Source organism: Pseudomonas sp. GW821-FHT02A11, from assembly GCF_059421985.1.
In genome coordinates this window covers 54,960-112,630 of the sequence record NZ_JBWKWB010000012.1, presented here as the reverse complement: position 1 = coordinate 112,630, position 57,671 = coordinate 54,960, and the positions used below count along the sequence as shown (strand labels likewise).

Genomic DNA, 57,671 nt, shown 5'->3' with positions numbered 1-57,671 from the left:
CCGACGCGGATATCCGCGAGGACTACAAGAACCTGCTGCGTACTTTGACGACGTGATGCCAGCGCAGCTTATTTAAGGCAAGGGACTAGACCATGCATTTCACCATTCAACGCGAAGCCCTGTTGAAACCCCTGCAACTGGTCGCCGGCGTTGTTGAACGCCGCCAGACCTTGCCGGTTCTGTCGAACGTATTGTTGGTCGTTGAAGGCCAACAGCTGTCGTTGACCGGTACTGACCTGGAAGTCGAGCTGGTTGGTCGTGTACAGCTGGAAGAACCAGCCGAGCCGGGCGAGATCACCGTACCTGCGCGCAAGCTGATGGACATCTGCAAAAGCCTGCCGAACGATGCGTTGATCGACATCAAGCTCGACGAGCAGAAGCTCGTCGTCAAGGCCGGTCGCAGCCGCTTCACTCTGTCGACTTTGCCAGCCAATGATTTCCCGACTGTCGAAGAAGGCCCTGGATCGCTGACTTTCAACCTTGTGCAAAGCAAGTTGCGTCGATTGATCGAGCGCACCAGCTTTGCCATGGCTCAGCAAGATGTTCGTTACTACCTCAACGGCATGCTGATCGAAGTTCAATCTGGCGTGCTGCGTGCTGTTGCCACTGACGGCCACCGCCTTGCGATGTGCTCGATGTCGGCAGAAATCGAACAGGCTGATCGTCACCAGGTGATCGTTCCACGCAAAGGTATCCTTGAGCTGGCACGTTTGCTCACTGAGCAGGACGGTCTGGTCAGCATCGTCCTGGGTCAGCATCATATCCGCGCCACCACAGGCGAGTTCACCTTCACCTCCAAGCTGGTAGACGGCAAGTTCCCGGACTACGAGCGCGTACTGCCTAAAGGTGGCGACAAACTGGTGGTCGGTGATCGCCAGGCGCTACGCGAAGCGTTCAGCCGTACGGCGATTCTGTCGAACGAGAAATACCGCGGTATCCGTCTGCAACTGGCTAGCGGTCAGCTGAAAATCCAGGCGAATAACCCTGAGCAGGAAGAAGCAGAGGAAGAAATCAGCGTCGACTACAGCGGCAGCTCGCTGGAAATCGGTTTCAACGTGAGCTACTTGCTCGATGTTTTGGGGGTGATGACCACTGAACAAGTGCGTCTGATCCTGTCCGACTCCAACAGCAGCGCGCTGGTACAGGAGTCAGGTAACGACGATTCGGCTTACGTTGTCATGCCGATGCGCCTGTAATCAGCAGGCACTAGATGTCTCTTAGTCGCGTCTCGGTCACCGGGGTGCGCAATCTGCACCCGGTGACCTTCTCCCCCTCCCCCCGCATCAACATTCTCTATGGCGCCAATGGCAGTGGAAAAACCAGTGTCCTTGAAGCCATACATCTGCTTGGACTCGCCCGGTCATTTCGCAGTGTTCGCCTTCTGCCTGTGATCCAGTACGAACAGCCAGCTTGCACGGTTTTTGGCCAGGTAGAACTGGCTGAAGGTGGCCACAGCAATCTGGGCATTTCTCGCGATCGCCAAGGCGAGTTCCAGATTCGCATCGACGGTCAAAACGCGAAAAGTGCAGCTCAGCTTGCTGAGACGTTGCCGCTACAACTCATTAACCCGGACAGCTTTCGGCTCCTGGAAGGTGCTCCCAAAATCAGAAGGCAGTTTTTGGATTGGGGAGTGTTCCACGTGGAACCTCGATTCATGGCCACTTGGCAGCGTTTGCAGAAGGCCCTGAGGCAGCGGAACTCGTGGCTTCGGCATGGTACACTTGACGGCGCTTCTCAGGCGGCTTGGGACCGAGAGCTGTGCCTTGCCAGTGACGAAATTGATGAGTTCCGTCGCGCTTACATAAAGGCCTTGAAGCCTGTCTTTGAAAAGACTTTGACCGAGCTTGTTCAGCTTGAAGGTCTGACCCTGAGTTACTACCGCGGCTGGGATAAAGAGAAAGACTTGAGCGCTGTGCTCGCCTCTTCCCTTCACCGTGATCAGCAAATGGGTCATACCCAGGCCGGTCCGCAACGCGCGGATTTACGACTCCGGTTGGGTGGCCATAACGCAGCCGATATCCTCTCGCGCGGCCAGCAGAAGTTGGTGGTGTGTGCGTTGCGCATCGCGCAGGGACATCTGGTCAGTCAGGCCCGCCGCGGCCAATGTATTTACCTCGTCGACGATCTGCCTTCAGAGCTCGACGAGCAACACCGCGGCGCCTTATGTCGCTTGCTGGAAGAATTAAACTGCCAGGTTTTTATCACCTGTGTAGATCATGAATTGTTGAGGGAAGGCTGGCACACGGAAACGCCAGTTGCTTTGTTCCACGTGGAACACGGCAGTATCACCCAGACCCACGACCATCGGGAGTGAATGCATGAGCGAAAATCAAACGTACGACTCGTCCAGCATCAAGGTGCTGAAAGGGCTTGATGCCGTACGCAAGCGTCCCGGTATGTACATCGGCGATACGGACGATGGCAGTGGTCTTCACCACATGGTGTTTGAGGTAGTAGATAACTCGATCGACGAAGCTTTGGCTGGCCATTGCGACGACATCAGCATCATCATCCACCCGGACGAATCCATCACCGTGCGCGACAACGGTCGCGGCATTCCGGTCGACGTGCATAAAGAAGAAGGCGTTTCCGCAGCCGAGGTCATCATGACCGTGCTGCACGCCGGCGGTAAGTTCGACGATAACTCGTACAAAGTATCCGGCGGTCTGCACGGTGTAGGTGTGTCGGTTGTGAACGCCCTCTCTGAAGAACTGAATCTGACGGTTCGTCGCAGCGGCAAGATCTGGGAACAGACTTACGTTCACGGCGTCCCTCAAGAGCCGATGAAAATCGTCGGCGAGAGCGATACCACGGGTACCGAGATTCACTTCAAACCATCGGCTGAAACCTTCAAGAACATCCACTTCAGCTGGGACATCCTGGCGAAGCGGATTCGTGAACTGTCCTTCCTGAACTCCGGCGTCGGTATCGTTCTGAAGGATGAGCGCAGCGGCAAGGAAGAGCTGTTCAAATACGAAGGCGGTCTGCGTGCTTTCGTCGAATACCTGAACACCAACAAGACGGCGGTCAACCAGGTGTTCCACTTCAACATCCAGCGTGATGATGGTGTGGGCGTCGAGATTGCGTTGCAGTGGAACGACAGCTTCAACGAGAACCTGCTGTGCTTCACCAACAACATTCCTCAGCGTGATGGCGGTACCCACCTCGTGGGTTTCCGTTCCGCGCTGACGCGTAACCTGAACAATTATATCGAGCAGGAAGGTCTGGCGAAGAAGCACAAGGTCGCGACCACCGGTGACGATGCCCGTGAAGGCCTGACCGCGATCATCTCGGTAAAAGTGCCGGATCCGAAGTTCAGTTCGCAGACCAAGGACAAACTGGTTTCTTCTGAAGTGAAGACCGCAGTTGAACAAGAGATGGGTAAATACTTCTCGGACTTCCTGCTGGAGAACCCGAACGAAGCCAAGGCGGTTGTCGGCAAGATGATCGACGCTGCACGCGCCCGTGAAGCAGCGCGTAAAGCCCGTGAGATGACCCGTCGTAAAGGTGCACTGGATATAGCCGGCCTGCCAGGCAAACTGGCTGACTGCCAGGAGAAAGACCCTGCCCTTTCCGAGCTGTACCTGGTGGAGGGTGACTCTGCAGGCGGTTCCGCCAAGCAGGGTCGTAACCGTAAGACACAGGCCATCCTGCCGTTGAAGGGTAAGATCCTCAACGTCGAGAAAGCGCGTTTCGACAAGATGATTTCCTCGCAGGAAGTCGGCACCTTGATCACCGCGCTGGGCTGCGGCATCGGTCGCGAAGAGTACAACATCGATAAGTTGCGCTATCACAACATCATCATCATGACCGATGCTGACGTCGACGGTTCGCACATCCGTACTTTGTTGCTGACCTTCTTCTTCCGTCAACTGCCGGAACTGGTCGAGCGTGGCTACATCTACATCGCCCAGCCGCCTCTGTACAAAGTGAAGAAAGGCAAGCAAGAGCAATACATCAAAGACGACGACGCCATGGAAGAGTACATGACGCAGTCGGCCCTGGAAGATGCGAGCCTGCACCTGAGCGAATCGGCCCCTGGCATTTCCGGCGCTGCGCTGGAGAAGCTGGTGAACGATTTCCGCATGGTCATGAAGACGCTGAAGCGTCTGTCGCGACTGTACCCGCAGGAGCTGACCGAGCACTTCGTGTACCTGCCGCCGGTATCGATGGAACAACTGTCGGATCACGCCGCGATGCAGGACTGGCTGGCCAGATTCGACGAGCGTCTGCGTGTCGGTGAGAAGTCGGGCCTGGTGTACAAGGCCAGCCTGCGTGAAGACCGTGAGCGTAATGTCTGGCTGCCAGAAGTCGAGTTGATCTCCCACGGCCTGTCGAACTACGTCACCTTCAACCGCGACTTCTTCGGCAGTAACGACTACAAGACCGTTACCGCTCTGGGCGCGCAGATCAGCACGCTGCTCGAAGAAGGTGCCTACGTACAGCGCGGCGAGCGCAAGAAGCCGGTCACCGAGTTCAAGGAAGCCCTAGCCTGGCTGATGGCCGAAAGCACCAAGCGCCACACCATTCAGCGATACAAAGGTCTGGGCGAAATGAACCCGGATCAACTGTGGGAAACCACGATGGACCCGACCGTACGCCGCATGCTGAAGGTCACCATCGAAGACGCGATCGCTGCCGATCAGATCTTCAACACGCTGATGGGTGACGCTGTAGAACCACGCCGCGACTTCATTGAAGCCAACGCACTGGCGGTGTCGAACCTGGACTTTTAAGGTTCATCCGCTCAACACAAAACCCCGGCCGATGCAGATCGTCCGGGGTTTTGTTTTATAAGGCGTCTAACGTCAACCTACAGTCTTGGCCGACTCAAGCACAGAAGCGCCCCGCCCTCTCGTGACCCATCGCTTGCCCCACTGAATGCCCCGCAGTTCGATGAACTGGTAGGTGAGCGCCGACAGCGCGACGATCACCCCGAGCAAAACCATCAACAGCAGGTTATCCACTATTGAACTGCCGAACGAAATCATCGGCCCGGACACCGTCGCAGGATAAGTGACGACAGCATGGCCGGTGACCTTACCCGCCAACAATAGGATCAGGGTGAACGCTAAGAGAATCATCGCGTGGGTCATGTAGATCGAATAAGACAATGTTCCCAGACGCTCGAATAGCTTGCCTTTGAACAGCCCGGAAAATGCTCCGCCCTCGAACGAGAAAATAAGGATCACTGCGCAGAACAGCAGCATCAGGACGATCTGCTTGTGGGCGATGTTTGTAACCATGGCGAACGCCACAAGCGTCAAGCCGATGGCTTCGAGGGCTGTGAATAACCAGCGTCTGGCCGTCAGGTTCTGAATCACCCGATAGGCCTGATACGTGATCACGCCGGCAAAGAAACACGACAAACCTTGCAACACTGGCTCCATCATCGGTGCCATACCCAGGAACAGGAGCCCCGTTGCCGCAATAGAAAGCCCGACGAACACCGTCATTGAGAGCCGCGGTGTGAACAGCAGGATCGCCGCGAAGATCATGTAGAGGTAGTACTCGACGCTGATGCTCCACGCCGGGAAGTTGAAGGACTGTGCGTTGAACCCTGGCCACCAGGATTGCAGGAGCAACAGGTTGGGGATGATTTCCTGTGGTGCTCGTTGCCCGGTAAAGCTGCCTTGGTTGAATGCGATGCCGGTGTGCTCCGCGCACAGCTTCATGACTTCGAGCCCGATCGCCAGAATTAAAACGAACACGTGCAGTGGGTACAACCGAAAGGTACGGGTGATAAAGAACTGCCTGAACTGAACCGTTGATGCGAGGCGTTGGCCGTAGGTGTGGAACATCACAAAACCGCTGAGTACGAAAAAGAAGCTGACTAGAAAATGGGCGTTACGAAAGAACGACCACTCGCCGAAACCTTGCAGGATGTGCACGTGATAGATAGCGACGCTGAGGGCGCAGAGGCCCCGAAAACTGTCCAGCACTAGAAATCGCTTCATCGCTACCTCCCTGTACGCAACAACAATACGCGGATCAAGCTGCGCCCTTCCCTGCGCCTGCCCAATACGCCTTCACACCATCCAGTCGGCTGTTGAGTATTGCCGCAAAGGCGTGACGTCTGGACATCGCGGGCTTCTCGATGAAATGCCAAGAGAAAACGGCAGCGATAAGCACGATGGGGAATGCTGCCAGCATCATGTGAATTGGGCTGATGCCCTTGAACAGGTGAGCGAGTATTTCCTGAACCGGGAACGCATAGATGTACACACCGTATGAGTAATCCCCGAGCTGGTTGTAGCGATCAACCAGGGTGTTGGTCGCAAACCCGAGATAGAAAATCAGGTACGTCCACGCCAGCACGAAGCACTCGAAGAACCAGGGTTTCTGATATGACCAAGCCGCCAATGCCGCCAGAGGCAGGAACCAGATGAAGCGATGCTGGATGTGCTGGCGATATCGATACAGCGACATGCCGAGTACGAACGGCAAACTCCAAATGAAGAAAAACTGCGCGCGATGCAGTTCATTCAGCATTTGAGTGTTGGCCAGCAGGACTTTGAAGGCGATATAGACGACGGCGTACACCAGCAGAAAACCGGCGAACCGGTTGCCCTTTCCGTAGAACGCAAACGCTCCAATCCCACCCACCAGCACATACAGCATGACCTCATAAAAGAGTGTCCACAGCGAGCCGTTGATGCCTGGCCACGGGTTGTCCTCAAACACGCCGGGCAGCTGAAACTTCATACTGAACAGCATCAGGTTATTGCTGAGGTAACTGTAAATTACACCCGAGCGGAAATATTCCAGCGTGCCCAGTGTCGTAAAGATCGGGCCGATCAGAAATACGCTGAGCAGCAGAACGAGGGTCAGCCCGGGGTAGATACGCAGGAAGCGCGCGGAGAAGAAATCGATTGAGCCAGGTGCGCGATCGCGGCTCAGGGAAATGAAGAAACCGGACACGCAGAAGAACGTCACCACAGCCAGTTCGCCCAGTGACAGACCGATCCATTTCGACAAGGGTTCGACCGCTCCGCTGCCCAACGCCAGCGGATAACTGTGGGATATCAACACAGCGGTGGCGGCGAGCATTCGGATCAGATTGAAATTGTTGTTTCGTCTGGACGCCAGATCACCCAATGTATTCATACCGCCTCCGCCCGGGATCTGGGCACCCACGTTTGATCCATTCACCGCTGTGATGCTTCACGTCCTGAGCAACGCGTAATACCGAAAGGGGCTGGAAATGTGTTTCGACGTTGAAACGATACACCCGCCCCGCAGGCCGTCTAATTGCCATCCCTAATGGGGCGGTGAATAACCTGCTTGCCAATTATTTGACCAAAGGCGCCTCTCGATAGATTTCTTGCAACGAGCGCCGGTTTTCAGCCGGTCAACTTAAGTCTTTCTGGATATGAACATGCCTGCAGAATTTACCCACGAGAATTTGCAGCAGACCGTCGAAGGATTGCGCCTCGCAGGAGACACCGCCGCACAATGGCGCGAGTGGGGCCCTTACGTCAGCGATCGTCAGTGGGGCACGGTTCGCGAGGACTACAGCGCCGATGGCAATGCCTGGGATTACTTCCCACACGATCATTCGCGCAGTCGCACTTATCGCTGGGGTGAAGACGGCTTGGCCGGGTTCTCTGACAAAGCTCAGCACTGGTGCCTGGGATTGGCACTGTGGAATGAGCGCGACCCGATTATCAAGGAACGTCTGTTTGGCCTGAACAACGCCGAAGGCAATCACGGCGAGGACGTCAAAGAGCTGTATTTCCATGTCGACGGGCTGCCGAGTCATGCCTACATGCGCATGCTCTATAAATACCCCCACGCCGAATTTCCCTACAGCGATCTGGTGCAAGAGAACGCCCGTCGCGGGCTGGATGACCCTGAATACGAAGTGCTCGACAGCGGGGTGTTCAACGACAACCACTACTTCGACGTGAACATCGAGTACGCCAAGTACACCCCCGATGACATTTTCATGCGGGTGACAGTGGTCAATCGCTCAGACCGTTCCGCGCGTCTGCACGTGTTGCCGCAAGTGTGGGCGCGCGATATCTGGAGCTGGGCGCCGGATACCGAGCGCCCTACCCTCTCGCGTGTGGATAACAAGGTGGTCGCCCGCCACCCATCGCACGCTGACAAGGAAGCAAGCGCCTGGGGACACACCAACGCCGAATGGCTGTTTTGCGAGAACCGGAGTAATACGCCGAAACTATTTGGCCTGCCAGGAACCGGACCTTTCAAAGATGGCATCAACGATTGGCTTTTAACCGGGCAGGCTGATGCGATCAGTCGTCACGCAGGCACCAAGGTCGCAGCGCATTTTGTGATGGAGCTTGAAGCCGGCGCATCGCAAGTGGTCTACCTGCGCTTTGCGCCTGCAGGCTCTCCTCACATCAATGCCCGAACCCTGTTCGAGCAGCGCAAGAAAGAGGCCGACGACTATTACGGGGTGTTGCAGCAAAACCTGAAGGATCCCGACGCGCGCAACGTTCAACGCCAGGCGCTGGCCGGGCTGTTGTGGTCCAAGCAGCTGTACAACTTCGACGTCAAAGCCTGGCTTGATGGCGACCCGGGGCAAGCGCCTTTGCCTGCCGAACGCTCCCATATTCGTAACAACCAATGGCGGCATTTGTGCAATTTCGACATCGTGTCGATGCCGGACAAGTGGGAATACCCTTGGTACGCATCGTGGGATCTGGCGTTTCAGGCTGTAGCTTTCGCCCTCATCGATATCAGTTTTGCCAAGGATCAGCTGCTGTTGCTGGTCAAAGACCGCTTCATGCACCCCAACGGTCAATTGCCGGCCTACGAATGGCGCTTTGATGACGCGAATCCGCCTGTTCATGCGTGGGCATCCTGGCGCGTTTACCAGATGGAAAAGGCGCAGACAGGCCAGGGTGACGTGGTCTTTCTTGAAAGAATTTTCCACAAGCTGCTGCTGAATTTCTCCTGGTGGGTGAACCGCAAAGATGCTGAAGGTCACAACATCTTCCAGGGCGGGTTTCTCGGGCTGGACAACATCGGCCTGTTCGACCGCTCTGCCACCCTCGCCCCTGGTTACCAGCTCGATCAGGCCGATGGCACGGCTTGGGTGGCGGCTTATGCGCTGGATCTGATGCGCATCGCGCTGGAGCTGGCTCAGCACAACGAGGTGTATGTCGACATCGCGGTGAAGTTCTTTGAGCATTTCCTGTACATCGCCGGCGCAATCAACGAGGTCGATAAAGAGGAAGTGGAAGGCCTGTGGAACGATCACGATGGGTTTTTCTACGACGTGCTGCACCGCCCGGATGGCTTGCGCGAGTCAGTCAAACTCCGATCGTTCGTAGGACTGATCCCGTTGTTTGCCGTACGCGTGCTCGAGCAGCGCGAGCATGAAGGCCTGAAAGGCCTGCGCGAACGCCTGCTGGGCTTCTTGCATCATCGCCCCGATCTGGCCGCGCTGATCTCGCGCTGGACTGAGCCCGGCAAGGGTAACCGCCTCCTCCTGGCGCTGTTGCGTGGCCAACGAACCAAAGACTTGATCAAACGCATGCTTGATGAAAGCGAGTTTCTCTCGCCCTATGGCGTGCGTTCGCTGTCCCGTTATTATGGCGAGTCACCCTTCAGCATGCAGATCAACGGCAATACGTTGTCCGCGGATTACGAGCCTGCCGAGTCAAGCTCGCGGCTGTTTGGCGGCAACTCCAACTGGCGCGGACCGGTTTGGATGCCGCTCAACTACATGCTCATCGAATCGCTGCATGAGTTTCATCGCTATTACGACGAGAACTTTTCCGTCGAATACCCCAGTGGCTCGGGTTATCTGGCCTCGCTTGAGGAAGTGGCTGACGGACTGAGCGACCGAATAAACAGACTTTTCCTACGCAACGAGGAAGGCAACCGACCCTCCATGGCCGGTTATCCACAGCTTGAAATAGATCCTCAAAGCCGCGATCTGGTGTTGTTCCACGAGTATTTCCACGGCGAAAACGGTCGCGGGCTTGGGGCTTCGCACCAGACCGGTTGGAGCGCACTAGTGGCTCTTCTGCTTCAACCCAGGGAATAAACTCGTACGGGGTCGATGAGGCAGGTTGTATCGGGACAGAGGCAGCATTAAGGAGCGGTAACCGGATGTCGTTTCGCAAATATCAGAAAGTGCTGGCGATCCCGAGGGTATTGTCGGCAACGCTGTTTATGTTCGTCGCGGGGCTGCCGCTAACGATCATGACGCTGACCTTGAGCCTTCACGTGCTTAATGAAATGGGCCGCAGTTACTTTGATGCCGGCCTGGTCGCCACCGCCACGGCGTTGGGCTTTGCCGTGGGCTCCCCTTTGCTGGGGCGCATGATGGATCGTCACGGCCTGCGCCCGGTGGTGGCAATCTGTGGGACGTTATCCACAATCGCCTGGGTGCTGCTGCCGTTGGTGAACTACACGCTGTTCGTGGCGCTGGCCTTTGCTGCGGGCGTATTCACTATCCCGACGGGCTCTCTCTCGCGGCAGTTCGTCGCCAGTCTGGTGCCGGAGGACCAGCGTCGCCCGGCCTATTCGCTGACCACCATGTTGATGGAGTTGTCGTTCGTCATCACGCCCGCCGTTGGCATCCTGATGATCACCACCTATTCGGCCACCGCCGTGCTGATCGGCATCGGTGTTTGGCGGGCGTTGTCCTACGCTGCGCTGTACCTGTTGAACTGGCCGATCCGCAACGCCGAGGAAGTCGCCAAAGCGCCAGAGCCCGCCCGTTTGAAGCTACGGGAGTGGCTGAACGCGCGATTGATCAGTGTGTTGATGATCAGCTCCGGGGCGTTGTTCGTGCTTTTCGGGACTGAGCTTGCCTTGATTGCAGTGTTGCGTGAGAACGGCGAGATCGCCTTCACCGGCTATGTGATTGCCGCCATGTCCATCGCCTCGATTGCCGGCGGCTTCATCCACGGGATTGTTCACAGGTCCTGGTCGTTGAACCGGCTGGCGGTGACCATGAGCCTGCTGCTGCTGCCTGTGGCGTTCTTCGATCAGGTGTGGTGGTGGCTGATGCTGGCGCTGCTCCCGACCAACCTGTTGTGTACGCCGACCCTGGCCGCAAGCTCCGAGGCGGTGGCAGAACTTGCCCCGCCCAGCGTAAGAGGTCAGGTGATGGGATTGCAGGATTCGGCCAACCGCTTGGGTCAGACGCTCTCCATGCCGCTTGTAGGCTTCGCTATCGACAGCCTGTCCCCTGCAATGGGTTTTGTGGCGGCGGCGTGTGGAGGGCTGGTTCTGATCGCCATGGCGGCGCTTTGCAATCTGTGGATATCAAAACCTGAGACAACCACCTGAAATGAAAATCGGTCTTGACCGTAGAGGCTCAAGACCGATGTTTTCAGGGCAGAAAATAGGCTGTCAGAAAAAACTTATGCACGTTTTTGGTTCGATAATCGCGCTCAGAAATAAGTAATTAAATTAGAGACTTACAGCCAATTATCAAAAATCTCACACATTTGGTGCACAGGTTATCCACAATTCACGCCGGTGATTTTTCAGGCAATGGCGCCTGTGCTGCTGGCGAGCCCAAGGCTTTCTGCGTGGCCTCATTCCAGGCGAATACTCGGTCGTTCAACGCAGCGATTGCGCGTGGGCCTGTGCCCTCGGCGTACATGGGTTCACCGATGACCACTTCAATGGTGCCAGACTTCTTGCCCCAGCCTTCTTTTGGCCAATATTTGCCCGCATTGTGCGCGATAGGCAGCACAGGCAATTCGGCATTCACTGCCATGGCCGAACCACTGCGTGAGAATTTTCCGATCTGACCGTAGGGCACGCGCGTGCCTTCCGGGAAGATCAGCACCCAGACGCGATCCTTGAGCAGCTCATCGCCCTTCTTCGCCACTACTTTAAGCGCGGCTTTCGGGTTGTTCCGGTCGATGGCGATCGGACGCAGCATCGCCATGGCCCAACCAAAGAACGGCACGTACAGCAGCTCGCGCTTGAGCACCTGGCTCAACGGCTGGAAATGCGCCGAGAGGAAGAAGGTTTCCCAGGTGCTCTGGTGGTTGGACACGATCACACAGGGCGTCGCCGGGACGTTTTCCTGACCTGTGACATTGACCTTGATGTTCAGAAACACCTTGGTCAGCCACAGCGCACAGCGACACCAATACACGTTGATGAAGCGATATCGCGCGCGAAACGGCAGAAAAGGCGCGACAAAGAAACTCAGCGAGCACCACAGCAACGAGCTGGTGCCCAGCAGCAGGTAAAAGATGAAGATCCTGATGGCCTGCACTATCGACATAGCTGCTTTTACCATTACGGGCAGTGCCCGGATTGAGCGTACCGTTGAACGACCGGTCAGCCGTTCGCGGGTGCGCTGTTGTGAATAAGTTCTGCGGCAACCGCCGCCAGATCGTCAAAGACCAACGTTCCGGCGGGCAATGGATTGCTCCGCGTCTTGGGACCCTTACCCGTCATGACCAGAACAGGTTGAGAGTCGACGGCCACCGCCGCCTCCAGGTCACCCTTGCTGTCACCGACGAACCAGATTGCGCGTAAATCGACGCCGTAATGGCTGGCGATGGTGCGCAACATGCCCGGCTTGGGTTTGCGGCAATCGCAGCCCTGATCCGGGCCGTGAGGGCAGTACACAATCAAGCCGACCTCGCCACCCTGCTCCGCTACCAGTTCGCGCAAACGCGCGTGCATGGCATCCAGCGTGGCCAGATCGTAATAACCGCGAGCAATGCCGGACTGGTTGGTGGCCACGGCCACCGTCCAGCCCGCCTTGCTCAGTTGCGCGATCGCCCCGATCGAGCCGGGGATCGGGATCCACTCGGCCACCGACTTGATGTAAGCGTCGGAGTCCTCGTTGATCACTCCGTCCCGATCGAGAATCAGCAGCTTCAAATCATGCGCTCCGGCGTTAACCCAGCAGGGAAATGTCAGCGACACCCAGGAACAGGTTGCGCAGACGGGCCAGCAACGCATAACGGTTGGCGCGCACGCTGGCGTCTTCGGCGTTGACCATCACGGCCTCGAAGAAGGCATCCACAGGCTCGCGCAGTGCCGCCAGACGGGCCAGCGCTTCGTTGTACTGACGGTTGGCCGACATTGGCGCTACGGCCTGGTCAGCCTGCTGAATCGCCGAGTACAGCGAGAACTCGTTGGCGTTGTCGAAGTACTTCGGTTCGACGGTCTGGGCAATGCTGCCCTCGGCCTTGCCCAGCAGGTTCGAGACGCGCTTGTTGACGGCGGCCAGAGCGGCGGCCTCAGGCAGCTTGCGGAACGCCTGCACCGCTTGCACGCGCTGGTCGAAATCCAGCGCCGACGCCGGTTGCAGGGCACGTACTGACAGGTACACCGACACATCGACGCCTTCGTCTTCGTAACGCGCACGCAAGCGGTCGAAGATGAATTCCAGCACCTGTTCAGCCAGACCCGCCGACTTCACCTTGGCACCGAACTGGGTGACGGCGAATTGCACTGTCTTGATCAGGTCCAGATCGAGTTTCTTCTCGATCAGGATCCGCAGGATGCCCAGGGCTGCACGACGCAGTGCATACGGGTCCTTGCTGCCGGTGGGCAACATGCCTATGCCGAAGATGCCCACTAGCGTGTCGAGCTTGTCGGCGATGGCAACAGCCGAACCGGTAAGCGTGCCTGGCAGCTCAGCGCCAGCGCCACGCGGCATGTACTGTTCGTTCAGCGCCAGGGCAACGTCTTCCGGCTCGCCGTCCGCCAGTGCGTAGTAGTAGCCCGCCACGCCCTGCATTTCCGGGAACTCGCCGACCATCTCGGTCGCCAGGTCGCACTTGGACAGCAGGCCTGCACGGCCCGCGCGCTGAGCGTCGCCGCCAATACGCGGCGCGATGAATGCAGCCAGTCTGGAAACGCGCTCGGCCTTGTCGAACACCGTGCCCAATTGAGCCTGGAACACGACGTTCTGCAGACGCTGATTGAACGTTTCCAGCTTCTGCTTCTTGTCCTGCTTGAAGAAAAACTCGGCGTCGGTCAGGCGTGGGCGAACGACTTTCTCGTTACCCAGCACGATCTGCGAAGGGTCTTTGCTCTCGACGTTGGCGACGGTGATGAAGCGCGGCAGCAGCTTGCCGTCCGCGTCCAGCAGACAGAAATACTTCTGGTTGTCCTGCATCGTGGTAATCAACGCTTCCTGCGGAACCTCCAGGAAACGCTCCTCGAACGAACACACCAGCGGCACCGGCCATTCCACCAGGGCGGTCACTTCGTCCAGCAGCGCAGGCGGCACGATCGCAGTGCCTTCGTGCTGGGTCGCCAACTCGTCGACACGCTTGCTGATCAGTTGACGGCGTTCATTGAAATCGGCCAGCACATAAGCAGCGCGCAGGTCGCTGGCGTAGTTGGCAGGCGAGGTGATGCGCACGCTTTCAGGGTGATGGAAGCGATGTCCGCGGGACTCGCGGCCTGCACTTTGGGCGAGGATGGTGCAGTCGATCACTTGATCGCCGAACAGCATCACCAGCCACTGGGTCGGCCGCACGAATTCTTCCTTGCGCGCACCCCAGCGCATGCGCTTTGGAATCGGCAGGTCGTTGAGCGAGTCTTCGATGATGGTGGGCAGCAGGCTCGTGGTCGGTTTACCCGCGATGCTCTGGCTGTAACGCAGTTTCGGCCCGCTCTGATCGATTTCACTCAGATCGACGCCGCATTTCTTGGCGAAGCCCAGCGCGGCTTGAGTCGGATTGCCTTCTGCATCGAAAGCGGCCTGACGCGGCGGGCCGTCCAGATTGACGCTGCGGTCTGGCTGTTGTGTCGCCAGTTCAGTGATCAATACAGCCAGACGACGCGGCGCGGCATAAACCTGCTTGGCGCTGTAGGTCAGGCCAGCAGCCTGCAGGCCTTTTTCGATACCGGCCAGGAATGCGTCGGCCAGGGTGTTCAGGGCTTTTGGCGGCAGTTCTTCGGTGCCCAATTCAACCAGGAAATCTTGAGCACTCATTGTGCAGCCTCCAGCTTAGCCAACACTTCGTCGCGAATATCGGGTGCGGCCATCGGGAAGCCAAGCTTGGCCCGGGCCATCAGGTACGCCTGGGCCACGGAGCGAGCCAGGGTGCGTACGCGCAGGATGTATTGCTGGCGCGCAGTGACGGAAATGGCGCGACGGGCATCCAGCAGGTTGAACGTGTGCGAGGCCTTGAGCACCATTTCGTAGCTCGGCAATGGCAGCTCGGCTTCGATCAGGCGCATGGCTTCGCTTTCGTAGAAATCGAACAGCTCGAACAGCTTGTCGACGTTGGCGTGTTCAAAGTTGTAGGTCGATTGTTCCACTTCGTTCTGGTGGAACACATCGCCGTAGGTGACCTTGCCGAACGGGCCGTCGGTCCAGACCAGGTCGTAGACCGAGTCGACACCTTGCAGGTACATCGCCAGGCGCTCAAGACCGTAGGTGATCTCGCCGGTGACCGGGTAGCACTCGATGCCGCCCACCTGCTGGAAGTAGGTGAACTGCGAGACTTCCATGCCGTTGAGCCAGATTTCCCAACCCAGGCCCCAGGCGCCCAGGGTTGGAGATTCCCAGTTGTCTTCGACAAAGCGCACGTCGTGGACCAGCGGGTCCAGGCCGACATGTTTCAGCGAGCCCAGGTACAGCTCCTGGAAGTTGTCCGGGTTGGGTTTCAGAACCACCTGGAACTGATAGTAGTGCTGCAGGCGGTTAGGGTTCTCGCCATAACGGCCATCGGTAGGACGACGGCTCGGCTGTACGTAGGCGGCGTTCCAGGTTTCCGGGCCGACGGCGCGCAGAAACGTGGCGGTGTGGAAAGTGCCGGCGCCCACTTCCATATCGTAGGGCTGAAGTACCACACAACCTTGCTCGGCCCAGTATTGCTGGAGGGCGAGGATCAAGTCTTGGAAGGTACGCACGGCTGGCGTAGGCTGGCTCACGAAATTCACCTGTACTGGGGGGCTGCGATTTAAAGAGCGGGAGTATACCCGATTCGGCAGCGCCTCCACCCTTGGGAGCCCTATGCCACGCTGCTTTTGGTGCAACGAAGATCCACTTTATATGGACTACCACGATCAAGAGTGGGGTGTGCCGCTGCGCGACGCGCAGATGCTGTTCGAGTTTCTATTGCTCGAAGGGTTCCAGGCCGGCCTCTCGTGGATCACCATTTTGAAGAAACGCGCTCGCTACCGCGAAGTGCTGTTCAACTTCGACGTCAAACGGGTCGCCGCCATGACCGACACCGAGATCGAAGCGCTCATGCTTGAACCCGGCATCGTGCGCAATCGCCTGAAGCTCAATGGCGCGCGCAAGAACGCCCAGGCCTGGCTGCGGCTGGAAGACCCGGTGGCGTTTGTCTGGTCCTTTGTCGGCGGCAAGCCCAAGGTCAACCATTTCAAGGACCGCAGCGAAGTCCCGGCGATCACCCCTGAAGCCGAAGCCATGAGCAAGGCATTGAAGAAAGCAGGATTCACCTTTGTCGGGCCGACCATCTGTTATGCGTACATGCAGGCGACCGGGATGGTCATGGACCACACGACCGATTGTGATCGGTATGCGCAGTTGGTCAACACGTAATAGCTGAACACCTGTGGGAGCGAATTCATTCGCGATTGGCCGGTACAGTCAATCCATTTCTGTCGTTTGTACCGACGTCTCGCGAATGAATTCGCTCCCACAGGATTTCCGCCCAGACAGTGAGTTGGGCGAACGTTTTGTGCTGAATGGTTACAATGCCCGCCTCATCGATTCAGGAGTGATCTGTGGATAAGTTCAAAGGCGCCATGATGGTCGGGGCGTTACGGCTGTTTGCCCTCTTGCCGTGGCGCGCCGTGCAGTGGGTCGGCATCGGCATTGGCTGGCTGATGTGGAAGCTGCCCAACCGTTCGCGTGAGGTCGCGCGTATCAATCTTTCCAAGTGTTTTCCCGAGCTGAACCCGAGCGAACTTGAAGCGCTGGTGGGCCGCAGCCTGATGGACATCGGCAAGACCCTGACAGAAAGCGCCTGTGCGTGGATCTGGCCTGCGCAAAAATCCATCAATCTGGTGCGCGAAGTTGAAGGCCTGCATGTCCTGAAAGAGGCGCTGGCCTCTGGCAAAGGCGTGGTCGGTATTACCAGCCACCTAGGCAACTGGGAGGTGCTGAACCACTTCTATTGCAGCCAGTGCAAACCGATCATTTTCTATCGCCCACCCAAGCTCAAGGCAGTGGACGAACTGCTGCGAAAGCAGCGCGTGCAACTAGGCAACCGTGTGGCTGCGTCGACCAAGGAAGGCATCCTCAGCGTCATCAAAGAGGTGCGCAAAGGCGGCTCGGTGGGGATTCCCGCAGACCCGGAGCCAGCAGAGTCGGCAGGCATTTTCGTACCGTTCTGTGGGACGGTGGCATTGACCAGCAAATTCGTGCCAAACATGCTGGCCGGTGGCAAGGCAGTGGGGGTGTTCCTCCACGCGATGCGTCTGGAAGATGGTTCGGGCTACAAGGTGGTCCTGGAAGCTGCGCCGGATGACATGTACAGCACCGACACCGAGACCTCGGCGGCGGCGATGAGCAAGGTGGTGGAGAAGTATGTGCGGGCGTACCCCAGCCAGTACATGTGGACCATGAAGCGCTTCAAGAAACGGCCTGAGGGCGAGAAGCGCTGGTATTGATCTTTAGGACATGTGCTGAACCTGTGGGAGCCAATTCATTCGCGATGCGATGTGACAGGCAACGAATATGCATCGCCTGCATTGGCGTCTCGCGAATGAATTCGCTCCCACAATGATCCGGGGCGCTCTCGGATTCGCCGAACGCTTTCGGTCGTGTTACTCGGCCTTGCGATCCAGCTTTTTGAGAAACACCATCATTTCCTTCTCGGCCTGTTTGTCGCCATGGCCGACAGCTGCTTGAATCCCCTGCTCCCACGCCTGACGCGCCTTGGCGTTATCCCCGGCAGCCAGGCATGCCTTTCCGAGCAGCTTCCACGCCGCCGAGTACTTGGGGTCGAATTCCACACAGCGCTGCAGGTGCCCAGCGGCCTTGGCGTAATCCCCCGCATCGAGATGCCCCTTGCCCAGACCGAAGCGCAGCAGGGCGTTGTCCATGCCTTTGGCAAGCATCTTTTCCAGTGATTCGAGCACGCTGACCCTCCTTCAGAAAAAGCTCAGGCCCACCTGAAACAGCCGCTCCACGTCGCGGATATGCTTTTTATCCACAAGGAACATGATCACGTGGTCGCCGGATTCGATGACTGTGCTGTCGTGGGCGATGAGTACCTGTTCGTCGCGAGTGATCGCGCCGATGGTGGTGCCCGGTGGCAGGTTGATGTGCATGATCGCCTTGCCGACAACCTTGCTCGACTTCACATCGCCGTGGGCCACGATCTCGATGGCTTCGGCAGCACCGCGCCGCAGTGAGTGCACGCTGACGATATCGCCCCGACGCACGTGGGCCAGCAGCGTGCCGATGGTCGCCAGCTGCGGGCTGACCGCGATGTCGATCTCGCCACCCTGCACCAGGTCCACATAGGCCGGGTTGTTGATGATGGTCATGACCTTTTTCGCCCCCAGCCGTTTGGCCAGCAGCGAGGACATGATGTTGGCTTCGTCGTCGTTGGTCAGGGCCAGGAACAGGTCGGCGTTGTCGATATTCTCTTCCACGAGCAAATCGCGGTCCGACGAGCTGCCTTGCAGGATCACCGTGTTATCAAGGGTGTCCGACAGGTAACGACAGCGCGCCGGGTTCATCTCGATGATCTTCACCTGGTAGCGGTTTTCGATGGCCTCGGCCAGCCGTTCACCAATCTGCCCGCCCCCGGCGATGACGATGCGTTTGTAGCTGACGTCCAGCTTGCGCATTTCGCCCATCACCGCGCGAATGTCCGCCTTGGCGGCGATGAAGAAGACTTCGTCGTCCGCTTCGATAACCGTATCGCCTTGCGGAATGATCGGACGATCACGACGGAAAATGGCCGCCACCCGCGTATCCACATTCGGCATATGTGCGCGCAATTGCCGCAACTGCTGCCCCACCAGTGGGCCGCCGTAATAAGCCTTCACGGCAACCAGTTGCACCTTGCCTTCAGCGAAGTCGATGACCTGCAGGGCGCTGGGGTATTCGATGAGGCGCTTGATGTAGTTGGTGACAACCTGCTCGGGGCTGATCAGCACATCGACCGGAATGGCGTCGTTGTCGAACAGGCCTGCGCGGGTCAGGTACGCCGATTCGCGCACGCGGGCGATCTTGGTCGGGGTGTGAAACAGGGTGTAGGCGACCTGGCAGGCGACCATGTTGGTTTCGTCGCTGCTGGTCACCGCGACCAGCATGTCCGCATCGTCGGCGCCAGCCTGACGCAGCACGGTCGGGAACGAGCCGCGACCTTGGATCGTGCGGATATCCAGACGATCGCCCAGTGCACGCAGGCGATCGGCGTCGGTGTCGACCACGGTGATGTCGTTGGCTTCACTGGCCAGATGCTCCGCCAGCGTGCCACCGACTTGGCCGGCACCGAGAATGATGATTTTCAATCAGTCTCTCCCTGAAATGATGATTCCCGCGACGTCGATCTCTGTAGGAGCGCGCTTGCCCGCGAAAGGGTCGTGTCAGTCGACGAATGCGCCACAGACATACCGCAATCGCGGGCAAGCGCGCTCCTACAGAAATGAATTATGACGTGGCCGCGATTTTGATCAGTTTGGCGTAATAGAACCCGTCATGCCCGCCTTCCTGCGCCAGCAGCTGCCGGCCGTGTGGCTGTTTCAGGCCCGGCGGCGGGTTGCCTCGCTGCCCGGCGATGTCCAGCTCGCGAGCGCCCGGCGTGCGGGCCAGGAAGGCCTCGATCACTTTGGTGTTCTCGGTTGGCAGCGTCGAGCAGGTGGCGTACAGCAGCATGCCGCCCACTTGCAGCGTCGGCCACAGCGCGTCGAGCAGCTCGCCCTGCAGGGTCGCGAGGGCCGGAATGTCGTCGGCCTGACGGGTCAGCTTGATATCCGGGTGACGACGAATCACGCCTGTCGCCGAGCATGGCGCGTCGAGCAGGATGCGCTGGAACGGCTTGCCGTCCCACCATTGATGGGTGGCGCGGGCATCGGCGGCGATGAGTTCTGCGCTCAGGCCCAGGCGGTCGAGGTTCTCTTTGACGCGGACCATGCGCTTGGCTTCCAGGTCCACGGCCACCACGCCGGACAAACCTGGTTGCACTTCCAGCAGGTGGCAGGTCTTGCCTCCCGGCGCGCAGCAGGCGTCGAGCACGCGTTGGCCCGGCGCCAGCTCCAGCAGGTCTGCAGCCAACTGCGCGGCTTCGTCCTGAACGCTGATCCAGCCTTCGGCAAAGCCCGGCAGCGAGCGAACGTCGCCCGGCTCGGTCAGCACGATGCCGTCCTGGCTGAAGGTGCTGGCCGTCGCCGCGATGCCTGCGTCCTGCAGCAGCTGCAGGTAGTGATCGCGGGTTTGGTGACGGCGATTGACCCGCAGAATCATCGGCGGATGCGCGTTGTTCGCGGCGCAGATGGCTTCCCAATGTTCAGGCCACGCGGCCTTCAGGGCTTTTTGCAGCCAGCGCGGGTGCGCAGTGCGTACCACCGGGTCGTGTTCGAGCTCGGTCAACAACGCCTCGCCTTCACGCTGGGCGCGACGCAGCACGGCGTTGAGCAAGGCCTTGGCCCAGGGCTTTTTCAGTTTGTCGGCGCAACCGACCGTTTCGCCGATGGCAGCGTGGGCCGGGATGCGCGAATAGAACAGCTGATACAGACCGACCAGCAGCAGTGCGTGGACATCGTTATCAGCGGTTTTGAACGGTTTTTGCAGCAGCTTGGCGGCCAGCGCCGACAGCCGAGGCTCCCAGCGCGCAGTGCCGAATGCGAGATCCTGAGTCAGGCCTCGATCACGATCATCGACCTTGTCCAGTTGAGCGGGCAGCGAGCTGTTCAGCGAAGCCTTGCCGCTGAGCACGGCAGCCAAAGCCTTGGCGGCGGCCAGACGCGGGTTCATTGCGCGTCAACCGAGAGGCCCAGCACGGTCCCCGTCGCGAATTTCTCACGGCGGCTGTTGAGCAGGTCGGCAAAGCCCAGCGGCTTGCCGCCCGGCAGTTGCAGGCGTGTCAGGCGCAGTGCGCCTTGTCCACAGGCGACGATCAAGCCGTCCTTGCTGGCGCCGAGAATCGTACCCGGTTCGCCCTGCCCTTCGGTGACCTGCGCGGCCAGCACTTTCAAGGCTTCGCCATTGAGGGTGCTGTGGCAGATCGGCCACGGGTTGAAGGCGCGCACCAGACGCTCAAGCTCGTCGGCCGGACGCGACCAATCGATGCGCGCTTCGTCTTTATTGAGCTTGTGCGCGTAAGTGGCGAGGCCGTCGTCCTGCACTTCGCCCACCAGCGTGCCTTCGGCCAGGCCGGCAATGGCCTGCACCACCGCAGGCGGGCCCAGTTCGGCCAGGCGATCGTGGAGCGTGCCGCCGGTGTCGTCGCCGGTGATGGGCGTGACCACCTTGAGCAGCATCGGGCCGGTGTCCAGGCCTGCTTCCATGCGCATCACGGTGACGCCGCTTTCGGCATCGCCTGCCTGCACGGCGCGTTGAATCGGCGCCGCACCGCGCCAGCGTGGCAGCAAGGATGCGTGGCTGTTGATGCAACCCAGACGCGGGATGTCGAGCACCACCTGCGGCAAGATCAGACCGTAAGCGACCACCACCATCAGATCGGGCTTGAGCGCTGCCAGTTCGGCCTGTGCCTCGGGGGCGCGCAGGGTCGGCGGTTGCAGCACGGGAATATTGTATTGCAGAGCGAGTTGCTTGACCGGGCTGGGCATCAGCTTTTGGCCACGGCCCGCCGGGCGATCCGGCTGGGTGTAAACCGCGATCACTTCGTAAGGGCTGTCGAGCAGGGCTTTGAGGTGTTCGGCGGCGAATTGCGGGGTGCCGGCGAAGACGATGCGCAGTGGCTCAGTCATGGGCTTCTCGTTGGTGAGGATGGCTGTAGGAGCGCGCTTGCCCGCGAAGAAGTTTGACTGATAGTGCGAATGTGACTGGCACGACGCATCGCGGGCAAGCGCGCTCCTACGAGTAGGGAAGGGTCAAGCGTTCTGCTTGTGCAGTTTTTCCAGCTTTTTCTTGATCCGGTCACGCTTGAGCGTAGACAGGTAGTCGACGAACAGCTTGCCGTTGAGGTGATCGCATTCGTGTTGGATGCACACCGCGAGCAGGCCTTCAGCGATCAATTCGTAGGGCTGGCCGTCGCGATCCAGCGCCTTGACCTTGACCTTCTGTGGGCGGTCGACATTCTCGTAAAAACCGGGAACGGACAGGCAGCCTTCCTGGTATTGATCCATCTCCTCGCTCAGCGGCTCAAGCTCAGGGTTGATGAAAACCCGGGGCTCGCTGCGATCTTCCGAGAGATCCATAACAACGACGCGCTTGTGTACGTTAACCTGCGTCGCGGCCAGACCGATGCCAGGCGCTTCGTACATGGTTTCAAACATGTCGTCGACCAACTGGCGAATGCCGTCGTCCACAGCAGCCACCGGCTTGGCGATGGTGCGCAGGCGCGAATCGGGAAATTCCAGAATGTTTAAAATGGCCATATACGTAAGAGCTGCACTTGTAGGGTAAAGTCAAAATCGGCTGCTAGGCTTGGGGCGTTACAAGACAAGCGGGCAGCCCTTGAAAAACAGAAGTCTCGCAAGACTCAATGTTTCACGCGAAGCCAACATGATAAAGGGATTCACCGCATGAGGAAATCACTACTCGCCCTGCTGCTGTTGGCCGCGACAGGCCTTGTTCAGGCGCAAGTACAACTTAAGGACGGTCATCCAGAGCGCTACACCGTTGTCGCCGGTGACACACTTTGGGACATTTCCGGGAAGTTTCTTAGCCAGCCATGGAAGTGGCCGCAGCTCTGGCGCGCCAATCCGCAGGTGCATGACCCGGACCTGATCTACCCCGGCGACACCCTTACGCTGATCTACGTGGACGGCCAACCCCGAATCGTTGCCAGTCGCGGCGAGTCGCGCGGCACCATCAAATTGTCACCGCGTGTGCGCAGCACGCCGATCGCCGAGGCGATTCCGACCATTCCTCTGGGCGCGATCAACGCCTTTCTGCTGAACAACCGCATCATGGACAGCGCCAATCAGTTCGACGACGCCCCTTATGTGGTCGCCGGCAATGGCGAGCGCGTGCTCAGCGGCGCGGGCGACCGGATCTACGCCCGTGGCCATTTCAGCCCGGATCACGTGTCCTACGGCATCTTCCGCAAGGGCAAAACCTACTTCGACCCTGAAACCAACATCGCCTTGGGCATCAACGCCGACGACATCGGCAGCGGCGAAGTGGTCGCCACCGAAGGCGACATCGCGACCGTACAGATGCAGCGCTCCACTCAGGAGGTGCGCTTGGGCGACCGCCTGTTCGTCAGCGAGGAGCGCGCGATCAACTCCACCTTTATTCCCAGCGAGCCGCAGCAGGAAATCAACGGCGTGATCATCGACGTGCCCCGTGGCGTGACGCAGATCGGCGAGTTCGACGTGGTGACCCTTGACCGCGGCAAGCTCGATGGCCTGTCCGAGGGCAACGTGCTGGCGATCTACAAGACGGGCGAAAAAGTGCGTGACCGAATCACCGGCGAGCAGGTGAAGATTCCGGACGAACGCGCTGGGCTGTTGATGGTTTTCCGCACCTACAATCGCCTGAGTTACGCCATGGTCCTGCACGCGACCAGATCTTTGGCGGTGAACGACAAGGTACGCAATCCGTAATGCTATGTATCAGCTTCAACACACATTTTTCCACCGGCATGCTTCACTTATCTAAACGTTGTTAACAGAGTTATCCACAGGTTGACCCACCCCTTGGGGTGGGCGCCGGATCAAGGAAGATCTGATGCCGTTGTTCGAAAAAACCGGGCAGTCGCCTGCCGAGATCGAGGCGCGTATTCGTCTTCACAGGCTGCCCGAAATCGGTCCCAAACGTTTTCAAACCCTTATCGATGCCTTCGGCAGTGCGTCCGCTGCCCTCAGCGCACCCGCCTCTGCATGGCGATCATTAGGTCTTCCTGCGGCCAGTGCCGGCGCCCGCCGTGACCCCGACGTACGCGATGGCGCCAGCGCTGCATTAGCCTGGATAGAGCATCCGGGCCAGCATTTGCTGATGTGGGACGATCCCGACTACCCCGCGTTGCTCGCCGAAATTCCCGATCCACCACCCCTGCTTTTTATCGCCGGCAATCGCGCTTTGCTCGATCGTCCACAGCTGGGAATGGTCGGCAGTCGGCGTGCTTCCAGGCCGGGGCTCGACACGGCTAAGGCGTTTGCCCGCAGCCTGGCCGGCGCTGGATTTGTCGTCACCAGCGGCCTTGCCTTGGGTATCGACGGCGCCGCGCATCAGGGTGCTCTGGATGTGAAAGGCGCCACGATTGGGGTGCTGGGAACGGGGATCGAAAAACTTTATCCACAGCGGCATCGCCAGCTTGCAGCGAACATCGTGGCTCAGGGAGGCGCAGTGGTTTCAGAACTGCCATTGGACGCCCCACCTCACGCCAGTAATTTCCCCCGGCGTAACCGTATCATTAGCGGGCTGTCGCTGGGCGTGTTAGTCGTTGAGGCCAGTGTGGCCAGTGGTTCGTTGATCACCGCCAGGTTGGCGGCGGAGCAAGGTCGTGAGGTCTATGCGATTCCTGGATCGATTCACCACCCGGGCGCGCGAGGGTGTCATCAGTTGATTCGCGACGGCGCGATTCTGGTCGAAACGGTCGACCACATCCTTGAAGGATTGCAGGGCTGGAAAAACCTGCCGCCCAGCAACGACCTTCCGCAAAACACCGCAACCCCCGCTCACCCGCTGCTCGCTTTACTGCATGCTGCGCCGCAGACCAACGAGGACCTTGCCACCAACACCGGTTGGCCCCTGCCCAAGGTTCTGGCGGCGCTCACCGAGCTTGAACTTGACGGCTGCGTGGCCTGTGAGGCGGGACGATGGTTTGCCCGGGCGCCCTGAGGTTAAACTGCCCGCCAGCGTTAAATCGGAGAGCGAGCGATGGTCAGCAGTTGGCGTGTGCAACAAGCCGCACAAGATGTCCGGGCCGGGGCGGTGATTGCCTATCCAACCGAAGCGGTCTGGGGACTGGGGTGCGACCCCTGGAATGCCGAAGCGGTCTACCGCTTGCTGGCGATCAAGCAACGGCCTGTGGAAAAAGGGCTGATCCTGATTGCCGACAACATCCGTCAGTTCGACTTTCTGTTCGAGGATTTCCCCGAGCTGTGGATCGATCGCATGGCCAGCACCTGGCCCGGCCCCAACACCTGGCTCGTGCCTCATCAGGGGCTGCTGCCGGACTGGATCACCGGCGGACGCGAAACCGTGGCCCTGCGGGTCAGCGATCACCCGCAAGTGCGCGAACTGTGCGCCCTGACCGGCCCGCTGGTGTCCACCTCCGCTAACCCCACTGGCCGACCGGCCGCGCGTTCGCGACTGCGCATCGAGCAGTATTTTCATGGTCAGTTGGACGGAGTGTTGAATGGCGCGCTGGGCGGGCGACGCAACCCGAGCGTGATTCGCGATCTGGTGACCGCCGAGGTCGTGCGAGCGGGGTAAAACCGTGCGTCTGCCGCAGAGGATGCGGCAGACGCGCACATGTTTTAGAACGCTGGAACCACAGCCCCTTTGTACTTCTCGAGAATGAACGCCTTGGTTTCCGGGCTGTGCAGCGCGGCGACCAGTTTCTGGATGGCTGGCGAATCCTTGTTGTCTTCGCGAGTGACCAGAATGTTGGCGTATGGCGACTCCTGACCTTCGATGATCAGCGCATCCTTGGTCGGATCGAGCTTGGCGGTCAGCGCGTAGTTGGTATTGATCAGCGCCAGATCGACCTGGGTCAGCACGCGTGGCAGGGTTGCGGCTTCCAGCTCACGGAATTTCAGGGCTTTCGGGTTCTGCAGTACGTCGCTCGGTTTGGCGGTGATGCTGTTCGGATCTTTCAGCGTGATCAGACCGGCTTTGACCAACAGCAGGAAGGCTCGGCCTTCGTTGGTGGCATCGTTAGGCAGCGCGACGGTTGCACCGTCCGGCAGGTCCGCCAGGTTTTTGATCTTGTCCGAGTAGGCGCCAAACGGCTCGACGTGAACCTTGGCCACGCTCACCAGGTTCGTGCCTTTACCCTTGTTGAACTCATCCAGGTAAGGCTGGTGCTGGAAGAAGTTGGCGTCCATGCGCTTCTGATCGACCTGCACGTTCGGCTGAATGTAGTCGTTGAAGACTTTCACGTTCAGCGTCACGCCTTCTTTGGCCAGGGCCGGTTTCACGAACTCGAGGATCTCGGCGTGCGGCACGGCGGTCGCGGCGACGGTCAGGGTGTCATCGGCGTGGGCGGACAGGGCAGCCACTGCAGCGAATACAGCCAACAGCTTCTTCATTTATATCGACTCCTTGAAATACGCGCCGGGCGGCGCGCATGTGCCGGCCCATGCCTGTGAGCAGGGCCGGCGAATACGGTTAACGGTGTGAAAAGTGCGCGACCAGCTTGTCGCCCACGGTTTGCAGGATCTGCACCAGCACCAACAGCAATACGACCGTCACGAACATCACATCGTTCTGGAAGCGCTGATACCCGTAGCGGATCGCCAGGTCGCCCAGGCCGCCCGCGCCCACGGCACCGGCCATGGCAGTGAACGACACCAGGGCGATGGCCGTGACAGTGATCGCCGCCAGAATGCCCGGGCGGGCTTCCGGCAACAGAGCCTTGACGATGATCTGCCGAGTCGTGGCTCCCATCGCCTGAATGGCCTCGATAATCCCGCGATCCACTTCACGCAGCGCGGTTTCCACCAGACGGGCGAAGAACGGCGTCGCGCCTGCGATCAGCGGCGGCAGCGTGCCGAGAATCCCCAGCGAGGTCCCGGTGATGATCTCGGTCAGCGGCATCATCACGATCAGCAGAATGATGAAGGGCAGCGCGCGAAGCATGTTCACGATCAGGCCAATGGTGGCGTAGACCGGCTTGTTCTCGAGCAGCTGGCGCGGCGAAGTGAGGAACATCAATACGCCCAGGGGCAGGCCCAGCAGCACCGTGAAGGCCAGAGAGATGCCGAGCATGATCAGGGTGTCGCCGGTCGCGACCCAGATTTCGTACCAGTCGACGTTGGAAAACAGAGTGGCCAGGGTTTCCATCAGCGCAGGATCTCCATATGAACGTCAGCCGCAGTGAAACGAGCGAACGCAGCCTCCATGTCGCCGCCGGTGATGGCCAGCGTCAGTTGCCCATAGGGAGTGTCCTTGATGCGGTCGATGCGACCGGCCAGGATGCTGTAGTCCACACCGGTTTCCCGGGCGACGGTGCCTAACAGCGGCGCGTAGGTCGCATCGCCCTGGAACGTCAGACGCACGATGCGACCTTGCACGTGAGCGAAGTCCGAATTTTGATCGTTCTCGTCGACCTGCTCGTCTTCCTGCACGAAACGGCGCGTGGTCGGGTGCTGGGGATGCAGGAATACATCCGCCACAGCGCCCTGCTCAACGATCACCCCGGCATCCATGACCGCCACCTGATCACAAACGCGACGAATCACGTCCATTTCATGGGTGATCAGCACGATGGTCAGCTTCAGCTCGCGGTTGATCTCGGCCAGCAGTTGCAGGACCGAGGCCGTGGTCTGCGGGTCGAGGGCGCTAGTGGCTTCATCGCATAGCAGGATTTTCGGCTTGGTCGCCAGCGCCCGGGCAATGCCGACGCGCTGCTTCTGACCGCCTGACAGCTGCGCCGGATACTTCTTCGCGTGGTCGGACAGACCCACCCGTGCCAGCAACTCGGCCACGCGCTGATCGATCTGCGCCCTGGACAGGGTCCCGGAGAGCGTCAGCGGCATGGCGACGTTGTCGGCCACGGTCTTGGACGACAGCAGGTTAAAGTGCTGGAAGATCATCCCGACCTGTTGGCGAAAGCCGCGCAGGCCATCGGCATCCAGTGCCGTGACATCGACGTCATCGACAGTGATCTTGCCGCCGCTGGGGGCTTCCAGGCGATTGATCAGGCGCAGCATGGTGCTTTTGCCAGCACCGGAATGGCCAATCAGGCCAAACACCTGACCATTTTCGATCCGCAGGCTGGTGGGGTGCAGTGCGGGAATTTCCCTGTCGGCGACCCGATAGGTTTTATGGACGTTTTGAAACTCGATCACGTAGCGAACCTTGTGGGGGCGCGTTGGAGAATCAGCTCACTGGCGAGCTGCATGGCGATGCCATTTCGGCCGTTTATCGCCTCGGCTGGATAAACCGGGCGCGCATTTTAGCCTGTCGGGCCTGGGTTGGGCCCAGCATTCTTAGCATTTATTTGGCAGCTGACCTGCCGAACGGTCATAAAGGCCGAGATTGCGCAGCTGGTGCAACGTTAGACCAAAGGTCGAAAAAAAAACGGAACGGCCATTTTTATCCTCAGTCACTACATAAGCGCTGAAATTTCCCTTTTGCTGTGAGGGAAATTTCTGCTTACCGAGCTCATACCGGCTTTCCCATGGAAGAACGAGAAAAGAGCTGCCTGAACCGAGGAGTCTTTGTCTGATGGCTACGAAAAAACCGACACCAGTAAGTGCTACCCCTAAAAGCGATCTGGCAGGCACCGACACGCTGGACCGTGGCAACACCAACGAAAAGCTCGACAGCCTCGAGACATTTCGTTCCGACGCGACCGGTCAAGCATTGCGGACCAACCAAGGCGTCAAGGTTTCCGATAACCAGAACACCCTCAAAGTGGGCAATCGCGGCCCGTCGCTGCTCGAAGACTTCATCATGCGCGAGAAGATCACGCATTTTGACCACGAGCGCATTCCGGAGCGTATCGTTCACGCCCGCGGCACCGCAGCCCATGGTTACTTCCAGACCTACGAGAACCATTCGGCGCTGAGCAAGGCTGAATTCCTGCGGGATCCGGGGAAGAAAACTCCGGTCTTCGTGCGGTTTTCCACTGTTCAAGGCCCACGCGGTTCGGGCGATACGGTGCGTGATGTGCGCGGGTTTGCGGTGAAGTTTTACACCGGCGAGGGCAACTACGACCTGGTCGGCAACAACATGCCGGTGTTTTTCATCCAGGACGCGATCAAGTTTCCCGACTTCGTCCACGCCGTAAAACCGGAGCCGCACAACGAAATCCCTACGGGCGGTTCGGCTCATGACACCTTCTGGGACTTTGTTTCCCTGGTGCCGGAATCCGCGCACATGGTCCTGTGGACGATGTCCGACCGGGCCATTCCGAAAAGCCTGCGTACCATGCAAGGCTTCGGGATTCACACCTTTCGCATGATCAACACCGAGGGCAAATCCTCGTTCGTCAAATTCCACTGGAAGCCCAAGTACGGCACCTGCTCGCTGCTGTGGGACGAGGCGCAAAAGCTCGCCGGTAAAGACACCGATTACCACCGTCGCGATCTGTGGGAATCGATCGAGTTGGGCGACTATCCCGAGTGGGAATTGGGTGTACAGATCGTCGCCGAGGAAGATGAGCACAAGTTTGATTTCGACTTGCTCGACCCGACCAAAATCATCCCCGAAGAAATGGTGCCGGTGACGCCGCTGGGCAAGATGGTGCTCAACCGCAACCCCGATAATTATTTCGCCGAGACTGAGCAGGTCGCATTCTGCCCGGGCCACGTGGTACCGGGCATCGACTTCTCCAACGATCCGCTGCTGCAAGGCCGGCTGTTTTCCTACACCGATACGCAAATCAGCCGACTGGGCGGGCCGAACTTTCACGAGATTCCGATCAACCGGCCTGTCTCGCCCAACCATAGCGGGCAGCGTGATGCGCAACACCGCATGACCATCGACAAGGGGCGGGCCTCATACGAGCCCAATTCGATCGATGGTGGCTGGCCTAAAGAGACCCCGGCAGGCCCTGAAGATGGCGGCTTCGAGACGTACCAAGAGCGCGTCGAAGCGCACAAGGTGCGTGAACGCAGCCCTTCGTTCGCCGACCACTTCTCGCAAGCCACGCTGTTTTTCAACAGCATGAGCGAACACGAGAAGGAGCACATTATCGCGGCTTACAGCTTCGAACTCGGCAAAGTCGAGCGCGAGCATATTCGGGCGCGGCAGGTGAACGAAATCCTTGCCAACATCGACATGACGCTGGCGACCCGGGTGGCTGCGAACCTCGGTTTGCCTGCGCCCAAAGGCCCGACGGTCAAGGCGCAAAAGACCGGCAAGCCTACTGTGGATAAGTCGCCGCTGTTGAGCCAGGCTAACCTGCTGTCCGGCGATATCGCTTCACGCAAGGTGGCGATTATCGTCGCCGATGGAGTGGACGACAAAGCCGTGGCGGCCATGAAAGCGGCGCTTGAAGCCGAAGCGGCGCACGCCAAGGTGCTCGGCCCGACCTCGGCCCCGGTCAAGACAGCCGCAGGCACTACGTTGGCGGTAGATGCGTCGATTGAGGGGCTGCCTTCGATTGCCTTCGACGCTGTGTTCATCCCTGGGGGCGCTGCGTCGATCAAGGCGTTGAGTGGCAATGGCGTCGCGTTGCATTACGTACTGGAGGCCTACAAGCATCTCAAGGCCATTGCCTACGCAGGCGAAGCGAAAGAGCTGATTGACTTGCTGCGTCTGGAGGCTGATGCCGGGCTGCTGGCGGTGTCTGACAGCAAGTCGTTTGCGGCTTTCTTCGATGCCATCAAACAGCATCGGGTCTGGGCGCGGGAGCCGAAGGCCAAGGCGATTCCGGCGTGAGTTAAGGCTGCAATGAGGTGGTGTTTTTCTGTGGGAGCGATTCATTCGCGAGAAATCGTGTATTCGATAGAGAAGTGTCGGATGTGCTGCCGTCTCGCGAATGAATTCGCTCCCACAGAGATGTGAAGCGCCGATCTGGCCAACAAAAAAGGCGTTGCCTGTGAGGGCAACGCCTTTTTTTTGATCAAGAAGCGATCAGAGCTTTGCAGGCTTCAAGATGATCTGCGCAGGCTCGGTCTTCTCGATCTCGCGCTGGATCTGCAGCTCGAAATCCGGGTTGATCTTAGTTACGCGCTTGGTCAGTAGAGTGGCCAGCCAAGGGTAGTCGTCGGTGCGTGGCACCTGAACGGTTACATCGCAGTTAAACGCGGCGACGTCGGCGGCGATGTCGTTCAACTGGCGACGCAATTGCTTCGAATCGGTGATCTTCAGCGCAATGGTCGTGCTCTCGACAGTCGGATCGATGATCTTCGCAGTGCGTTTGGCTTCTGCCGCGCGCAGCTCGGCTTCAGCCTTGTCCAGCTCAGCCTTGCGGGCATTGGCGATGGCGCCATTCACGCCGCTGGTCAGCGCCGGAGCCTTTGGCATAAGCGCGCGAGCACGGCTCAGGGCAGTGGCGGCGGCATTGACGTCGCCTTTTTGCAGCACGATCTGGCTGCGGCTCAGGTACGCCTCGGCCAGTTTGCGCTGGTATTGCTCCAGGCGCGGATCGTCAGCGTTCTTGCTCTGCAAGGCGGCGAGCTGGTCTTCAGCGGTGGCCAGTTCGCTGCTGGCGATGTTCTGATCCAGCTGCTGATAGGCGTCAGGCGGCTCAACCGGAGCCGGGGCCTCCACAGGCTTGCTCTGGCAGGCAACCAACAGCACGGAAAATGCAGCAAGCAGCAGATAACGGGATGGGAACGGCTTCATTCCTGCGATTCTCTATTTGCGCAAAAAACGAGCAAGTCTACACATAAGTGCCTTGCACCGAAAATAACGGATCACGCGGGGCAGCGATGGATCAAATCATTGCACATTGCCGCCATTCCATGATTGCCGAGTATGACTCCAGTTACCAGACAAGGTTCTACCGCTTGGGCAAAAGGAAACTGAGCAGGAACAGAGCAGCTGCGCAGACCACGATCGACGGGCCTGCGGGGGTGTCCTTGAACCATGACAGGGCCAGGCCGCCACAAACCGCGAGGATACCGATGACGCTGGCGCCCAGCGCCATTTGCTCGGGTGAGCGGGCGTGACGTTGTGCCGCAGCCGCCGGGATGATCAATAAGGACGTGATCAGCAAAACCCCGACGATTTTCATCGCTACGGCAATGACCACGGCAATCAGCAGCATCAGTGTCATGCGCAGCGTCGCCACCGGCAGGCCTTCAACCGTGGCCAGTTCTTCGTGCACGGTGATGGCCAGCAGCGGACGCCAAAGCGCGCAGATCAACACCAGCACCGCCGCGCTGCCGCCGAGAATCCAGGCCAGATCAGTCGGGCTGATCGCCAACAGGTCGCCGAACAAGTAACCCATCAAGTCGATGCGCACCTCGCGCATGAAGCTCAGTACCACAAGTCCAAGGGACAACGTGCTTGGGGCGAGAATCCCCAACAGCGTGTCCGAGGCCAGAGGCTGCCGTTGTTGCAGGGTGACCAAGAGAATCGCCAGCAACAGGCAGCCGACGGTTACGGCGATGGCGGGGCTGATGTCCAGCAAAAAGCCCAAAGCCACGCCGAGCAAGGCGGCGTGGGACAGGGTGTCGCCAAAATAGGCCATGCGCCGCCAGACCACGAACGAACCCAGTGGACCGGCCACAACGGCCAGCGCGAGGCCTGCGAGCAAGGCATAGAGTAGAAAATCAGCCATGCTTGCAGCTGTCCCCGTGGTCATGATTGTGAGGGTGCGAATGGGCGTGGTCGTGTGTTGGCGCGGGTTGGCAGACCTCGCCGTGCAAGTCGTGCGCGTGGTCGTGATGGTGGTGATAGATCGCCAGGCTCGGCGCGTTCTGGCCGAACAGCTCGACGAACGCCGGGTCGTTGCTGACCTGCTCTGGGTGGCCGGAGCAGCACACGTGACGATTCAGGCAGACCACCTGGTCGGTGGTGCTCATCACCAGGTGCAGGTCGTGGGAGACCATCAACACGCCGCATTTGTGGCGATTGCGCAGCTGTGTGATCAGCGCATAAAGCTCGGCCTGTCCGGCTACATCGACGCCCTGCACCGGTTCGTCGAGGACCAGCAATTCAGGCTCGCGCAGCAGCGCGCGGGCCAGCAGCACCCGCTGCATTTCGCCGCCGGAAATACCCTGCAATGGGCTGTCGATGACTTTCTCGGCGCCCACTTCAACCAGAGCGGCTAGCGCAGTGTCGCGGTCAACACCCGGCACCAGGCGCAAGAAGCGCAGCACGGACAGCGGCAGGGTGGCGTCGACCTGAAGTTTTTGCGGCATGTAACCGACGCGCAGCTTCGGCTTGCGCCAGACATCGCCCGAATCGGGTTTGAGCAGGCCGAGAACAGCGCGCACCAATGTGGTCTTGCCCGCGCCGTTGGGGCCGATCAGGGTGACGATCTCGCCAGAGTTGACACTCAGTTGGATGTTATCCAGCACGCTCTGGCCCGAACGCGTGACGCTAACGCCCTGCAGGCGGATCAGTGCGTCGCTCATCAGGCGGCCTTGCAGCCAGCACACACCCCGACGACTTCGACGGTCTGGGTTTCCACGGCAAAGCCCACCTCATTGGCCGCATTGACGATGGCTGCGCTGATGGCGCCATGTTGCAGCTCGATGGCCGCATGGCACTCGCGGCAGATCAGGAATTGGCCCTGGTGCGCGTGGGTCGGGTGGTTGCAGCCGGCGAAGGCGTTGAGCGAGGCAATGCGGTGCACAAGGCCATGCTCCAGCAGGAAATCCAGCGCGCGGTAAACGGTGGGCGGCGCGGCGCGGCGGCCGTCTTCTTCGCTCAGGACCGCCAGGATGTCGTACGCGCCCAGCGGCTTGTGGCTTTGCCAGACCAGCTCCAACACGCGACGACGCAGAGCGGTCAGGCGCAGGCCTTTACCAGCGCACAGCGCATCGGCTTCAGCGAGTGCGCTGTGCACGCAATGGGAGTGATCGTGGGGGCGGCTGGCCAGTGGAGTTTTAGACATGAGCGGCGACGGCTTTTGAGAGAGACGTTATTATGTTACCCGTTCCTACCCCCATGAGTGGTCATCGTGTCCCGACTTTTTTTACTTTTTGTCGTATTCATCACCGGTTTTTCCACCCTCTCCACCGCCCAGGCCGACGTTCGTGTGCTGACCAGCATCAAGCCGCTGCAACTGATCGCAGCAGCCGTGCAGGACGGTATCGCCGTGCCGGAAGTGCTGCTGCCGCCGGGCGCTTCGCCGCATAACTACGCCCTGCGCCCGTCCGACGTACGGCGCGTGCAGGAGGTCGACCTGCTCTACTGGATCGGCCCGGACATGGAAACCTTTCTGCCACGCGTCCTGACCGGCCGCACCAAAGTCTCCGTGCCGGTTCAGTCATTGCCCGGCATGCACTTGCGCACCTTCACCGCCAGTAGCGAGCACCCTGACGACGACGGCGATGACGACGAACATGACCACGATCACCGCCCCGGCAGCGTCGATGCCCACCTCTGGCTGTCCACCGTCAATGCGCGGGTGATCGCTGCGAAGATGGCGGCTGACCTGAGCCAGGCTGACCCGGCCAACGCCGCTCGCTACGACAGCAACGTCAAAGCCTTCGACGCGCGGATGGACGCGCTGGACGCGAAGATCAAACAGCGCGTGGCGGGCATTGCCGACAAGAAGTATTTCGTCTTCCACGAGGCGTTCGATTACTTCGAAGAGGCCTACGGGCTCAAGCACGCTGGGGTGTTTGCGGTGAGCCACGATGTGCAGCCCGGCGCCCAGCACGTTGCCGCCATGCGCGCGCGATTGGCTGAATACGGCAAGACGTGCGTGTTCAGCGAGCCGCCACTGCGCCCGAAACTGGCCGATACATTGAGCGCCGGGCTGCCGGTGAAGCTGGCGGAGCTGGACGGGCTGGGTGGGTACACGCCTGCGACGGCTCAGGGGTACGAGCAGCTGTTGAGCAAGCTGGCGGATGATCTGGCGGGGTGTTTGGAGAGTTTGTAGCGCCCTGCAGATCGGCTCGCGGGCAAGCGCGCTCCTACAAGTGACGCGTTTTACCTGTGGGAGTGAGCTTGCTTACGAAAAGGTCAATACATTCAAACCAGATGTTGTGTCTGAAATGCGGTCTTTGTGAGTAAGCTCACTCGCTCGGGTGTCCGAGGCCAGCAGTGCCTACCGGGTAGACAACGCGAAGGCTTACAACGCGAACGGCAACGGAATGTGCGTCTCCTGACGCTGTTCCAGGCGTTTGCGGAATTCGGACGGATCGTGGATCAGCACGTCCTGCCCGGCGAAGGTCTCGGCGGCGATCAGGCGCGACAGCCAGAACCGCACGCAGCCCACGCGCAGCATCGTCGACCACAATTCAGCCTCTGCTGCGGTAAACGGTCGCAGCGCGGCATAGGCACCCAGCAGCGCGCGAGCCCGTGGCGCATCGATCTTGCCGTCTTCAAACGAGCACCAGTCATTTACTGCAATTGCCACGTCGTACAGCATCGGCGCCGAGCAGGCGTTGTAAAAGTCGATCACGCCTGTCAGGTGGGTGCCTTCAAACAGCGTGTTGTCGCGGAACAGGTCGGCGTGCACGTTGGCCCGAGGCAGCGCCATGATCTTCGCCTGCTCGCGGGCGATTTCTTCAACCGACGCCTTCAGCAGCGCGCCTTCAGTCTCGTCCAGATGCGAGATGAAATTGCTGCCCTCTTTCAGCATCCAATCCAGGCCCCGATCGGTGCGGCGCTCGATGGTTTTCTCACGTGTCGCCAGGTGCATGTGCGCCAGCAGCTCACCGATCTGCACGCAGTGCTGGGTGTTCGGTTCGGTCGGGTGCTTGCCGGACAGGCGCGGCTGCAGCAGCGCTGGCTTGCCTTTCAGCTCGCGCAGCGCCTGGCCGTCGGTGGTGCGCAGGGCGTAGGGCACCGGCAGGTCGGCGTCGTGCAGGACGTCCAGCAGTTGGATGAAGAACGGCATCTCTTGCACCGGGCCGCGCTCGACCAGCGTCAGCACGAACTCGCCCTGTTCCATGCTGATAAAGAAATTGGTGTTTTCACTTCCGGCTGCGATGCCCTGGAAATCACGCAGTTGGCCGAGCCCGTATGGGGCGAGAAAAGCTTCCAGCTCAGGCCGAGCCAGGGGAGTAAAAACGGACATATGAACACTGCCAGCAAAAAGTGAATGTAAGGCGTTACCAGCTGAATAATACCCATTGGGGGATCAGCATGTCCGGTTGATCTGCGCGAATGAACTGGCCGCTGGTGCCATCAGCACGTACCAGATAGTACGGTTTGCCATATTTGGGCGTGATTTTCACCGCATAAACGAAGCCGTTTGCCTTGTATTCCTGCACGAAGTTGTCGCCATCTTTCTGGATTGTGACGTCTGGCTCGGCCGACGGGGCTTCGTCGTCGGCTGCCACGGCGCTGAGCGGACAGGCCACCAACAGAGCGACCAGTAACAAGCGATTTTGTGTACGCATGATAACCTTGCTCCTTTGTCGTCAACGGTCCTCGCATTCTAGCGCCGACCCCGCCGAAAAGGTTGATCCCTCACATGAGTCAAGCGCCTCTCGTCCTGGTGGACGGTTCCTCATACCTGTATCGCGCCTTCCACGCGCTGCCGCCACTCACCACGTCCAAAGGCCTGCCTACCGGTGCGGTCAAGGGCGTGCTGAACATGCTCAAGAGCCTGCGCAAACAGTACCCGGACAGTCCGTTTGCGGTGGTGTTCGACGCTAAGGGCGGCACATTCCGTGACGAGATGTTCACCGATTACAAAGCCAACCGCCCGAGCATGCCCGACGACATGCGCGTGCAGATCGACTTTCTGCACAACTGCGTCAGAGGTCTGGGCTATCCGCTGCTTTGCGTCGAGGGCGTAGAAGCCGACGACGTCATCGGCACCTTGGCGCGAAGCAGTGCCGCCGCCGACCGCCCGGTGATCATTTCCACTGGCGACAAGGACATGGCTCAGCTGGTCGACGGGCACATTACCTTGGTCAACACCATGACCGGTAGCGTGCTGGATGTGGCTGGCGTCATAGAGAAATTTGGTGTCGGTCCTGAGCACATCATCGATTATCTCGCCCTGATGGGCGATAAAGTCGACAACATCCCAGGCGTTCCCGGCGTAGGTGAAAAAACCGCCACCGGTCTGTTGATCGGCATAGGCGGTGGTATCAAAGAGCTCTACGAAAATCTCGACAAGGTTCCGGCCTTGCCGATTCGCGGTGCGAAATCCCTGCCTGCCAAGCTCGAAGAGCATAAGGACATGGCGTTTCTGTCGTACCAGCTGGCGACCATCAAGATCGATGTGCCGCTGGATATCGAACTCGACGCCCTGCACTGCGGCGAACCGGACCGCGAGGCATTGTTGGCGCTGTACACCGAGCTTGAGTTCAAGAGCTGGATCAACGATCTGCAGCGCGATGCCAAGCAGGAAGGCACCGAGATCGCACCGGTTGAAGAGGTCGCGCCGGTCATCGAGGGCCAGTACGAGCTGATTCTGGAGCAAACCCAGTTCGACGCCTGGCTGAAGAAGCTCGACGCCGCCAAGCTGTTCGCTTTCGTGGTGCAGAGCAACGGCACTGACGCACAGCGCGCGCAGATCGTCGGTTTGTCCTTTGCGATCAAGACCCACGAAGCCTGCTACATCCCGCTGACCCACTCTTATATGGGTGTGCCGCAGCAACTGGACCGCGACGCGGTGCTCAATGCGGTCAAACCGATGCTGGAAGATGCGTCGAAGATCAAGGTCGGCCAACACGCGAAGTTTGCGATCAATCTGCTGGCAAACTGCGCGATAGGCGGCGATCAGGCGCAAGGCATTCATGTGCAAGGCGTGAAGTTCGACACCATGCTCGAATCCTACGTGCTGGATTCAACGGCCACCCGCCACGACCGCGACAGCCTCGTTGCCAAGTACCTGAGTCACACTCCAGTAAATTTCCAGGACATCGCGGGCAAAGGCGCCAAGCAGCTAAGCTTCGATCAGATCGCCGTGGAGCAGGCGGGCACCTACGCTGCTGAGGAAGTCGACCTCACCCTGCGCCTGCACGAAGTGCTACAGGATAAACTGGCCAAGACCCCGAGCTTGGCGCCGGTGCTCAGCGACATTGAAATGCCGCTGATGCCGGTGCTGGCGCGTATCGAACGCCAAGGTGCGCTGGTCGATGCCAAGTTGCTGGGCACTCAAAGCGTCGAGCTGGGCAACAAGATGACCGAGCTTGAGCGCGAGGCGTTTGCCATCGCGGGAGAGGAATTCAACCTCGGCTCGCCCAAGCAGCTGGGTGTGATTCTTTACGAAAAGCTTGGCATGCCGATCATCAGCAAGACCGCCACTGGACAGCCTTCTACCGCGGAAGCGGTGCTGGCAGAGCTGGCCGAGCAGGAGTTTCCGCTGCCCAAGGTACTGATGCAGTATCGCTCGATGAGCAAGCTGAAAAGCACCTACACCGACCGTCTGCCGGAGCAGATCAACCCGCGCACCGGGCGGATTCACACCTCCTATCATCAGGCTGTCGCAGTGACCGGGCGCCTGTCGTCCAGTGATCCGAACCTGCAGAACATTCCGATCCGGACCGCAGAAGGCCGCCGGATTCGTCAGGCGTTCGTCGCGCCGCAAGGCTACAAACTGCTTGCGGCGGACTATTCACAGATCGAACTGCGGATCATGGCTCATCTGGCGAAAGACGAAGGCCTGCTGCACGCCTTCCGCAACGATCTGGACGTACACCGCGCAACGGCGGGCGAGGTGTTCGGTGTTGAGCTGGCGGAGGTGACAAACGACATGCGTCGCAGCGCCAAGGCGATCAACTTCGGTCTGATCTACGGCATGAGCGCATTCGGTCTGGCCAAGCAGATCGGCGTGGATCGCAAGCAATCCCAGGCATACGTGGACCGCTACTTCGCGCGTTATCCCGGCGTGCTCGACTACATGGAGCGCACCCGCACCCAGGCTGCCGAGCAAGGTTTTGTCGAGACTATCTTTGGTCGTCGCCTGTACCTGCCGGACATCAACGCCAAGAACCAGGCCCTGCGCAAAGGCGCCGAGCGCATGGCGATCAACGCGCCGATGCAAGGCACGGCTGCCGACATCATCAAACGAGCCATGGTCGCGGTGAACGGCTGGCTGGAATCTTCAGGGCTGGATGCCCGCGTCATCCTGCAAGTTCACGACGAATTGGTGCTGGAAGTGCGTGAGGATCTGGTCGAGCAGATCAGCCAGGACATTCGCATTCACATGAGCGGCGCGGCTGAGCTGGATGTGCCGCTGCTGGTGGAGGTGGGTGTGGGGAATAACTGGGATGAGGCGCATTAACGAAAATTGCATTCCCCGCTGGTAGGAGCGCGCTTGCCCGCGACGGCGCTGGATCAGCACCTGAGCGGGTGGATGACGCACAGCAATCGCGGGCAAGCGCGCTCCTACAGTATTGTGGATATCCCTCTACCAACATTAAATTTCCGCAGATTTTGAACTTCCGCGGACAAAACCCGGTCAGAGTTTGCGAATGGCTGACGTAGCCATTCATGCTCCTATGTTGTGTTAAGTGTTGGCAGATATCCGGACCCTTCCCTGAAGGTCTGGACTTAGACCCCGAACTTCCCCTCCCCATATGAAGTCCGGGGTTTTTTTTGCCTGCGATTCAGACCGCAGGCGCCTTGTCCTCCAGCTCCATCCAGTCGGCGAGCACGGTGTACGCCTCTTCCAGGCCCAAGCGCTTGGGCGCCGAGAACAGCTGGATGGTCACGGTATCGCCCCAACCCTTGCGGATTTGCGACTGCACTTTGAGCAGCGTGTTCTTGGCCGCGCCAAAAGTCAGTTTGTCGGCCTTGGTCAGCAGAATGTGCATTGGCATGCCGCTGGCGATGGCCCAGTCGAGCATCAGCAGGTCGAAATCCGTCATCGGATGGCGGATGTCCATCATCAGAATCAGACCCTTCAGGCTCTCCCGGCTGCCCAAATAGGCTTCCAGGTGGCGCTGCCAGTGCTGCTTGAGCGGGATCGGCACCTTCGCGTAGCCGTAACCGGGCAAGTCGACCAGGCGGCGATCGTCGTCCAGGCTGAAGAAGTTCAACAGCTGCGTGCGGCCTGGGGTTTTCGAGGTGCGCGCAAGGCTGGCGTGGGTCAGGGTGTTCAGCGCGCTGGATTTGCCAGCGTTGGAGCGCCCGGCGAAGGCCACTTCGAAGCCTTCGTCGTCGGGGCACTGGTCGACTTTGGCGGCGCTGAGCATGAACTTGGCTTGTTGGCACAAACCGAGGATCGGGTTCTTGAGTTGCATGGGATATCCGGTGAGGGCGTTGCGGCAGAGGTGCGGCAACGGGGTGTCTTTTTTCCGTTCGATGGGCGCAAGTATATATTGCCGCAGATTTCGTGTGTGCTTTGTCCCGTTCTCGGGATGAAGTTCGCAGAAGTGGAACTACCATTAGACCTACAACAATACGTACAAAAACGCAGTGCACCTCCCACTTTTTAGCCGTGTTGGATTAGCTGATGAACAAACTACTGGTGAGTCTGCTGTTGATCCTGGGGCTGGTCGGGCCCACGCAAGCTGCCGATGTCGTCGTAGGAGACCCCGCCGCAGGTCAGGCAAAAACGGCCGTCTGTGGGGCCTGTCATGGCCCGGATGGCAACAGCCCGGCTCCCAACTTTCCGAAACTGGCCGGCCAGGGCCAGCGCTATCTGCTCAAGCAGCTGCACGAGATCAAGGACGGCAAGCGCGTTGTCCTGGAGATGACCGGCTTGCTCAATAACCTCAACGAGCAGGATCTGGCCGACATCGCCGCGTACTTCGCCAGCCAGCGAGGCAGCGTCGGTGCTGCCGATGCCAATCTGGTGGCCACAGGTGAGGCATTGTTCCGGGGCGGCAAGCTCGATCAGGGCATGCCCGCCTGTACGGGCTGTCATTCGCCCAACGGCGCCGGCAATGCTTCGGCGGGCTTTCCACACTTGGGCGGACAGCACGCCGACTACGTAAAAAAACAGCTGACCGCCTTCCGCGAAGGTGACCGCACCAACGACGGCGACACCATGGTCATGCGCACGATTGCGTCCAAGTTGAGCAACAAGGACATCGATGCGCTGGCGGCCTACATACAGGGTCTGCATTAAATCGGGATTAACGCGCAGGCCCCGATTTTGACGAATTGACGGCCGGAATTGATTGAATACATTTCTCTCTTCGGCGGGCAAAAAAGGGTAGTAAACGGCTGCCCTTTTTTGCCCTCACAGGCGTTACACTTGCGAACTCGTATCACCTCCCCCGGTCCAACTGCGGCCGTCGAGGTGACTTTTCATGCCCAGGAGTTAAGCATGCGTAATCTGATTCTCAGCGCCGCTCTGGTGTTCACCAGCCTGTTCGGTCTGACCGCCCAGGCTGCAGAGCCGATCGAAGCTGGCAAGCAATATGTCCAGCTGAGCAGCGCCGTTCCTGTTTCCGAGCCAGGCAAGATCGAAGTCGTCGAAATGTTCTGGTACGGCTGCCCTCACTGCTACGCCTTCGAGCCGACCATCAATCCATGGATTGAAAAACTGCCGGCCGATGTTCACTTCGTCCGCATTCCTGCCATGTTCGGCGGCCCTTGGGATGCCCACGGCCAGCTGTTCATTACCCTGGACACCATGGGCGTCGAGAAGAAAGTCCACGCCGCCGTGTTCGATGCCATCCAGAAAGGCGGCAAGCGCCTGACCGACCCGAACGACATGGCCGAGTTCGTCGCCACACAGGGCGTGGACAAGACCAAGTTCCTCGAAACCTTCAACTCGTTCGCTGTGAAGGGCAAGATCGCCCAGTACAAGGAACTGGCCAAGAAGTATGAAATCAGCGGCGTTCCGACCATGATCGTCAACGGCAAATATCGTTTCGACCTCGCCTCTGCCGGTGGTGCGGAGCAGGCACTGGACGTGGCCGATCAGCTGATCGCCAAAGAGCGCGCCTCGGGCGCCGCCAAGTAAGCGCCGCATCATGATGCGCTGGGGTACTGAACGCACCGTTGCCCGGCATACACCCAAGGTCAACGAGCGTCACCTGGAAGAAACCGGATTGCCCGCCGATGGCAGGCTCCGGTTGCTCAGTTTCAACATTCAGGTGGGCATCAGTACCGAGCGCTACCGGCATTATCTGACCCGTGGCTGGCAGCATCTGCTGCCCCACAACGGTCGAGCCGGGAACCTGCAGAAGATCGGTGACCTGTTAAGCGACTACGATCTGGTCGCTTTGCAGGAAGCCGATGGCGGCAGCCTGCGATCGGGCTACGTCAACCAGGTCGAACACCTCGCCCAGCTCGGTTCCTTCCCGTACTGGCATCAACAGCTCAACCGCAACCTCGGACGATTCGCCCAGCACAGCAACGGCGTGCTGAGCCGGTTGCGCCCGTGGGACATCGAAGACCATCCATTGCCCGGGCCTGCGGGTCGCGGAGCCATTCTGGTACGCTTCGGCGAAGGCAAGGACGCACTGATCGTCGTGATCATGCACCTGGCGCTTGGGGCGCGTACGCGAACCCGCCAGCTGGCCTACATTCGCGAGCTGATCGGCGGCTACAAACATCAGGTGTTGATGGGCGACATGAACACCCATGCGGCCGACCTGCTGGAAACCTCTCCCCTGCGTGATCTGGGCCTGCTGGCGCCGCAGATCGAAGCGACCTTCCCCAGCTGGCGCCCTCAGCGCTGCCTGGACCACATTCTCCTGAGTCCGACCCTGACTCTTGAAAAAGTGCAGGTGCTGGCCCATCCCATTTCCGATCATCTGCCGGTTGCGGTGGAGATTCGCTTGCCGGCCTCATTAACCGGGGACTCGCTGCCGATAACAAGCACATCTCCTCTCGGACCTTCGGAATGAGCGACGAAGCCCAACGTTGGAAAGAAAAGTACCTCAAAAGCATCGAGCAACAAGACAAGCTCGAGAAGCGTTGGAATGCCCGCCTGGACTTGCTGCGGCGTGGTCTGGTGCGCAGCAGTCTGGCGGCCGAGGGCGCCGACAAGGCGGTCGACCAGTGCATGAAGGAAATGCGCGAGATCGTGCGCAAGGACGATATGGACGCAGGTCTTGCAGCCTTGATCCCCCGGCTTGAAAAGGCCGTGCTGGATTCCGAGCAGCGCCGCGAGCAGCGGATCGAGCAAATGGGTACAGCCCTGACCTCGCTGGTGACCCAATTGCAAGCGCTGCCACTGCCGCGCGAAGTCGCCAAGCCGCTGAAGCGGTTCGCCAAGAATCTGGAAGATCGCGTCAATCAGGCTCGGGAAATCCCGCTGCTCCTCAGCGAGCTGAGCGGGTTGCAGGGCAAGGCGCTGGCCGAGATCGAGCACCCTGAAGAATCTGCGCGTCCCGGATTTTTGCAACGCCTGTTCGGTGGCCGTGACGGTGCCGAAGAGGCCGATGCACCCTCCACGGCGCACCCCGTACCAGAGGCCCTGGCTCCAACCCGAGCCGCGAGGGCCGAAGATCACGAAGAACATGACGATGAGCCTGACGCTTCGGAGCGCGCGCCTGCCAAAGCCCAGTGGACCAACGAAGCGCCGCCCGCTGCAACCACTGGCGTTGTCGAAAAACCTGCGGAACTGGCTCAAGCGCCTGCCGCTGCGGTGATCGAAACTCCACCATCGGCCGTTGAATCATCCGCCGTTGCCAACATGGCCAACGATAATGCGCCCGTTGCCGGCAGTGAGCCTGCGCCAATCGAAGCGGTGGGGCCAGAGCCTGAACCCGGGCCTCAGCCCGTCGAGACGCCAGCACCCATCGTCATCGCCGAAGTCGACGTCGAATCTGCTGCAAGCAGACCTCAAGACGCGCCGATCAGCGAGGAGCCGGTGGTCGGACAGACAGCGCCACAAACGCCGGCCGAGCCTGCTGAAGGAGCAGCCGAAGACACCCCGGCCAATGACGAAGGCCGCGACGAGCCCCAAGCCCTCCCCGATACAGAAGACGCTGAAGATACCGAATTAGGAGAAGACGGCCCTTATGCCCTGCCTTCTTCTCCTGAGCCGAGCTACAGCTCAGTCGCGGCACACATTGAAGACACCCTCTTGGGTCTGCTCACTGACCTGACCCTGCCTGAGCATCATCGTCCGCAGGCCGAAGCCATGCGTGTTCGGTTGGAGCATGGGCTGAACTGGTATGAGTTGCTGCCGATTCTCGACGATCTTGCTGTCCTGATGCTGGCGATCACCGACAGCGGGCAACATGAATTCGAGCTTTACCTCAAGCAACTGAACGAACGGCTGGAATCCTTTCAGGCCAATCTGCAGTCCGCCAGCGAGGATCACGCCGGTCAGCAGTCCGCTTCGCGAGAGTTGAACGAGCAGTTACGCGAACACGTGGGCGATCTGCAAACCAGCGTGCAGGAAGCCGCGGATCTTGAAGGCCTGAAAAACGTGCTGGAAAGCCGGCTGGAGGGCCTGCTCGGCACCATGGACGACCATCAGAAGCAGCGCGATCAGCGTGAGCACGAGGTCGCGTCGCGCTTGCAGTCGCTGGCCAGTCGCGTCGCGACCATGGAACAGGAGGCTGTGGGCTTCCGCGCGCACCTCGAAGAACAACGGCAAAAAGCCATGATCGACACACTCACCGGCTTGCCTAACCGCGCGGCCTGGAACGAGCGGCTGGATCAGGAAATTGACCAGCTACAAAAAAGCCGCTCCAGCCTGCTGCTTGGCATTCTCGATGTCGACCACTTCAAACGCATCAACGATGGCTATGGCCACCTGGCGGGCGACAAAGTGTTGAAGATCGTCGCCACGCAGATGAAAAAGCGCCTGCGCGCCGCGGATTTCATGGCCCGCTTTGGTGGCGAGGAGTTCGTCGTCCTGCTGCCCCACACGCCGATGGCGGACGGCCTGGCATTGCTGGAGCGCCTGCGTCAGACCGTCGAGGAGTGCCCGTTTCACTTCAAGGGCGAGCGGGTGACCATCACCGTGTCGATGGGCATTACCACTTTCCGACCGGGGGAGCGCAGCGATCTGGTGCTCAAGCGCGCGGACCAGGCGTTGTACCGTGCCAAGGACTTGGGCCGTAACCGAATCGAGCAAGGCTGATGCGTGCGTCGGTTGTACGGTGAGTCTACATACTTACTTAGGTAGGAACTTTCCAAAGAGTTTGTAGCTTCACTCTGGTTATTTAGTTAACGCCATTGCGCTCTTGCTTTGTTGATGCCGTTGCGTTTACCTAAGTTTGTTGGTTTGGTATGTCGCATTCAACGGTATGTCAACAATATTAGTCATGACCACTTAGTTATGCTCGCCGCATGTAGCGAGACCATTTCAAGGAAGAGAGCGCAAACATCATGAATACAATCAGAGCACTATTGCTGGGCGCCTGTGCCGTCACACTGTCCAGTCAGGTTTTGGCAGCGCCAGAGCTCTACACCGCCACGGTTGACCGTGATGGCACGTTGGTTAGTCAGAATGCCAACTGGATTAAAAACATTACGCTTATTAACCAGAAAAACTATTTTGCCACGTACGAAGTTTCTTTCGCTGATGGCAATTTCAAGACAGCTCCCGCATTTTGCTCGGCGTCGTCAATAGATACGAGCGACTTCGATCGCTTGCTTTATGGTCACGTTAAACTGGGCGGAGCGGCAACTGCGCAGAAAGTTAATGTCATTGCACTCATGCCTGGAAAGAGTGGTCCTTCGGGTGACTCTGCTCAGGGCTTTCAGCTGATGTGTATCCGCTGACAAGCACAATGCCCCGTAGCAGTTACGGGGCATTTTCGTGTTTGCGGGTGTGCGGGCGGATTTTTTACGACCGTACATTATTACGTTATGATGCAGATCACTTTCCCTGGCCCGATCCGATGAAACTGTTTGCTGTCCTGATGCTGATGTTCGTGCTGACCGCTTGCTCCAGTGGGCCGAAGTTCGACACCCGCCATCCTTCCGTCAATTTCGACAGCCGCGCGCAGTTTGTGGTGGTGCACTACACCTCTGCTTCACTGGATCGCTCGCTCGCCCTGCTCACCCACGGCGAGGTCAGCGCGCATTATCTGATCGGCGATGGCCCGGGCACCATCTACAAGCTGGTGGATGAAAGCCAGCGCGCCTGGCATGCCGGCGAAAGCGAGTGGGACGGCCGAACCTGGCTGAACTCCAGCAGCATCGGTATCGAGATCGTCAATCCCGGTTACCGCGACACGCCGACGGGTCGTCTCTGGTATCCGTACAGCGAGGCGCAGATTCAATCGCTGATCGTCCTGCTCAAGGACATCGTCAAACGCAACAAGATCGAACCGCGCCATGTGATCGGTCACAGCGATATCGCGCCTTTGCGCAAGCTCGATCCCGGCCCGCTGTTCCCCTGGAAACGTCTCGCCGAGCAAGGCTTGGGCATTTGGCCGGATGAGCAACAGGTCGCGCAGCAACAGACGCAACTGATGGGCGTGGTGCCAAGCGTTACCTGGTTTCAGCAACAGCTGGCGCTGCTGGGGTATCCGACGCCGCAAACCGGTGAGTGGGACATCGCCACCCGTCACGTTCTGGCCGCGTTCCAAATGCACTATCGCCCGCAAAAATTCGACGGCGTGCCTGATCTGCAAAGTGCAGCTATGCTTCAGGTGCTCAACCTCAGGCATTAAATTCCCCGTGGCATCGGTATTCGGCGGGCTATTTGCGCGCTTGTTGCTATACCTCATTGGCATTCATCTGGATATTTGGCCGATGTTCACGGCTTCACCGCAACTGCGTTCAGTCTTTTATCGCCCTTCGCTCCTGGCTTTGCTGGCCGCGTTGCTGAGTGCTGTCGTCCTGTTGGCGGGCAGTTTCGGGCTGGCCATGCATCAGGCACGGCAGGAAGAAAGTGCTCAAATGAATGCCCAGGGCGAGCGGTTTCTTGTGCGTCTGGAGCAGCTGTTCGGCCAGTTGCGCGCAGGGCTCGATCAGCTGGAGGCGCAGCCGCTGCGGGGCTGTAGCCCGGAAATGATCGAACAGTTGCGCCAGGTCAACTCGCGCTACCGCTTCATTTATGAAGTCGCCTATGTCGACGAGACGCAGTTCTGCTCCAGCTGGACCCGCCAGAGCATGATTGGTAAACCGCGACCGCCAGACATTCGCGGGCCGACCTACGATTACTGGCTCAACACCTCGACACAACCCGACGACAACCTGGCCTCGCTGATGCTGGGGCGTGGGGATTTTCGTGTATCCACCTCCCGCGGTCACCTGACCGATGTGGTTGATCTGCCTGCGGGCGGCAGTCTGGTGGTGGTGCTGGATAAAGGCACCAAGGCTGTGCCAGTGCTGGGCCAGGCGCAAACCTGGCCGCCTACGCCGGACTGGACGCCGACCTCAGTGGAAACGCTGATCACAACACAGGACAAGCTGATCTACCGGATGCCGACCCAGAGCCCGGAATACCAACTGGTGCTGATTACCCCTCGTAACGGCTTGCAACAGAAAATAACCGGCGCCTGGTGGCTGCTGGTGCCGACCAGTCTGCTGGTGTCGCTGTGCATCGGCATTCTGGTGCTGCAGCTGGTCCGTCAGCGTCAGTCGCTGGGAGGCGAGCTGCATGGGGCGCTGCGTCGGGGGGAGTTAAAGGTGTTGTATCAGCCCATTTTCGACCTCAACACCCGGCTGTGTGTGGGTGCTGAGGCCTTGGTGCGCTGGCGACGACCCGATGGTACGCTGACCAGCCCCGATCTATTCATTCCGCTGGCGGAAAACACCGGGCAGATTCGGCAGATCACCGACTTCGTGCTGCAGCAGCTGCTTGAGCAGCTGGGCCAGTTGCTGCGCGCCAATCCGCAGCTTTATGTGTCGGTCAATCTGGCGGCTTGCGATGTCATGGCCCCGCGTATCGGTCGGGTCACGGCCAAGCTGCTGGCGCTGCATCGGGTGGCGCCTCGGCAGATTGCGTTTGAGGTCACCGAGCGCGGGTTGGTGGATGTGGTGGTGGCGCGCAATCACCTGCAGGCGCTGCGTGATCGCGGGCATCAGGTGTTGATCGACGATTTCGGTACGGGCTATTGCAGCCTGGCTTATCTGCAGACGCTACCGGTGGACTGCCTGAAGATCGACAAGGCGTTCATCGATGCGCTGGGCCACGACGCGGCCAGCAGCGGGGTGGCGCCGCACATCATTCGCATGGCGCATGCGCTGCAGTTGCGGGTGATCGCCGAGGGCATCGAGTTCGAGTCCCAGGCCCTGCTGCTCAAAAGCGAGGGCGTGGTCTACGGCCAAGGCTGGCTGTTCGCCCGGCCGCTGAGCGCGGCCAAGTTCACCGAGCTGGTCACGGGCGGTCGGCGCAGCTCGCCACGGCGAGCGGATGATGTCGCCTGACTCGTGGGACTTGCCTTGGCTCACTCCCACAGTTTTGACCGCATGCCAGCGCTACAGCGGCAACGCCATATAAAACTGCGTACCCTGCCCCGGCCTTGAATACACGCCCATGCGCCCACCGTGCAGTTGCACGATCTCCTTGCACAGCGCCAACCCCAGCCCGGCGCCGCCCTTCTTGCGCCCGACCTGCACGAACGGCTCAAAAATCCGCGCCTGCTGGCCGTAGGCGATGCCCTCACCGTTGTCTTCGACGCTGATGATCAGTCGCTCGCCATGACGGCGGGCCTGTAGCTGAATGAGCCCGGACTGCGGCGTGTGGCGCAGGGCGTTGTCCAGCAGGTTGTCCAGCACCCGCTCAAGCTGCGCCTTGTCGGCTTGCAGACGCGGCAGCGGTTCCTGTATTTCCAGCTGCACTATCACGTCCTGCTCCTCTGCGGTCGCAGCGAAGCGCTGTCGAGCTTCATTAAGCAGCTCGCCGACGTCGCAGGGCGCCAGGGTGAGTTTTTGCAGGCCATTCTGATAGCGGGAAAAGTTCAGCAGGTCGTTGATCAGTTGCATCAAGCGCTGCATTTCTTCGTTGACGGTCTTGAGCAGGTCGGTCTCGCGGGATTCCGGCGCGAAGTGCACGCGCTCCTGCAACAGGCCGAACGCCATGTGCATGCCCGTGACGGGCGTGCGAAGTTCATGGGAGGCGCGTAACACGAATTCGCTGCGCACTCGCTCGAACGCACGCTGTTCAGTCACATCGTGCAACACCATCACCGCGCCGAGGATGTGGCCCTTGGTGTGGCTGACCGGCGTCAAGCTGTAGGTGAGCAGACGGGTTTCGCCGTCGATCTCGATGGACAGGTCTTCCGGCGCGCGCTCCAGTGTGCCGCCGCGCAGCACCAGATACAGTTGCTCGTCCAGCTCCGGATGTTGCAGCGCTTCGCCCAGGCCTTGACCCAGGCGGCCTTCTTCCCAACCCAGTTGCCGTTGCGCTACCGGGTTCAGATGTTCCAGGCGCCCTTGTCGGTCTATCATCAGCAGGCCGTCGTCGATGCTGTCGAGCACGGCTTGCAGGCGTTGCTGGCCAGCCAGCAGTTCATCGACGTTGGTCACCTGATGTCGGCGCAGGGCTTCGGCCATGATGCCGAAACGACGGGTCAACTGATTCATTTCGGCAGCCGAGGATATCGGCAGGGTCACGTCGAAGTTGCCTTGACCGATATGGTCTGCTGCCTTGGCCAGCGCCTCGATTGGCGCACCAAAGCGGCGGGCAATGCCATGGGCAGTGACGAAACCGATGGCCAGTACGGCCAGCCCCACCAGTCCGAGCAAGCCGGCCACCCACAATGCCCGGTTGCGAGAAGCACTTTCAGCCTGACTGATGTTCTCCAGTGCCTGGCGATGGGCGTCGAGCAGACCGTTGCGCAGAGCGTTGAATGCCACCGTTACAGCCTTGTCGTCGTCCAGCGCATCGGTAGGGTCGCCAGCCTCGGCCAAGGCTTTGAGGAACTGCTCGTAGTCCAGCCGAGCCTGTTCGAAGCCACTTTGCGTGTGGGTCTGCTGATCGTGATCGATGCCCTGATCAAGCAGCTCCTCGAACTGTTCCTGATTGCGCTTCAGGGCCGTCTGGTCGGGTTTGTCCCTGAGCAGCATCACCAATTGATCGCCCAGGTTCTGCCGCAGCTTGAGGCCGATATCCAGGGTGATGAAGTTGTGATGAATCAGGTCCTCCTGGGATCTGGCCATCTGCACGACACTGACCAGCCCCAGAACGAGCCCCAGCAAAGCGACCGTCATCAGCGCCGAAATACTGAGAAACAGCCGCGTTCGCAACTTCATCGTGAACTTCATGGGCGTTCGATCACAAGTTGTACTGCTTGCGTTTGCGGTATAGCGTCGAGGCGTCGATGCCAAGAGTTCGCGCCGCCTGATCAAGGGTGTCGCTGGTGGCCAGTACTGCGCCAATGTGGGCTTTTTCCAACTCGTCCAGGCTTAACGCGGCGCCAACCCGAGGCGCGTTGTTGGTGGGCTGCTCGCCCATGCCCAGATGGCTGACTTCGACCTTTTCCTGCGGGCAGATAATGCTCGCCCGTTCGATCACGTTGCGCAGCTCGCGAATGTTGCCCGGCCAGCGGTAGTTGGTCAGGGCATTGCGGGCCTCGTCGCTGAAACCCCGGGCCGGGCGACCGTATTCCTTGACGAAGCGTGCCAGGAAGCGGTCGGCCAGGGTCAGGATGTCTTCGCCGCGTTCGCGCAGGGGCGGCAGGTGCAGGGTGATGACGTTCAGACGATACAGCAGGTCTTCGCGAAAACGGCCTTCGCGCACCATGTCTTCCAGGTTCAGGTTGGTGGCGGCGAGGATGCGCACATCGGCGCGGCGGGTGACCGGGTCGCCAACGCGTTCATATTCCTTGTCCTGAATGAAGCGCAGCAGCTTTGGCTGCAAAGTCAGTGGGAAATCGCCGATTTCATCAAGGAACAATGTACCGCCGTCCGCCTGATTGACCCGACCCAGCGTGCTTTCGCTGGCGCCAGTGAACGCGCCGCGGCTGTGACCAAACAACTCACTTTCCATCAGCTCGGCCGTCAGCGACGGGCAGTTGATGGTCACGCAGGCCTTCTTCGCGCGCTTGCTCCAGCCGTGAATGGCCCGCGCCAGCTCGCCTTTACCGGTGCCCGACTCGCCCAGTATGAGGATGTTGGCGTCGGTATTGGCCACCTGCCGGGCTGTCTCCAGAATCGCCATCATCGACGGGCTGTGGGAATCCAGGCCGTCCTTGGGTTTGCGCACTTCGCCTTCCAGCGCTTCGAGGCGGGCGGACAGCTGACGCACTTCCAGCTGCTTGGCGGTGGCCAGGCGCAGCTGGTCCGGGCTGCACGGCTTGACCAGATAATCCGCCGCGCCCGCCTGAATGGCGTCCACGGCAGTGTCCACGGCCGAATGCGCGGTGACGATCACCACACGCATCCATGGCGCTTGAATGCGCATCTGCGCCAATACGTCCAGACCGTTGTCTTCTCCAAGACGCAGATCCAGAAAGCACACGTCGAACACTTGACGTTGCAGCAGCGCCTCGGCCTGTGCCGCGCTGTTGGCGGTGGCGACGCTGTAGCCTTCATCTTCCAGGCAATAGCGGAAGGTGCGAAGGATGGCGGATTCATCATCCACTAGCAGAATACGGCCCTGATTCTCAGTGGCTGCTTCCATTTTTCCTACGCTCCTAAATGAATGATCTTGGTTAGTCCCGGAAAAATCGGGCAAGTTGCATGGTTCATTCTGATTGATTCGGCGCATTGCAGGGTAGCTATGTGGCAAAAAAACGGACTTCTCGTTGATCTGTGCCTTTGTGCATCGAAAATCTGTAACCCATGCGGGATCTAAACTGTTTTCTGTTCGGTGCTTTTGTGCGCCCAGGCGAAACAGAACGTCTGGGTAAATGAAAAGTCTCTCCAGTAGTGCCCTTTGTAACTGTCTGGAGATTCCCTATGCCCCCGCTGAAGAACATCGCTCTGGCCATCGCCGCAGGCTTGCTCGCCACGACGCCGCTGACGGTCCAGGCCGCCCAAGGCGATTTGCAAACACAGCTCGCCCAGGCGCGTCAGGAAGGCTCGATCTGGACAGCCTTTGCGCTCAATCGCCATCTGAGCCCGTTCAACATTGGTGTCAAGGTCGAGCAAGGCACCGCGACACTCACCGGCAAGGTGGAGAATCAGGTCGACAAGGACCTCGCCACGCAGATCGCGGGCGACACTCAAGGCATCAATAAGGTCGACAACCAGCTGCAGATCGATCCACAGGTCGCTACAGAACCCGGCACCAAGGCCAACATGGCCCAGCGCTTCGACGATGCGACGCTGGTGGCGACCATCAAATCCAAGCTGCTGTGGAACAGCGTGACGGAGGGGCTGAACATCGAGGTGTCGGCGACTCAAGGGGTGGTGACCTTAAAAGGCCAGGCTAAAGACGCCGACGCTAAACAGCTTGCTGGCAGCCTCGCCAGCAATACTGATGGGGTGACCGAAGTGAACAACCTCATCAGCATCAGCGCCCGTGACACCCAAGCCATCAAAGAGCAGAGCGAAGCCCAGGCCAACAGCGTGCGGGAGGAGTTCAGCGACGCGTGGATCACCAGCAAGGTCAAATCCAGCCTGATCTATAGCCGTACCCTCGATGGACTGAACATCAAGGTAGAAACAAAGAGCGGCGTCGTGAGTTTAGACGGCGTGGTGGCCAATTACGCCGAGAAGGAGCTGGCCGTGGAGATCGCACGCAACATCCGCGGTGTTAAAGGCGTAGACGCCGACACCTTGCGCGTCACGCCCCGTAGCGCGGGGTAAAGGACCACGTAGTGATGAGCGGGAACCAAGTTCTGTGGGAGCGAATTCATTCGCGATCCAGGCGTACATCCGGCGCAAATTCTGTAGATGTACCGACCTCTCGCGAATGAATTCGCTCCCACAGTGGTTATCAGGATGTCGCCCCCCGTCGTGCAATACGCACGACGCCAAATGTTGAATCGTGCAGCTTGCGTGTAAGACGGTTCCCTGACTTCGATATATATGCTTGATTTATAAGGGTTTTATAGATCAAAAAAAGCTGGCACACAGGCTGCAATGTCCCCGGTAACAAAGGTCTTTTCCCAGACCGATAAGATCATCCGGAGCCAGCTGAATGAACACTCAACGCCTCGCCGCCCTGCGCATCTCCCCTCTGCACCTGCAGCAGGGTCTGTTCGCCAGCCTGGCGTTGATGATCACGTTGATCGCCGCTCAGCAATTCGCTCATTGGAACCAGCAACAGGAAGTCACTCAGATTCATCACGCCTACAGCCACAGCGCCCCTTTCGCCAAAGCGACTGCGTTGAAAGCCACAGACGTCGGGATGAATCTGCAATCGGTTGATGACGCGGCGGCTGCCACTGAAGAGACGCCGCGCCAACAGCGTTGGGTTTTCTGACCTTGGGCAGAGACGCAACCTATTCCGAGGGTCATTTTCGACACCTCGCCGTAGTTAGAAATTAAAAATCAGTAAGGAGAATCACCATGTTGAGCTGGGCTATCACATTTCTGATCATCGCCATTGTTGCAGCCGTACTGGGCTTCGGTGGTATCGCAGGCACCGCCACAGGTATCGCCAAGATTCTCTTTGTTGTGTTCCTGGTGATGTTCGTCGTGTCGTTCTTCTTTGGCCGTCGCGGTCGAGGCTGACAAACATGGCGGTAAAGCATCTCCATGCACTGACACTGGCGTTTTTGACAAGCGCCAGTGTCACAGCCATGGCCGCCAATGATGGTCAGGCGCGGGTTAACGAGCTGCTCAGCTCCGACCCTGAATATCGCCAGACCTGGTCAGGCGTGGTGAAGAAAGAGGAACGTTTACCCGATTGGGTCATTAACCTGTCCGGCACGTCCGATCAGATGAATGCGGTGACCGAGGATGGTGACAAATACCTGGTAGGGCCTCTCTGCGAAACCCAGGACACGTGCATCAACAAGCGGCTCATCGTGGCGTTCAGTCTGGACAAGTCTCATGCCTACGCCATGTTGGTTGAAGTGCCCGCAGGTTTGCCTGCGGACAAATCGCCCACTCGACACGCGGACTACCGCTTTCTCGGCAAGCCAGATGAAGGGATGCAAGGTCTCCTGAAAGAGCAACTGAAGAAAGATCCGAACTGGTACTGATTCAAATGAAGGAAGACCGAATTTCATTTGGGTCTTCCCGAAAGCCGCGCAACCCGAGGAGGGTTTGTGCGTGACCAAGGGGCCGGGGCGTTCTGACCAATGGAGTGGTTGCAGCGCACCAGGTGTACAGGGAGTACTCTCACTCGTGGGCCGGGTCAGGAAGCCGCAACGCAAGTCCATCGTCCGACACGCCGCCTGGCTGAATCCGATCATGGGCTTGCGACGCGCAAATTTTTACCGACCGTACATCGCTAAATCCCTCTCTTCAAATGACGTCTCGGTCAGATGTGACCTATTTGTCACTTGCCTCTTCCGATACACCCCATACCCCGCTACAGGCGACGTTTTAGCCACTTTTCAGCATAAAAATGCTCATCGAGAATGCCTCTTTTTGGGGCGGATTTCTGTAAGCCCTTGATTCCTCTCATGCCGATTCGGCATGAGGTAGTCATTTACGGCATTAGACGTTGAAGCCTTCGATGGGAATAGTTGCGCCCTTTTTCCGCCTGCCCAGAGCTTGGACGCTCGTTCGCAGAGACCTTCTGGACAGATCCAAGGGCATCCACGCAATGGCGTCGCTTCACAAGAGCGGCCTCGATGGCGTGGTTGAGAGATGTCCACGCCAACTACAACAAAGGTAATGACATGAAGAAGGCAAAACTGAGCCTGGCCTGGCAGATCCTTATCGGTCTGGTTCTGGGTATCACACTCGGTGCTGTGCTCAACCACTTCAGCGCTGAGAAAGCGTGGTGGATCGGCAACGTCCTGCAACCCGCAGGTGACATCTTCATCCGCCTGATCAAGATGATCGTCATTCCTATCGTGATTTCGTCGCTGGTCGTCGGTATCGCAGGTGTGGGCGACGCGAAGAAGCTTGGCCGCATTGGCCTGAAAACCATCGTCTACTTCGAAATCGTCACCACGATTGCCATTGTCGTCGGCCTGCTGCTGGCCAACGTGTTCCATCCGGGCACCGGTATCGACATGAGCACGCTGGGCACTGTGGACATCTCGCAGTACGAGAAGACCACCGCCGAAGTGCAGCACGATCACGCCTTTATCGCGACGATCCTCAACCTGATCCCGTCGAACATTTTTGCCGCCGTTGCCCGTGGCGACATGCTGCCGATCATCTTTTTCTCGGTGTTTTTCGGGCTGGGCCTGTCGAGCCTGAACGCTGAAGTGCGCGAGCCGCTGGTGAAGGTGTTCCAGGGTGTGTCGGAGACCATGTTCAAGGTCACTCACATGATCATGAACTACGCGCCGATCGGTGTTTTCGCCCTGATCGCTGTGACCGTCGCCAACTTCGGCTTCGCCTCGCTGCTGCCGCTGGCCAAGCTGGTGATCCTGGTTTACGTCGCCATCGCCTTCTTTGCCTTTGTGGTGCTGGGCCTGATCGCACGTCTGTTCGGCTTCTCGGTGCTCAAGCTGATGCGCATCTTCAAGGATGAGCTGGTGCTGGCCTACTCCACCGCCAGCTCCGAGACCGTGCTGCCGCGCGTGATCGAGAAGATGGAAGCCTACGGCGCGCCGAAAGCGATCAGCAGCTTCGTGGTACCGACCGGTTACTCGTTCAACCTCGACGGCTCGACGCTGTATCAGAGCATTGCCGCGCTGTTCATCGCGCAGTTGTACGGCATCGACCTGTCGATCGGTACGCAGATCATGCTGGTGCTGACCCTGATGGTCACCTCCAAAGGCATTGCTGGCGTGCCGGGCGTGTCGTTCGTGGTGCTGCTGGCAACCTTGGGCAGCGTCGGTATTCCGCTGGAAGGCCTGGCGTTCATTGCCGGTGTCGACCGCATCATGGACATGGCGCGTACCGCGCTGAACGTGATCGGCAACGCCTTGGCCGTGCTGGTCATCGCGCGTTGGGAGGGCATGTACGACGACGCCAAGGGCGAGCGCTACTGGAACTCCCTGCCGCATCTGCGCAGCAAGGCGTCGATGCCAGCGGGTCAGTCGGCGCTTGATTGATTGCTGCCACGCGTAAACACAAACCCCGGCCTTGGCTGGGGTTTGTTGTTTTTGGATATGGATTTGCACGGCAACAGAGACTGACGCTGACTTTGTAGGAGCCAACTGGAGGTTACGACCGTGGCGAAAGCGGTTTGTCTGACACACCGCCTTCGCTGCCGTCGTAACCTCCGACGTCTCCTACAGGGTCCAGTGCAAATCTATAGAGGGTTTGTTGTTTGCGCCCCCGCCGCTATCATCCCCGCATCTTGTGAGGGGGTTTACTGATGCTTAACGGCCTGTGGCTTGGTTTTTTTGTGGTCGCGGCGATTTCCGCGTTGGCGCAATGGCTGGTCGGCGGCAACGCCGGCATCTTTGCCGCCATGGTGGAAAGCATCTTTGCGATGGCCAAGCTGTCGGTGGAGGTGATGGTCCTCCTGTTCGGCACCCTGACCCTGTGGCTGGGCTTTCTCAACATCGCCGAAAAGGCCGGCATCGTCGACTGGCTCGGCAAAGTCCTCGCGCCGCTGTTTCATCGCCTGATGCCTGAAGTCCCACGCGGCCACCCGGCGCTGGGCCTGATCACCCTCAACTTCGCCGCCAACGCGTTGGGTCTGGACAATGCCGCCACGCCCATCGGCCTCAAAGCCATGCGCTCGCTACAGGAGCTCAACCCCAGCCAGACCGTCGCCAGCAACGCGCAGATCCTCTTTCTGGTGCTCAACGCCTCCTCCCTGACCCTGCTGCCAGTGACCATCTTCATGTACCGCGCTCAACAAGGCGCTGTCGACCCGACCATGGTCTTCCTGCCGATCCTGTTGGCCACCAGCGCTTCGACCCTCGTCGGCCTGCTCTCGGTGGCATTCATGCAGCGGCTGCGCTTGTGGGACCCCGTGGTGCTGGCGTATCTGCTGCCAGGCGCACTGCTGCTGGGCGGCTTCATGGCGATCCTCGCCGGTTTGTCGGCCACGGCGTTGTCGAGCCTGTCGTCGATTCTGGGCAACGTCACGCTGTTCGGCATCATCATGGTGTTTTTGGTGGTGGGGGCGCTGCGTAAGGTCAAGGTGTATGAAACCTTCGTCGAGGGCGCCAAAGAAGGCTTCGACGTGGCGAAAAACCTGCTGCCGTATCTGGTGGCGATGCTCTGTGCGGTGGGCGTGCTGCGTGCGTCGGGGGCGCTGGACCTGATTCTGGAAGGCATCCGCCACGCCATTCAGTGGATGGGCATGGACACCCGCTTTGTCGATGCGCTGCCTACTGCACTGGTCAAACCTTTCTCAGGCAGCGCCGCGCGGGCGATGTTGATCGAGACCATGAAGACCCAGGGCGTCGACAGCTTCCCTGCGCTGGTGGCCGCGACCATTCAGGGCAGCACCGAAACCACTTTCTACGTGTTGGCCGTGTATTTCGGCGCCGTGGGCATTCAGCGCGCCCGTCACGCCGTGGGCTGCGCGTTGTTGGCGGAGCTGTCCGGCGTGATCGCAGCCATTCTGGTTTGCTACTGGTTCTTCGGCTCGGCGGCATAACGCTTCTGGCCCTGCTCCACCGTCCACTGCAGCACTTGGGCGCTCAGCGTATCGCTGGCCTGCCCGAAGCCTGCCACCACCGCTGAGACCTGCTTGTCGGCCACTGGCTGATGCACTTCGAAGCGGCGGCTGGCGACGATGCGCTGATCGTTGTCGGCCAGCCGCGCATCCAGACGAATCACCACTTCAATCGCGGCCCCGCGGTATTCGCTCTGGAACGCCTGCAACTCCCCGCCCAGCTCGAAATCCGCCTGCAGGTTGCTGTCGTCGGTGCTGATCGACTGCACGCGGCCATCGCGATAGAACGCGTCGGTCAGGCGGTTGCGCAAGAGCACCGGCGCGGGGTCGGTCCAGCGCGCTCCTTTATAGCTGCTGATCACGTCGCCCTGAGGGATCACCGCAATGCGCGGGCTGTCGAGGGTTTCGCTGGATTTGGGGCGCGCCAGACGCAACGACCACGGCACCGGAGTCGCGGGCTTGCTGCTGCTCGCGGCAGTCGGCAAGCGATAGACGTCAGACGGCTCCTGCTTGGGCAGGATC

At 59.5% G+C, this 57,671-nt stretch carries 51 protein-coding genes (2 of these 51 cut by a window edge); 27 read left to right on the top strand and 24 right to left on the bottom strand.

What is annotated here, in order from left to right; translation table 11 throughout:
• The 4 genes in view from dnaA to gyrB are tightly spaced (at most 36 nt apart) and all read left to right on the top strand, a layout consistent with a single transcriptional unit that may run on beyond the window.
• Positions 1–56, top strand: partial view of a chromosomal replication initiator protein DnaA gene (gene dnaA / locus AC07V9_RS18120; protein WP_495017036.1) — the final stretch only. It extends 1,477 nt beyond the left edge of the window; 56 of the gene's 1,533 nt are visible here — the last part of the coding sequence; the start codon falls outside the window, past its left edge; it ends in the stop codon at positions 54–56.
• Positions 57–92: 36 nt separating this feature from the next.
• Complete coding sequence (gene dnaN / locus AC07V9_RS18115; RefSeq protein WP_495017035.1) at positions 93–1,196, top strand: DNA polymerase III subunit beta; 1,104 nt, start codon at positions 93–95, stop codon at positions 1,194–1,196.
• A gap of 14 nt (positions 1,197–1,210) precedes the next feature.
• Entirely contained in the window at positions 1,211–2,314 is a 1,104-nt protein-coding gene (gene recF / locus AC07V9_RS18110) for a DNA replication/repair protein RecF (protein WP_495017034.1), read from the top strand.
• 4 nt (positions 2,315–2,318) lie between these two features.
• On the top strand, positions 2,319–4,736 hold the full coding sequence (gene gyrB / locus AC07V9_RS18105) for a DNA topoisomerase (ATP-hydrolyzing) subunit B (RefSeq protein ID WP_495017033.1): 2,418 nt from the start codon (positions 2,319–2,321) through the stop codon (positions 4,734–4,736).
• 72 nt (positions 4,737–4,808) lie between these two features.
• Here the strand turns inward: gyrB and AC07V9_RS18100 are convergent, their stop codons facing one another.
• Both AC07V9_RS18100 and AC07V9_RS18095 read right to left on the bottom strand, forming a co-directional pair.
• Positions 4,809–5,957, bottom strand: coding sequence for an acyltransferase family protein (locus AC07V9_RS18100; protein WP_495017032.1), 1,149 nt, complete (start codon positions 5,955–5,957; stop codon positions 4,809–4,811).
• A gap of 34 nt (positions 5,958–5,991) precedes the next feature.
• Positions 5,992–7,107 carry an acyltransferase family protein gene (locus AC07V9_RS18095; protein ID WP_495017031.1) on the bottom strand — a complete coding sequence of 372 codons (1,116 nt, stop codon included), beginning with the start codon at positions 7,105–7,107 and terminating at the stop codon, positions 5,992–5,994.
• Between the two features lie 271 nt (positions 7,108–7,378).
• On the opposite strand from AC07V9_RS18095, the gene AC07V9_RS18090 reads away from it, so the two are divergent.
• Both AC07V9_RS18090 and AC07V9_RS18085 read left to right on the top strand, forming a co-directional pair.
• Positions 7,379–10,021: an MGH1-like glycoside hydrolase domain-containing protein gene (locus tag AC07V9_RS18090; RefSeq protein WP_495017030.1), complete on the top strand. Its 2,643-nt coding sequence runs from the start codon at positions 7,379–7,381 to the stop codon at positions 10,019–10,021.
• Between the two features lie 65 nt (positions 10,022–10,086).
• Complete coding sequence (locus AC07V9_RS18085) at positions 10,087–11,274, top strand: MFS transporter (protein ID WP_495017029.1); 1,188 nt, start codon at positions 10,087–10,089, stop codon at positions 11,272–11,274.
• A 184-nt stretch (positions 11,275–11,458) separates the two neighbouring features.
• On the opposite strand, the gene AC07V9_RS18080 is transcribed toward AC07V9_RS18085, so the two are convergent.
• Genes AC07V9_RS18080 through glyQ form a run of 4 tightly spaced genes read right to left on the bottom strand, consistent with a single transcriptional unit; the run spans position 11,459 to position 15,852 of the window.
• On the bottom strand, positions 11,459–12,229 hold the full coding sequence (locus tag AC07V9_RS18080; RefSeq protein ID WP_495017028.1) for a lysophospholipid acyltransferase family protein: 771 nt from the start codon (positions 12,227–12,229) through the stop codon (positions 11,459–11,461).
• A 56-nt stretch (positions 12,230–12,285) separates the two neighbouring features.
• On the bottom strand, positions 12,286–12,837 hold the full coding sequence (gmhB, locus tag AC07V9_RS18075; RefSeq protein ID WP_495017027.1) for a D-glycero-beta-D-manno-heptose 1,7-bisphosphate 7-phosphatase: 552 nt from the start codon (positions 12,835–12,837) through the stop codon (positions 12,286–12,288).
• A 16-nt stretch (positions 12,838–12,853) separates the two neighbouring features.
• Positions 12,854–14,908, bottom strand: a complete 2,055-nt coding sequence (gene glyS / locus AC07V9_RS18070; protein WP_495017026.1) for a glycine--tRNA ligase subunit beta — start codon at positions 14,906–14,908, stop codon at positions 12,854–12,856.
• Positions 14,905–15,852 carry a glycine--tRNA ligase subunit alpha gene (gene glyQ, locus AC07V9_RS18065; RefSeq protein ID WP_166593916.1) on the bottom strand — a complete coding sequence of 316 codons (948 nt, stop codon included), beginning with the start codon at positions 15,850–15,852 and terminating at the stop codon, positions 14,905–14,907. Before glyQ ends, glyS begins: the two co-directional genes overlap by 4 nt.
• Before the next feature lie 82 nt (positions 15,853–15,934).
• On the opposite strand from glyQ, the gene AC07V9_RS18060 reads away from it, so the two are divergent.
• The gene (locus AC07V9_RS18060; protein WP_495017025.1) at positions 15,935–16,489 is read left to right on the top strand and encodes a DNA-3-methyladenine glycosylase I; all 555 of its coding nucleotides are present in this window, start codon (positions 15,935–15,937) and stop codon (positions 16,487–16,489) included.
• A 185-nt stretch (positions 16,490–16,674) separates the two neighbouring features.
• The gene (locus AC07V9_RS18055) at positions 16,675–17,562 is read left to right on the top strand and encodes a lysophospholipid acyltransferase (protein WP_495017024.1); all 888 of its coding nucleotides are present in this window, start codon (positions 16,675–16,677) and stop codon (positions 17,560–17,562) included.
• Between the two features lie 156 nt (positions 17,563–17,718).
• Here the strand turns inward: AC07V9_RS18055 and AC07V9_RS18050 are convergent, their stop codons facing one another.
• From AC07V9_RS18050 to def, 5 genes are all read right to left on the bottom strand, one after another.
• Entirely contained in the window at positions 17,719–18,012 is a 294-nt protein-coding gene (locus tag AC07V9_RS18050; protein WP_495017086.1) for a tetratricopeptide repeat protein, read from the bottom strand.
• Positions 18,013–18,045: 33 nt separating this feature from the next.
• Positions 18,046–19,419, bottom strand: a complete 1,374-nt coding sequence (gene trkA / locus AC07V9_RS18045) for a Trk system potassium transporter TrkA (RefSeq protein WP_495017023.1) — start codon at positions 19,417–19,419, stop codon at positions 18,046–18,048.
• A 139-nt stretch (positions 19,420–19,558) separates the two neighbouring features.
• Entirely contained in the window at positions 19,559–20,881 is a 1,323-nt protein-coding gene (gene rsmB, locus AC07V9_RS18040; RefSeq protein WP_495017022.1) for a 16S rRNA (cytosine(967)-C(5))-methyltransferase RsmB, read from the bottom strand.
• On the bottom strand, positions 20,878–21,837 hold the full coding sequence (gene fmt, locus AC07V9_RS18035; RefSeq protein ID WP_495017021.1) for a methionyl-tRNA formyltransferase: 960 nt from the start codon (positions 21,835–21,837) through the stop codon (positions 20,878–20,880). Before fmt ends, rsmB begins: the two co-directional genes overlap by 4 nt.
• Positions 21,838–21,960: 123 nt before the next feature.
• Positions 21,961–22,467, bottom strand: a complete 507-nt coding sequence (def, locus tag AC07V9_RS18030; protein WP_495017020.1) for a peptide deformylase — start codon at positions 22,465–22,467, stop codon at positions 21,961–21,963.
• Between the two features lie 147 nt (positions 22,468–22,614).
• On the opposite strand from def, the gene AC07V9_RS18025 reads away from it, so the two are divergent.
• The 3 genes from AC07V9_RS18025 (at position 22,615) to tsaC (ending at position 25,474) form a co-directional block, all read left to right on the top strand.
• A complete protein-coding gene (locus AC07V9_RS18025) occupies positions 22,615–23,640 on the top strand; it encodes a LysM peptidoglycan-binding domain-containing protein (RefSeq protein WP_495017019.1) in 1,026 nt (341 codons plus the stop codon).
• Between the two features lie 124 nt (positions 23,641–23,764).
• Positions 23,765–24,877 carry a DNA-processing protein DprA gene (dprA, locus tag AC07V9_RS18020; protein ID WP_495017018.1) on the top strand — a complete coding sequence of 371 codons (1,113 nt, stop codon included), beginning with the start codon at positions 23,765–23,767 and terminating at the stop codon, positions 24,875–24,877.
• A gap of 39 nt (positions 24,878–24,916) precedes the next feature.
• Complete coding sequence (gene tsaC, locus AC07V9_RS18015; protein WP_495017017.1) at positions 24,917–25,474, top strand: L-threonylcarbamoyladenylate synthase type 1 TsaC; 558 nt, start codon at positions 24,917–24,919, stop codon at positions 25,472–25,474.
• Between the two features lie 44 nt (positions 25,475–25,518).
• Here the strand turns inward: tsaC and AC07V9_RS18010 are convergent, their stop codons facing one another.
• The 3 genes from AC07V9_RS18010 to AC07V9_RS18000 form a co-directional block, all read right to left on the bottom strand.
• A complete protein-coding gene (locus tag AC07V9_RS18010; RefSeq protein WP_495017016.1) occupies positions 25,519–26,292 on the bottom strand; it encodes a MetQ/NlpA family ABC transporter substrate-binding protein in 774 nt (257 codons plus the stop codon).
• Between the two features lie 79 nt (positions 26,293–26,371).
• Entirely contained in the window at positions 26,372–27,046 is a 675-nt protein-coding gene (locus AC07V9_RS18005; protein WP_495017015.1) for a methionine ABC transporter permease, read from the bottom strand.
• A complete protein-coding gene (locus tag AC07V9_RS18000) occupies positions 27,046–28,053 on the bottom strand; it encodes a methionine ABC transporter ATP-binding protein (RefSeq protein WP_495017014.1) in 1,008 nt (335 codons plus the stop codon). The genes AC07V9_RS18005 and AC07V9_RS18000 overlap by 1 nt, the downstream gene beginning before the upstream one ends.
• 379 nt (positions 28,054–28,432) lie before the next feature.
• Between AC07V9_RS18000 and katE the strand changes: the two genes are divergently transcribed.
• The gene (gene katE, locus AC07V9_RS17995; protein WP_495017013.1) at positions 28,433–30,592 is read left to right on the top strand and encodes a catalase HPII; all 2,160 of its coding nucleotides are present in this window, start codon (positions 28,433–28,435) and stop codon (positions 30,590–30,592) included.
• A gap of 195 nt (positions 30,593–30,787) precedes the next feature.
• Here the strand turns inward: katE and AC07V9_RS17990 are convergent, their stop codons facing one another.
• From AC07V9_RS17990 to zur, 4 genes are all read right to left on the bottom strand, one after another.
• A complete protein-coding gene (locus tag AC07V9_RS17990; RefSeq protein ID WP_495017012.1) occupies positions 30,788–31,501 on the bottom strand; it encodes a PA5502 family lipoprotein in 714 nt (237 codons plus the stop codon).
• 157 nt (positions 31,502–31,658) lie between these two features.
• Positions 31,659–32,441, bottom strand: coding sequence for a zinc ABC transporter permease subunit ZnuB (znuB, locus tag AC07V9_RS17985; RefSeq protein ID WP_495017011.1), 783 nt, complete (start codon positions 32,439–32,441; stop codon positions 31,659–31,661).
• On the bottom strand, positions 32,434–33,240 hold the full coding sequence (znuC, locus tag AC07V9_RS17980) for a zinc ABC transporter ATP-binding protein ZnuC (protein ID WP_495017010.1): 807 nt from the start codon (positions 33,238–33,240) through the stop codon (positions 32,434–32,436). The genes znuB and znuC overlap by 8 nt, the downstream gene beginning before the upstream one ends.
• A complete protein-coding gene (gene zur / locus AC07V9_RS17975) occupies positions 33,240–33,722 on the bottom strand; it encodes a zinc uptake transcriptional repressor Zur (RefSeq protein ID WP_495017009.1) in 483 nt (160 codons plus the stop codon). Before zur ends, znuC begins: the two co-directional genes overlap by 1 nt.
• Positions 33,723–33,788: 66 nt before the next feature.
• Here zur and AC07V9_RS17970 point away from each other — a divergent pair, with 66 nt between their 5' ends.
• On the top strand, positions 33,789–34,715 hold the full coding sequence (locus AC07V9_RS17970) for a zinc ABC transporter substrate-binding protein (protein WP_495017008.1): 927 nt from the start codon (positions 33,789–33,791) through the stop codon (positions 34,713–34,715).
• 192 nt (positions 34,716–34,907) lie between these two features.
• Here AC07V9_RS17970 and AC07V9_RS17965 read toward each other — a convergent pair whose 3' ends face one another.
• Together AC07V9_RS17965 and AC07V9_RS17960 are read right to left on the bottom strand one after the other, a co-directional pair.
• A complete protein-coding gene (locus AC07V9_RS17965; RefSeq protein WP_495017007.1) occupies positions 34,908–35,858 on the bottom strand; it encodes a homoserine kinase in 951 nt (316 codons plus the stop codon).
• 34 nt (positions 35,859–35,892) lie between these two features.
• Positions 35,893–36,183 (bottom strand): DUF2782 domain-containing protein, encoded by a 291-nt coding sequence (locus AC07V9_RS17960; RefSeq protein ID WP_495017006.1) that lies wholly within the window; start codon positions 36,181–36,183, stop codon positions 35,893–35,895.
• 74 nt (positions 36,184–36,257) lie between these two features.
• Between AC07V9_RS17960 and polA the strand changes: the two genes are divergently transcribed.
• Positions 36,258–39,023 carry a DNA polymerase I gene (polA, locus tag AC07V9_RS17955; protein WP_495017005.1) on the top strand — a complete coding sequence of 922 codons (2,766 nt, stop codon included), beginning with the start codon at positions 36,258–36,260 and terminating at the stop codon, positions 39,021–39,023.
• 325 nt (positions 39,024–39,348) lie between these two features.
• On the opposite strand, the gene yihA is transcribed toward polA, so the two are convergent.
• Entirely contained in the window at positions 39,349–39,984 is a 636-nt protein-coding gene (gene yihA / locus AC07V9_RS17950) for a ribosome biogenesis GTP-binding protein YihA/YsxC (RefSeq protein ID WP_495017004.1), read from the bottom strand.
• Between the two features lie 212 nt (positions 39,985–40,196).
• Here yihA and AC07V9_RS17945 point away from each other — a divergent pair, with 212 nt between their 5' ends.
• The 7 genes from AC07V9_RS17945 to AC07V9_RS17915 all read left to right on the top strand — a co-directional run bounded on the left by AC07V9_RS17945 (position 40,197) and on the right by AC07V9_RS17915 (position 47,980).
• Positions 40,197–40,814 (top strand): c-type cytochrome, encoded by a 618-nt coding sequence (locus AC07V9_RS17945; protein WP_495017003.1) that lies wholly within the window; start codon positions 40,197–40,199, stop codon positions 40,812–40,814.
• 201 nt (positions 40,815–41,015) lie between these two features.
• Positions 41,016–41,657 carry a thiol:disulfide interchange protein DsbA/DsbL gene (locus AC07V9_RS17940; RefSeq protein WP_495017002.1) on the top strand — a complete coding sequence of 214 codons (642 nt, stop codon included), beginning with the start codon at positions 41,016–41,018 and terminating at the stop codon, positions 41,655–41,657.
• 7 nt (positions 41,658–41,664) lie between these two features.
• Positions 41,665–42,546, top strand: a complete 882-nt coding sequence (locus tag AC07V9_RS17935; protein WP_495017085.1) for an endonuclease/exonuclease/phosphatase family protein — start codon at positions 41,665–41,667, stop codon at positions 42,544–42,546.
• Positions 42,543–44,738 carry a GGDEF domain-containing protein gene (locus AC07V9_RS17930; RefSeq protein ID WP_495017001.1) on the top strand — a complete coding sequence of 732 codons (2,196 nt, stop codon included), beginning with the start codon at positions 42,543–42,545 and terminating at the stop codon, positions 44,736–44,738. The genes AC07V9_RS17935 and AC07V9_RS17930 overlap by 4 nt, the downstream gene beginning before the upstream one ends.
• Before the next feature lie 248 nt (positions 44,739–44,986).
• Positions 44,987–45,382, top strand: coding sequence for a hypothetical protein (locus tag AC07V9_RS17925; protein WP_495017000.1), 396 nt, complete (start codon positions 44,987–44,989; stop codon positions 45,380–45,382).
• 119 nt (positions 45,383–45,501) lie between these two features.
• A complete protein-coding gene (locus AC07V9_RS17920; protein ID WP_495016999.1) occupies positions 45,502–46,278 on the top strand; it encodes an N-acetylmuramoyl-L-alanine amidase in 777 nt (258 codons plus the stop codon).
• Positions 46,279–46,360: 82 nt separating this feature from the next.
• Positions 46,361–47,980 (top strand): EAL domain-containing protein, encoded by a 1,620-nt coding sequence (locus AC07V9_RS17915; protein WP_495016998.1) that lies wholly within the window; start codon positions 46,361–46,363, stop codon positions 47,978–47,980.
• A gap of 51 nt (positions 47,981–48,031) precedes the next feature.
• Here the strand turns inward: AC07V9_RS17915 and AC07V9_RS17910 are convergent, their stop codons facing one another.
• Together AC07V9_RS17910 and algB are read right to left on the bottom strand one after the other, a co-directional pair.
• Complete coding sequence (locus AC07V9_RS17910) at positions 48,032–49,819, bottom strand: KinB sensor domain-containing domain (protein WP_495016997.1); 1,788 nt, start codon at positions 49,817–49,819, stop codon at positions 48,032–48,034.
• 10 nt (positions 49,820–49,829) lie between these two features.
• Complete coding sequence (gene algB / locus AC07V9_RS17905) at positions 49,830–51,176, bottom strand: sigma-54-dependent response regulator transcription factor AlgB (RefSeq protein WP_495016996.1); 1,347 nt, start codon at positions 51,174–51,176, stop codon at positions 49,830–49,832.
• 278 nt (positions 51,177–51,454) lie between these two features.
• Between algB and AC07V9_RS17900 the strand changes: the two genes are divergently transcribed.
• The 6 genes from AC07V9_RS17900 (at position 51,455) to AC07V9_RS17875 (ending at position 57,131) form a co-directional block, all read left to right on the top strand.
• Entirely contained in the window at positions 51,455–52,306 is an 852-nt protein-coding gene (locus AC07V9_RS17900) for a BON domain-containing protein (RefSeq protein ID WP_495016995.1), read from the top strand.
• Positions 52,307–52,640: 334 nt separating this feature from the next.
• Positions 52,641–52,925 (top strand): hypothetical protein, encoded by a 285-nt coding sequence (locus AC07V9_RS17895; protein WP_495016994.1) that lies wholly within the window; start codon positions 52,641–52,643, stop codon positions 52,923–52,925.
• Between the two features lie 86 nt (positions 52,926–53,011).
• Positions 53,012–53,176: a DUF1328 domain-containing protein gene (locus tag AC07V9_RS17890; protein WP_002555679.1), complete on the top strand. Its 165-nt coding sequence runs from the start codon at positions 53,012–53,014 to the stop codon at positions 53,174–53,176.
• A gap of 5 nt (positions 53,177–53,181) precedes the next feature.
• Positions 53,182–53,649: an inhibitor of vertebrate lysozyme family protein gene (locus tag AC07V9_RS17885; protein WP_495016993.1), complete on the top strand. Its 468-nt coding sequence runs from the start codon at positions 53,182–53,184 to the stop codon at positions 53,647–53,649.
• Positions 53,650–54,294: 645 nt separating this feature from the next.
• On the top strand, positions 54,295–55,626 hold the full coding sequence (gene gltP, locus AC07V9_RS17880) for a glutamate/aspartate:proton symporter GltP (RefSeq protein ID WP_495017084.1): 1,332 nt from the start codon (positions 54,295–54,297) through the stop codon (positions 55,624–55,626).
• Positions 55,627–55,892: 266 nt separating this feature from the next.
• Entirely contained in the window at positions 55,893–57,131 is a 1,239-nt protein-coding gene (locus tag AC07V9_RS17875; protein ID WP_495016992.1) for a nucleoside recognition domain-containing protein, read from the top strand.
• Here AC07V9_RS17875 and AC07V9_RS17870 read toward each other — a convergent pair.
• Positions 57,104–57,671: the 3' portion of an ABC-type transport auxiliary lipoprotein family protein gene (locus AC07V9_RS17870; protein ID WP_495016991.1), read on the bottom strand. 83 nt of this gene lie beyond the right edge of the window; 568 of the gene's 651 nt are visible here — the last part of the coding sequence; its start codon lies beyond the right edge, outside the window; the stop codon is at positions 57,104–57,106. The genes AC07V9_RS17875 and AC07V9_RS17870 overlap by 28 nt on opposite strands.

Excerpts from the sequence above, each read along its gene's own strand:
- dnaN (WP_495017035.1), top strand. The coding sequence starts at position 93 with ATGCATTTCACCATTCAACGCGAAGCCCTGTTGAAACCCCTGCAACTG.
- recF (WP_495017034.1), top strand. The coding sequence starts at position 1,211 with ATGTCTCTTAGTCGCGTCTCGGTCACCGGGGTGCGCAATCTGCACCCG.
- gyrB (WP_495017033.1), top strand. The coding sequence starts at position 2,319 with ATGAGCGAAAATCAAACGTACGACTCGTCCAGCATCAAGGTGCTGAAA.
- AC07V9_RS18100 (WP_495017032.1), bottom strand. The coding sequence starts at position 5,957 with ATGAAGCGATTTCTAGTGCTGGACAGTTTTCGGGGCCTCTGCGCCCTC.
- AC07V9_RS18095 (WP_495017031.1), bottom strand. The coding sequence starts at position 7,107 with ATGAATACATTGGGTGATCTGGCGTCCAGACGAAACAACAATTTCAAT.
- AC07V9_RS18090 (WP_495017030.1), top strand. The coding sequence starts at position 7,379 with ATGCCTGCAGAATTTACCCACGAGAATTTGCAGCAGACCGTCGAAGGA.
- AC07V9_RS18085 (WP_495017029.1), top strand. The coding sequence starts at position 10,087 with ATGTCGTTTCGCAAATATCAGAAAGTGCTGGCGATCCCGAGGGTATTG.
- AC07V9_RS18080 (WP_495017028.1), bottom strand. The coding sequence starts at position 12,229 with ATGTCGATAGTGCAGGCCATCAGGATCTTCATCTTTTACCTGCTGCTG.
- glyS (WP_495017026.1), bottom strand. The coding sequence starts at position 14,908 with ATGAGTGCTCAAGATTTCCTGGTTGAATTGGGCACCGAAGAACTGCCG.
- AC07V9_RS18060 (WP_495017025.1), top strand. The coding sequence starts at position 15,935 with ATGCCACGCTGCTTTTGGTGCAACGAAGATCCACTTTATATGGACTAC.
- AC07V9_RS18050 (WP_495017086.1), bottom strand. The coding sequence starts at position 18,012 with ATGCTTGCCAAAGGCATGGACAACGCCCTGCTGCGCTTCGGTCTGGGC.
- rsmB (WP_495017022.1), bottom strand. The coding sequence starts at position 20,881 with ATGAACCCGCGTCTGGCCGCCGCCAAGGCTTTGGCTGCCGTGCTCAGC.
- fmt (WP_495017021.1), bottom strand. The coding sequence starts at position 21,837 with ATGACTGAGCCACTGCGCATCGTCTTCGCCGGCACCCCGCAATTCGCC.
- def (WP_495017020.1), bottom strand. The coding sequence starts at position 22,467 with ATGGCCATTTTAAACATTCTGGAATTTCCCGATTCGCGCCTGCGCACC.
- AC07V9_RS18025 (WP_495017019.1), top strand. The coding sequence starts at position 22,615 with ATGAGGAAATCACTACTCGCCCTGCTGCTGTTGGCCGCGACAGGCCTT.
- dprA (WP_495017018.1), top strand. The coding sequence starts at position 23,765 with ATGCCGTTGTTCGAAAAAACCGGGCAGTCGCCTGCCGAGATCGAGGCG.
- tsaC (WP_495017017.1), top strand. The coding sequence starts at position 24,917 with ATGGTCAGCAGTTGGCGTGTGCAACAAGCCGCACAAGATGTCCGGGCC.
- AC07V9_RS18010 (WP_495017016.1), bottom strand. The coding sequence starts at position 26,292 with ATGAAGAAGCTGTTGGCTGTATTCGCTGCAGTGGCTGCCCTGTCCGCC.
- AC07V9_RS18005 (WP_495017015.1), bottom strand. The coding sequence starts at position 27,046 with ATGGAAACCCTGGCCACTCTGTTTTCCAACGTCGACTGGTACGAAATC.
- katE (WP_495017013.1), top strand. The coding sequence starts at position 28,433 with ATGGCTACGAAAAAACCGACACCAGTAAGTGCTACCCCTAAAAGCGAT.
- AC07V9_RS17990 (WP_495017012.1), bottom strand. The coding sequence starts at position 31,501 with ATGAAGCCGTTCCCATCCCGTTATCTGCTGCTTGCTGCATTTTCCGTG.
- znuB (WP_495017011.1), bottom strand. The coding sequence starts at position 32,441 with ATGGCTGATTTTCTACTCTATGCCTTGCTCGCAGGCCTCGCGCTGGCC.
- znuC (WP_495017010.1), bottom strand. The coding sequence starts at position 33,240 with ATGAGCGACGCACTGATCCGCCTGCAGGGCGTTAGCGTCACGCGTTCG.
- zur (WP_495017009.1), bottom strand. The coding sequence starts at position 33,722 with ATGTCTAAAACTCCACTGGCCAGCCGCCCCCACGATCACTCCCATTGC.
- AC07V9_RS17965 (WP_495017007.1), bottom strand. The coding sequence starts at position 35,858 with ATGTCCGTTTTTACTCCCCTGGCTCGGCCTGAGCTGGAAGCTTTTCTC.
- AC07V9_RS17960 (WP_495017006.1), bottom strand. The coding sequence starts at position 36,183 with ATGCGTACACAAAATCGCTTGTTACTGGTCGCTCTGTTGGTGGCCTGT.
- polA (WP_495017005.1), top strand. The coding sequence starts at position 36,258 with ATGAGTCAAGCGCCTCTCGTCCTGGTGGACGGTTCCTCATACCTGTAT.
- yihA (WP_495017004.1), bottom strand. The coding sequence starts at position 39,984 with ATGCAACTCAAGAACCCGATCCTCGGTTTGTGCCAACAAGCCAAGTTC.
- AC07V9_RS17945 (WP_495017003.1), top strand. The coding sequence starts at position 40,197 with ATGAACAAACTACTGGTGAGTCTGCTGTTGATCCTGGGGCTGGTCGGG.
- AC07V9_RS17940 (WP_495017002.1), top strand. The coding sequence starts at position 41,016 with ATGCGTAATCTGATTCTCAGCGCCGCTCTGGTGTTCACCAGCCTGTTC.
- AC07V9_RS17930 (WP_495017001.1), top strand. The coding sequence starts at position 42,543 with ATGAGCGACGAAGCCCAACGTTGGAAAGAAAAGTACCTCAAAAGCATC.
- AC07V9_RS17925 (WP_495017000.1), top strand. The coding sequence starts at position 44,987 with ATGAATACAATCAGAGCACTATTGCTGGGCGCCTGTGCCGTCACACTG.
- AC07V9_RS17920 (WP_495016999.1), top strand. The coding sequence starts at position 45,502 with ATGAAACTGTTTGCTGTCCTGATGCTGATGTTCGTGCTGACCGCTTGC.
- AC07V9_RS17915 (WP_495016998.1), top strand. The coding sequence starts at position 46,361 with ATGTTCACGGCTTCACCGCAACTGCGTTCAGTCTTTTATCGCCCTTCG.
- AC07V9_RS17910 (WP_495016997.1), bottom strand. The coding sequence starts at position 49,819 with ATGAAGTTCACGATGAAGTTGCGAACGCGGCTGTTTCTCAGTATTTCG.
- algB (WP_495016996.1), bottom strand. The coding sequence starts at position 51,176 with ATGGAAGCAGCCACTGAGAATCAGGGCCGTATTCTGCTAGTGGATGAT.
- AC07V9_RS17900 (WP_495016995.1), top strand. The coding sequence starts at position 51,455 with ATGCCCCCGCTGAAGAACATCGCTCTGGCCATCGCCGCAGGCTTGCTC.
- AC07V9_RS17895 (WP_495016994.1), top strand. The coding sequence starts at position 52,641 with ATGAACACTCAACGCCTCGCCGCCCTGCGCATCTCCCCTCTGCACCTG.
- AC07V9_RS17890 (WP_002555679.1), top strand. The coding sequence starts at position 53,012 with ATGTTGAGCTGGGCTATCACATTTCTGATCATCGCCATTGTTGCAGCC.
- AC07V9_RS17885 (WP_495016993.1), top strand. The coding sequence starts at position 53,182 with ATGGCGGTAAAGCATCTCCATGCACTGACACTGGCGTTTTTGACAAGC.
- gltP (WP_495017084.1), top strand. The coding sequence starts at position 54,295 with ATGAAGAAGGCAAAACTGAGCCTGGCCTGGCAGATCCTTATCGGTCTG.
- AC07V9_RS17875 (WP_495016992.1), top strand. The coding sequence starts at position 55,893 with ATGCTTAACGGCCTGTGGCTTGGTTTTTTTGTGGTCGCGGCGATTTCC.